Source organism: Cysteiniphilum sp. GTC20157 (genome assembly GCF_055396795.1).
In genome coordinates this window covers 2,304,601-2,362,271 of record NZ_AP044698.1, presented here as the reverse complement: position 1 = coordinate 2,362,271, position 57,671 = coordinate 2,304,601, and the positions used below count along the sequence as shown (strand labels likewise).

Below are 57,671 nucleotides of genomic sequence, written 5' to 3'. Positions count from 1 at the left end.
AGGTAACAAAACACAGCAGGTTGACTTAAACTCGATAGACCCAGCAGCTCAAGAATTATACCAAGCTCTGCAAACTGCGAATTTCGTTGAGCAGGGCTCAAAAATGGCAGCGCGCAATATGTATGTGATTTTTGATCCAAATTGTATTTTCTGCCATGCGTTATTTGCAGCAACACAACAACAAGTAGATGCGGGCAATTTAGCGATTCGTTGGGTGCCCATTGGCATTATCAAACGCTCAAGCCCGTTAAAAACAATGGCAATTTTAAGTGCGAAATCACCGCTTGATGCATTAAAGCAAAATGAAGATGGTTTTAATTATGCTAAAGAAGAAGGAGGTATCACGCCAGTGACCAGTCCAACGAGCAAACAAATTGAGCAATTTAATCATAATATGACGATTTTAAAGGGGTTAATTAACTCAGTACCTGTCGTGGTTTATAAAAATGCAGCAGGTCAAGCAAGAATCAGTGGTGGTGCGTTGCTCCCCTTAAAAGCCGATAATGCAGCATTGACAGAGAATGAACAAAAAGTCGATGTATTTATAAACAGCGTTGCTAAAAGTTGGTAAATAGATGATCGTATTTGTTATTTATGCCGTTATATTGGCATTTTTCTGGGTTAAAACCTTAACCTCAAGCTGTAGCAGTGATGATGACCATGAGATCAGCCACTTTCTTGAGCAAAAGTATCTTAAGATTAAACGTTATAAGCAATATGGACTGTTGTATATCGTGACGTTATTTTATCTGGTGTCTGTTTCAATGGTGTCAGCACGTTATATGCCGATAGAGAAGCAAGTATTTACAAATACCGCCTCACAGCTTAATCATGCGTGGCAGGTAATGCTTAATTTTCCTTGGTGGTTGCAGTTGTTATTTTTTATCGCACTGGTATTGTTTGTTGGTATGTTTGTATTACCTTTAGCTAATTACCTAAAAGATAAGAGGCGTGATAAATCATGACTGGTAAGTATTATATTGGTATTATGTCTGGCACCAGCATGGATGCCATTGATTGCGTTGTCGTTGACTTTAAAGATGATTCATTTAGCCTCAAAGCACAGCAAAGCTTTACTTATCCCGCTGAGATTAAAGCGAGAATTAAAAATATCTTTGCGCAAGATTATCAGCTATCATTATTTGATTTCGGTGATTTGGATTATCAATTAGCCGAAAGTTATGCGCAGTGCGTGAAACAAATGCTGACAGCAAATAAGCTCAATGCAAAAGATATTGTTGCCATTGGTTGCCATGGGCAGACAGTTTATCACCAACCGCAAGGCGTGCGTAAATTCAGTATTCAGTTAGGTAGTGGCAATGTGCTCACAGCGCTTACAGGTATTCCAGTTATTGATGACTTTCGCAATAAAGACATGATTTTTGGCGGACAAGGCGCGCCTCTCGTGCCGGCATTCCATCAAGCATTCTTTGCCGATAAAGATACGCCGCGCGTCATTCTAAACTTAGGTGGCATCGCTAATATTACCTGTCTACATCCTGATAAACCTCTCATTGGTTTTGATACAGGACCCGCTAATACCTTGATCGACCAATGGATTAATAAGTATTGTGGTGAAGTTTATGATCAAGCAGGTAATTGGGGGCGCGGTGGTATATTATTATCCGAATTGTTAGATCAATTAATGCAAGACCCTTATTTTGCGCAAAGTGCGCCGAAAAGTACGGGGCTTGAGTATTTTAATCTACAATGGCTAGAGAATCATTTGTCTACCGATGAGCATATACAAGATGTGCAAGCAACCTTGCATCACCTGACAGCTCGTTCAGTTGCTGAGGCTGTTTTAGCTTATCAAGCAGATACTAAAGCGCTTTATGTCGCAGGTGGTGGCGCGCGTAATGAGTTCTTATTGAGCCTGCTTCGAGAATATTTGCCAGATATCAATGTGCAGACAATCAGTGCTTTGGGCGTTGACGAGGCATGGATTGAATCGATTGCCTTTGCGTGGTTTGCTTATTGTCATATCAATAAGATAAAAATACCATTCTCAGCAACAACAGGAAGTAACAAAGATGTTATTGCAGGAAGTTATCACGCTTGCTAGTGTAGCGTGATATGACCACTGCTCTTAATGGGTATAACCAAACTTTTGCTGCGAATAATTGGCCAACTCGTAAGCATTGTCCCCTGTAACTTCAGATGAGTTGTAAGCAGGTTGGTTAATCGCCCAGAACATGCTGCCGCCATACGGTATGCTCGCGATATAATCAATCACGGACTTGTCCACCGTCATGCCCTCCCAGACACCGCCTGCTGCTTGACCACCGGGCTCAAAGCCCATCACAATTTTCGATTTATCAATATGTTGAGCAAATGTGTCAAATATATCTTTGTATACAGGTATTGACCATGTTTGACCATTAGGCATGTCATTTGGACCTACGTCATACGCCATAATATTGACCCAATCGACAACGGCATTAAGTGAGCTGCCATGTGCTTTTAACCAATTGTTAATCGCTAAACCTTCGCCATCAGATGCGAAGTGTGAGAAACCATAGTCGCTTGCATTTTGCATAAAGGCATTAAAGCGAGTTGTGTAACCGATTTGTTTATCCTGCATGCCTGCTTTATCAAGCGCTTGTCTTAGTTTTAATAAGGTTTCAGCCAATGTATCAAGTTGCTGCTTTGTGATCGCTTGATCTTGACTTAAGTGCTCCCAATCAAAATCAACACCATCTCCAGAGAGTTTAAGTAACTCAACAACTTTATTGACAAAGGTGTCAATTTGCTCCGGTTTAATCGTTTTTGTTAGATCTGACCAACCACCAATTGCCCAGATGAATTTACTCTTGTTGTTATGCACTGCTTTGATTAAGGCATCAATTTTAAGCTTTTGCCAGTTGTGTGGATTCTGCCACGCAGGATCAGTGGTTGTCATAACATCAATCACATTAGCTTGTGTCATTGATTCATAAATTGCCTGACCATCCCAATAAGCAGCTTGAGGGTTGTCTGGATTAGGGGATTTAGCAAGGGTTAAGAAGGAATAAAGTACATGTGTATACGGCTTAATGTCATTGCTGTAATAAGCAGGGTCATTAACATTGGTTGAGCCTTGTGGGCGCAGTGCACCTTTCCAGTTTTCCCAATAACCAGTAATAAACTGCTTAGTTGTCGGTACCGGTGATTTATTAAATGCTAATGCCACCGCTGTGGTTTTGTTTTCACTAATTGAAATAGTTTGTGGGTTATCAAGACTATAGCGATAACCATCTACGGTAAATGTATTAGCAGTGACATTATAGGATTGATTGGCTGGTAAACTAATTGTTTTATCTTTAGGTGTTTCTAGATCATACGTTTCTTTATCTTCACCTGTGAAATAGATTGTCGCACTATGACCATCAAGTCCTGTGGCACTAACTTTAGCCGTGCCGGTAGGAATTGGTGCTTCCGTATAGGACATCTGGATGGTTTTATGTCCTTGGTCCATATTAATATCAGCTGCCGATTGACCGTCAAAGGTAAAGCTATATTTAAACAATGAACCGGTCACCGGATCAGCACTCAATACATAATCAGTGTTTTTATCTAAAACAAAGGTTGATTTGCCATTCCAACTAATTTCTTGATGTGAAATATTATGAGTCTGTTTATTTAAAAGGTTGACTGTGACACTATCATGCGTGACATCAGTTGGTTGTGCTCGATGCAATGTGACAATAAGCTCAGCACTTTGATTCTTGTAAGATACTTGTGCGCTTGCTTGTGGATGGTCTTTTGATAGAGTCACAAGGCTAGGAATCATCGTGATCTCTAGCGCTTTACCATCAACAGTGGCTGATGCGCTTAAGCTATATTCGCCATAAGGGATATCTTTGATCGTAGCGGTTGTCGTAAAATCAATGGTTGTTGTGTAGCCTGTATCTTTACCGGTAATGGTGATTTTGGTATTGGTAGGCAATGGATCAGAGCCTTCAGCGATGCTGAAATGCATTTGACCTTTTTGCTCAATTGGCGTGTCACCATGTGGATAAAAAGCAGATGAAATAATACTCTCACCTTTAACGGGATTGCTGCTCCAAATCAACTTAGCATTGGCAGGCATTATTGTCTTTGGCTTCCACCATTGACTTTCCTTTTGGAATTGATCAAATTTAAAGGTGGTTACTTTATTATCATCAAGTTGTGTCATACTGTTGGTTGTGGCAGGCCAAGCGATATCAAATGTTGGAGATAAGATATAGGCGCTAGCATAAGAAGTGTTGGCAGTGATTTTAAGCTCGGCATCTCTTAGGTCAATCTCTTTATTGCAGAGGTTAGTCAGTGTCAAGCTCGTTGCTTGCCATGGATCTGGGTACTGTGTTCCTGATGTGAACTGCACTTGCATACAGCTTAGTGGCTCAGGTGCAGATAAAGCAAATGCAGAGCTACTTAAAAGGGTGGTTAGTATCGCACTTGAAATAAGTTTCCTTGATAGTGTCATGATGTTTCTCCTTATGATTAATTTGATATGTTATTTGTTCCATTCACAAAATGATTGCAATGAGTGTATTTGTTTTTTTGACTATCTTAGTGAGCTTTTTACACCATCTACCCAACTCCAGCCTTGATAATCATCGGAATTTAAAATCCAAGTCATTAATCCACCGTACTGACTGTATTGCTTCAATCCACCTTGAGTAATGTCTTGATTGATGTCTTTTGGATTGTATAGACCAACTCCTGAACAACTGGCATCAGCTAAGCACTGTCCTTGTCGATAAGCTTGCTCGCTTACACTCTTTGCTTTGTAGTTTGGTACGCCTAAAATAATCTTGGTATTTAGAGGTACACTAAAAGCATTCTCTGGCACACCGTGCATTTCAGCACGTGTTTGAGGACTTAATAGCTTGAATGTCATTGATAAGAATCCAGTATCAAAACCTTTTAAACCAGCAAAGTTTGCACCACCATATTGGTTGTATGTTTGGATGAAAACAGCGTCAAAGTTAGCATGTTGCATAAATTCTTGTGTATACATTTGCTCAGCAAATTTTGCACTGCCTGATGCCCATTCACCTGAGCCATACCAACCAGAGATTTGAGGCGCAGCTGTTAAATACAAATTTTTACCAGTTTTTTCGTTGAAAGTGGCTCTCATGGCGTTGATATAATTGGTAAGATTTTCATCAGTAGCAGTTTCATTTGGGTGCTCGACATCGATGTCAAGTCCATCAAAGTGATGATCTGCTAAAAACTGCCCCATTTTTTGCCCTGCAAGCCTTGCTTTGTCACCAGTTAAATCAGGGTCAAAGTAGTTTTCAGCGCCACCTATAGATAATAATGCTATGCCATTATGATTATGGATAACATTGAGTTGGTTAGGAAGATCTTTGAGCATGCTGTCTAAGAAGTTTACCAAAAATGGCTCACCATTGGTTTTTTGCCCAGCAAAGGCATAAACAAAGACATTATAGCCTTTCTCAGCGGCTGTTTTAATCATCGCAGTTGTTGTCGCTGGTTGACTCTGCCATGGAGCATCATATCCTCTGACATAGCCGACAATGGCTTGATCTGGCCATTGATTGCTGACTTGGTGATAGTTGATATTAATAGATTGAGAGTTACCTGAAGCGACAAAGCTTGTTGGTGTAATATCGGCACCATAGCCAGCAATCGCTGATAAAGTAACTGTCCATGTTTGACCGTCTTGTGGAATGTCGATGTCATGTGGATCGTTATTATTTATTTCAAGTGTCCTTGTATCACCTTTATTATTTGCTAGTGTCAGCGTGGCTTTTTTGCCCTCTGGGAAATTACTAACTGTAATTGAGACTTGTTCACTTGGTTGCACTTTTTGGGTATAAACAACTTGAGCATTGGTTGTTTTGCCATTATTAACGGTTAATGCATACGGTGATTCTGCTGTATAAATAAATCCATCATCAACATACTCTTCCGCTTCTAATGTATAAACTTGACCCTCTTTGGTTGTTGGTAGATTTTGAATAAGTGTCGCTTGATCAAAGCTTAACGTGCCTTGATCGATGATTTTGCCTTCAGTATTTTTTAGTTGATAACTGGGTTTGATAGCATGAGACCCCGGTGTCGATGCCTTGATTTCAATGTTACCTTCTAGAACAGGTTCGGGTGCTTCATAGCTTATCTTAACCGTCTGAGTTTCATTGTTGGATAATTGAAATGTGCTCGGTGTTGCAATTCCTTTGCCTTTTTCTAGTGCAGGGACATTAACGTTGAAGTCTGCTTTTTTTCCAGCAAATTCAACATGTAGTTGAGCCGTTTTTCCCCATGGGGTGTCACGGACTTCACCAACCAATGTGCTGTTTTCATAGATTTGTACTATGGCTAGCTTTTGTCCCTCAAGATAGGTTGGTTTTTCTGGGAGTTCAACCTCAACAGTGCCTTTAGATTTTTCCTGTGTATCTGCGCTGATGGTGATGCGTGCAGTTTTGGCGCTAAATGCAACGCCAGGCGCGTTAATGCCAAAATTTAAGTCGTTTGACCAAGTGTTAACGGAGTTGATTTTACAGACTGTTTTGAATTGATCCAGATTGCTACAATTCCCTAGGGTGAGTGATCCCCAGCTTGAGCTAATTCCCGTTGTTGCAATAGAGGTTTCTATTGTTAATTTATCACCTGATTTAACACCAAGCGTGTCGGCGTTTACAGGTAAATCAACCCCTTGATACCATCCACCTTGTGGAATGTTGATGCTAGCTGTATAACTTGAGGCATAAACATTTGCCGATAAGCAGGTGGCAAATAATAGGGTCAAGGATTTAAATTTTGGCATGGTAAGCTCCTGTTTTATTCATTTATTTATCTACACTTTCTTATTAAGTAATAATTCAAAAATAAGTTGAGCTTCAATTATTTCCCTCAACCGTGCAGCTTATTCTTGATTCCTTACTATGTGTCCTTTGAACTAAAGTAAGTGCGTCATTGCAAAATGCTAGATTATTATATAAGCTGCCATACAGGCTGTTTAGTGTACTAAGTCTATATTGTGTGTGCGTATATTGATCTTTTTTATTGAGATAATGACTGTGTATTGATCGTGATAAATATGGGCAATTGACTGTAATGTTCTATCCTCATCTCAAATCATATTTAGAATGTTTCTGCAATTGAATTTAGAGGTACTCAGTAATCAGTCAATAAGAAGTTATGTTTTAATTTCCTCCAAGCTACACGAGCAACGTCCAAAGGCGAGAGGTGTTAGCTGCTGCAACTTATTTATATATCGTTACTAAGAAATGCTGCCACATAGTAAAGTGCTCAGATATACTAGGGTAGGTAAATATCAAAAGGATAGATTTATGCAAGTATACGACGTCATTGTTGTGGGTGCTGGTGTTGCAGGTCTTGCTGCAGCCAATAACCTCATGTTAAATGGTTTTGATGTATTAGTCCTTGAGGCGCGTGATCGTGTGGGAGGGAGAGTGCATAGTCAATGCTTTGCTGATGCAGTGATTGATCTTGGTGCTTCATGGATTCATGGTGTACAAGAAAACCCAATTACTCGCTTAGCCAAGAAGCATAATATCAGTACATGGCGCTCACAGATGTGTGGACCATCTCCTGATAATATTGTGCATCGCCAGATGTATGATCAAGAGTTTAACGCATTAAGCCATGAGCAAAAGTTGAGAATTGCTAATTGGATGGCAGATTTTCTTGATTATCTTGAAGCGTTACAAGTCGATGAGGAAAGTCACCTAAGATCTATTGCTGATATTAAACGACAATTTATTATCGATCATCAGATTGTTAAAGATGATGTGCTTTATATTGACTATATTGCGGATACATTATTTTTATATGAGTATGCGATTGAGGCAAAAGAGCTCTCAGCTGAAAGCCATCATGCTGATATTGATTTTGCAGGCAGTGATCGACTATTCCCCGATGGGTATGCGCAAATTGCTGATCTATTGTCAAATGATTTGGACATTCGTTTAAGTGATCCTGTGCAAAATATCGATTATAGTGGCGATTTAGTACAGGTATCGACTTCAACAAAACAATACCAAGCAACCTATGTTTTGGTTAGCGTACCATTAGGTGTATTAAAACATGCAGATATTGGCTTTAATCCTTATTTGCCTCAAGCCAAGCGTAAATCCATTCAGCAGCTTGAAATGGGTGTGTTAAATAAAATTTATCTTGAGTTTGAAGAAGTGTTCTGGGATAAAGAAGCGCAGAGTATTGCCTGCTTGTCGCCAGAGCATCGCATTGCGCGTGAGATGATGAACTTCTATCCCTTAACTAAACAACCAATCTTAATGGCATTTACCGCCGGTGTTGTCGGTAAGCAGCTTGAACAATTAAGCGATCGTGAGTTATTAGCATTGATTATCGATTCGCTAAAGCATATGTATGGTGAAAACTTGCCGAGACTTAAAAATCACTGCATTACGCGTTGGGCAAATGATGAGTATAGTTATGGCTCTTATTCTTATTTACCAGTTGGCGTTAAGGCGAAACGTCGGCAAAAATTGGGTAAACCGGTTGATAATAAATTATTCTTTGCCGGTGAAGCAACGTCATTTTATTTCCCATCAACGGTGCATGGGGCATTCTTAAGTGGGGTGCGCTCAGCGTATCAGATTTTGCAAATCGATTTATTAACTGAAGACGTGCGTAAACGTACTGCCATTGTTGACGATCCCTATTTATAGTTAATTCTCGGTGATGACCATTTTCTTGCTCACTTCGATTGTGTAAGCGCTGGCTGAGCGTCAGTCGAAGCCTTTATTGAGGTGTGATTTTCCCAAGCTTACCCACTTCGATTGATGCTCAGTGCATCGCTTCGACTTATGCTTAGGGTGCGATGAGCTCTTTTGGGTAAATATTTAGTCTTAGCCTAATTCTCTGAACTGGTTGCGCGAATATGTCCATTTAAATCGTGATAATGCTGGATGTTTTTATAATCATAAGTGCTGAAGATATCGGCAACAGATTGTGCTTGTTGAAAGCCATGCTCAATAATCATAAAGCCACTTTCTTTTAAGTGTGCCTTGCCATGGCAAATAATGTGCTCTATATCAGCTAGACCATTATTTTTAGCAATAAGTGCGGTGGTTGGTTCATATTGGCGAACATGCATGCATAGTTCAGGATCTGATTGATCAATATAGGGGGGGTTGGAGACAATAATATCAAATTGCTTATTAGCGACTGGCTGATACCAACTACCTTGCAAAAGTTTTACATTACTTAATTGGTAATAATCTTTATTTTGGGTGGCAACCTTAAGCGCTTGCTCACAGAAATCAATGGCAGTTATTTGCCAATCAGCTTGAGCATGGGCAATACTTAAAGCAATAGCGCCACTGCCTGTACCTAAATCTAGCACTTTCAGTTTGTTGTGCTGTGTGAATTTATTAAGTATTGCTTCAATAAGTACTTCGGTATCCGTGCGTGGAATGAGTGTGTGTTTATCGACAAGTAATTCAAGATCCCAAAAACCTTGCTTACCTGTCAAATAAGCAACAGGTTCACCCTGTAAGCGTCTTGTAAATAATGCACTAAACTGTTGAAATTCGTCTTCTGTTAAAGGTTTTTCTGACCAAGTGTATAAATAACTCGTTGATACTTTTAGTACATGACAAAGTAAGCGCTCAATATCAATGCGTGGGCTATCAGAGACAGACTCAAGTTGTTTGCTATAGATTGCAAGAATAGCTTGAATGGTGTTATTAGGCATTTTCTTCAGACATTTGTACAAGTAGATCAGCTTGATATTCGTGAATCAGTGGCTGAATCACTGAACCTAAATCACCTTGCATCACTTCTTCAAGCTTGTAAAGAGTCAAATTAATGCGATGATCAGTTACACGCCCTTGTGGATAATTGTAGGTGCGAATACGCTCAGAGCGATCGCCACTACCAACGAGACTTTTACGTTGACTGGATTGTTCGTGTTGTTGCTTATCAATCTCAGCTTGTAAGAGTCTTGCTTTGAGCATTGACATTGCTTGAGCGCGGTTTTTATGTTGTGAGCGTTGATCTTGACATTCAACAACCACACCGGTTGGAATGTGAGTTATACGGATGGCGGAATCTGTTTTGTTAACATGCTGACCACCAGCGCCTGAGGCGCGAAAGGTGTCTACTTTTAGATCCGCAGGGTTAATATCAATCCCTTCAACTTCATCAGCTTCCGGCATAATGGCGACTGTGCAAGCCGAGGTATGTACGCGCCCCTGTGACTCTGTTTCAGGGACGCGTTGCACGCGATGCGCGCCAGATTCAAACTTAAGTTGCGAGTAGACATTCTCACCTGAAATCTTACTGATGATTTCTTTGAAGCCGCCATGCTCACCATCGCTTTGACTAACAATCTCAATTCGCCAACCTTGCGTTTCAGCATAGCGACTGTACATTTTAAATAAATCACCTGAGAAGATAGCAGCTTCATCGCCACCGGTGCCCGCACGAATCTCAAGAAATACGTTGGCACCATCATTGGGGTCTTTTGGTAATAATAAAATTTCAAGCGCTTTGCTTAAGGTTGCAATTCGCTCTTCAGCGTCATTAAGTTCTTCTTTAGCCATTTCCTTCATTTCAGGATCACTTTCTTTGAGCATGTCATTGGCGCTTTTTATATCTTCATGCGCTTGCTCATAAGCTTTGAATGTGACTACCAGTGGCTCTAGTTGCGCATATTCTTTGGATAAATCGCGAAATCTATTTTGATCATTAATGATCTCTACCTCACCTAAAAGGGCTGCAATTTCCTCATGGCGTTCGATCAAGCCTTGTAATTTTCGTTTGATTGAGTCTTTCATTTTATAGTCCAGTGTTTAAGCCAAAAATTTCTTCGGCTAAGTTAAGCATGTCATTGCGTCCTTCAACGGCTGCATTTCTCAGTGACACGCTTGGCGTATGTAGCCATTTATTTTTAACATTATGCGCAAAGCGTGCCAGAACCATTTTAGGATCCTCGCCATTTTCTAAGCGCTTAAGGCAACGATTGAGCTCGTCATCAATCATGTCTTTGGTTTGATTGCGCATGGCTTTGATGGTATTGTCAGAAAGAATGGCTTTTTCTTTATTGATATAATCATCTAAACCTTTTTCAATCCATTTCTCAGCACGTAATGCCGCTTTTTCACGCAATGTTTTATTGTTTTGAATCAATCCTTGAATGTCATCAACACAGTAGGTGGTTATGTTATCTATTTGATCGAATAATGGATCAATGACACGTGGCACCGACAGGTCAATTAGCGTTTTTGGATTTCTGTTGGTTAGCATATCAGCTGTCAAAATCAACTCACGCGAGTTAACGGCACTGACAATAATATCAGCCTGTTCAGCAAGGTAGCTAAGCTCGGATAATGAAAAGGCCTCTGCGTGATGCTCAAGTGCGAGTTGCTGTGCTTTTTCTAGTGTGCGATTGACAATGATAAGGCGTTTTGGCGTGAGACTTGCTAAGTGTTTTGTCACAAGCATTGCCGTGCTTCCTGCACCAATGACAATAATGGTTTTATCTTCAAAATTACTTAAGCTTTGCTTGGCTAATGTCACTGCTGAAAAAGCAACAGACACCGGACATTGCCCAATATTGGTGTGAAATCTCACGCGTTTTGCAATAGAGAAAACCTTTTGCATTAAGCGATTAAGATCTCCACCTAACGTGTTATTTGCAAGTGCCTCAGCATAAGCATATTTGATTTGACCTAAAATTTGTGGTTCACCTAAAACCATTGACTCTAACCCACAGCTTAAGCGCATTAAGTGATGTGCGACATGCGTATCTTGGCGGACGATGAGATAATTTTTTAAATCAAAGTCATTACGTTTTGCCGATTGTTGCCACCAATTGATAACATGATCTAAGTGTTTTAATTCAGAAATGACGGTGTATATTTCCGTGCGATTGCAGGTTGATAAAATAAGACATTGCTCAACACCACATTGTTTTTTTAGCGTTTGTAAATGTTGACCAAGGCGCTCATTGTCGAGGGTGAATGCACCGCGCACATCTAAAGAAGCTTTTTTATAGTCTATCGCTAAAGAAACTAACGTCATTTATCTACCTGCTTTGCTTATTATTCTTGTTAATCGCATGAGTGAGTTTTGCTCAAAACTATAATCACTATTTGATTTGCTAATTTACGGATAACAAGTGATAAGAGCTGCTCATGAAACTGGTCGGTATTGTAGCATAAAAAAAGAAAAGTGCTATGGTTGGAAAAGCAACTAATGCTGCAGGCTTATCGGTATGTGGTTTAGGTGGATATTTTTGCAAGCTGATACTCTATGTTTTTATTTGTTGTTATTGTCATAATTTTGTAACATGCTTTATTAATAATTCAGTATTTAAATTACGAGAAAGGGGATCTAATGCGCTATCTGTGCGTAGCTATAGTGCTTGTCTGCGGGGTGTTGTCACAAGCTTTTGCCGGTGATTTTTGGCAGAAAGCAAAGGCGGTATTTGATGGAAAAAAGCAACCAGATGACAGGGTTCATCTGGTATTATGGCATTCATTTGGTGGGTCGCTTAACTATGCTTTAGACAAAATTGTCAATGAGTATAATCAAAGTCAGCATAAGTATTATGTTGAGGCGATTAATAAATCCAATTATCAAAACTCATTAACCGCAGCGGCAACAGCTTATCGTTCAAGCACACAACCGAATATGTTGGTATCTTACGAGATTGGTACCGCAATGATGATTTACTCAAATGGTGCGATTATTCCGCTGTATGAGCTTGAAAGGATGACGGGCATTACAATTGATCAAAGTGACTTTTGGCCTGCGGTGAGTGGCTACTATAGCGTAGATGGTAAGCTCGCTGGTTTCCCTTTTAATAGTTCTTCACCTGTGCTTTTTTATAACAAAACGGCTTTAGCTAAAGCGGGTGTCATACACCCTCCGGTTACTTGGCAAGAGTTGACTAAAGTGGGGGAGAAGTTAATTCAATCAGGTCAGGCGTGTGCAATGACAGCTGCTTACCCCTCATGGATCCTCTTGGAAGAGTTTAGTGCATGGAATAATTTGGCGTTTGCTAATGCGAATAATGGTTTTGACTCGATGAAGCCAAAACTTATATTTGACAATCAAACAATAGCCGATTTCTTAGCGCAACTTAAGGCTTGGCAAACAAAAGGCATTTTCCAATATGGCGGACGTTTAGGCTCTGCAGATACCTTATTTACTAGCGGGAAGTGTGCGATGATTTTGCAATCATCATCCCTCTTGGCAGATTATTCAAAATTACCAACATTCAAAGTAGGTGTGGCAAAAATTCCATTTTGGCAAACAAAAGATACACGTAAGCCACAAAATACGATTATTGGCGGAGGGGCTATGTGGACATTTGCATTACCTAAGAATACACCCAATGCTGATCTTATATATGAAGGGGTGGCATCCTTTTATCAATTCTAGGCACAACCCAAAATCCAAGCGCAATGGGCAATGGATACCGGATATGTTCCAGCTACCAAGTCAGCTTATGAGTTAATGCAAAAAGAGGGATATTATAAGAAAGACCCTAATGCATTAATTGCTGTTGAGTCTTTAAATAACGCGCCACCTAAACCTTATACTTTAGGCATTAGACTGGGTAATTTCCCGTTGATTCGGCAGGAAAATGACTCGATGCTTGAGCGTATTTTCTCCAATCAGCAAAGTGTCGATGACGCGCTTGAGGATACAGTGGATAAGGGAAATAAGTTAATTAATCAGTTTTATAGACAAAATAAGGTTTAATTTATGCATTATCAAGGATTTTATAAGGCAGGATGGTTGCCTTATTTGTTGATATTGCCACAACTGGTGATTACGCTGTTGTTTTTTATCTATCCGGCAATTCAAAGCGTTATCAGTTCGTTTTATAGCAGTAATTTCTGGGGGACGGTGTCTCATTTTGTTGGATTTGAGAATTACTGGACTTTATTAAGTGATAGTAGTTACTTGCAATCATTTATTACAACAGCGATTTTTTCAGTCGCAGTGACATTTTTGGCGATGGGTGTTGGGTTATTATTTGCCGTGCTTGTGATGCGTGTTATACGCGGAGCCAAGATCTACAAGACTTTTATTTTGTGGCCATATGCTGTGGCAACTGCAGTAACGGGTGTGTTGTGGGGCTTTTTGTTTAATCCAGCCGTGGGTGTTGTTACTTGGGTGTTAGCACATTTCGGGGTTGATTGGAATTATTACAGTAATGGTTCACAAGCATTGATGGTTACTATTTTCGGTGCCTCATGGCAGCAGGTGAGTTATAACTTCATCTTCTTTTTGGCAGGATTGGCAGCGGTGCCTAAATCCATGCTTGAAGCAGCGGCTATTGATGGCGCAGGACCTATCAGACGCTTTTGGCAGATTACTTTTCCATTGATTTCGCCAACAACTTTCTTTTTATTAACAATCAATCTGGTGTATGCGTTTTTTGACACCTTCGGTATTATTGCGACAATGACGCAAGGCGGACCTGCGGATTCAACCAATATCTTGGTGTATAACGTTTATGCCACAGGCTTTATTGGACAGCAAATTGGCAGCTCATCAGCGCAATCGGTAATATTGATGCTGATTATTATCATATTGTCGGTAATTCAATTTAAATATGTAGAAAAAAAGGTGCACTACGCATGATGGTAGAAAGACGTCCTGTGCTGACATTTATGACGCACGCACTATTAATATTAGGCATCGTGATTATGCTATTGCCTATTTATGTCGCATTTGTTACATCAACCCAGTCGATCGAAACCTTAAATTCAGCAACGCAAGTGATCCCAATATTGCCAGGGCATGACTTTGCGACAAACTATCAAACGGCTTTAGTTGGAAGTAGTCAATATAATATCCCGCCGGCATTATTGCTGTTGTGGAATAGCTTCTTGATGGCACTTGCGATTGCTGTTGGTAAAATTATTTTAGCGTTGATATCAGCATATGCTGTGGTTTATTTTAACTTTAGGTTTAAGATGCTATTCTTCTGGGCGATTTTTTTGACATTAATGTTGCCAGTGGAAGTGCGTATCGTGCCAACTTATGACATTGTGGTGAGTCTAGGGATGCTCAATACTTTTGCTGGCTTAACCTTGCCATTGATTGCTTCAGCAACGGCCACCTTTATGTTTCGTCAATTTTTTATGACGATCCCACGCCAATATGCAGAAGCGGCAGCTATTGATGGCGCCGGTCCCATTCGTTTTTTTATTGACGTGGTACTGCCACTATCTAAAACTAATATTGTTGCTTTGTTTATTGTGATGTTTATTTATGGTTGGAATCAATTTTTATGGCCATTAATTATTACATCAAGTGATCAAAGCTTGCATACGATCGTAATGGGTTTGATGCAGATTGCAGATACTTTGGGGCAGATCCCCAATTGGAACTTCATTATGGCAGAGGTTATGTTAGCAACGATTATTCCTGTATTGATTGTTGTGATTATGCAGCGTTGGTTTGTCAAGGGCTTAATGGAAACAGATAAATAAAATAAGTAGAGCATTATGAGTTATTTAGTATTAGAGAATGTCATTAAATCTTATGGTAAGACGGAGGTTTTACACGATATTAATTTAGCGATTGAGTCCGGTGAGTTTATTGTGATTGTTGGTGAATCAGGTTGTGGTAAGTCAACTTTACTAAGAATGGTTGCAGGACTTGAGAATACATCTTCAGGGAAAATCAGCTTGTGTGGTAATGAGATTACACATAAAGAGCCAAAAGATCGTGATATTGCGATGGTGTTCCAAAATTATGCACTTTATCCACATATGAGTGTTTTTAATAATATTGCTTATGGTTTAAAAGTAAGAAAGGTAGCCAAAGTAGAAATCCACAAACGCGTTGAAGAAATTGCCAAGCTTTTGAAGATTGATCATTTGCTTGATCGTAAGCCTGGTGCGTTATCAGGAGGGCAACGTCAGCGTGTGGCAATGGGACGCGCGATTATTCGCAATCCCAAGCTGTTTTTATTTGACGAGCCGTTATCTAACCTTGATGCCAAGCTAAGAGTTGAGATGAGGCTAGAGATTAAACGTCTGCAACAGCGACTTGGTATTACCAGTTTATATGTGACGCATGATCAAGTTGAAGCGATGACAATGGCAGATCGTATTGTGGTGTTAAATAAAGGCTATATAGAACAGTTTGCAACACCTAAAGAAATTTATCAAAAACCACAGAGCACATTTGTCGCAGGCTTTATTGGCGCACCTGCAATGAATTTCCTAAATGCTAGGGTCAGTGAGCAAGGTGTTATGTTAGATGATGGCGGTATATTGCCTATAACATTAAAAACACAACATGAGCTAGGTCGTGAAATTATTATAGGCATCCGTCCTGAGCATATTGTATTAAAAGAGCAATATGATGATGTTGATCTGGTAATTGTTGTTGAAATGGTTGAGCATTTAGGTGGTGAGACGCTTATTTACGGTTGCGTACAAGGCAGTGACGCAAGAATAACGGTGAAAATTGATGGTTACTGGCAAGGAGATATTGGGCAATCGATACATTTACATGTTAAAAAAGAGCACCTTCATGCTTTTGATCGAAATACAACGAAACGTATTGCCTTAAATAGAACAGTAGACTTGGTTGAATAATCATCGTTTGAACTGGTTTTTAGATCGCATTTCAATCAAAAATCAATAAAAAGCTGAAAAAGCATAAAAAGATGAAAAAAGGGGTTGCGGGGTTAGAATTGGTGTGTATAATGGCACCTCGTTCTTGGCGAGAATGTTCGCGAGAATGCCTTGGTAGCAAGGTTTAAGAGATGTTTAAAGAGATATAAAATGTAGATACTTAAATACTTTGAGCAAAAATTTTTGCGGGTTGTTAGTTCTTGTTTTAGGACTGGAATTAATGATCTAAGGATTTAAACTGAAGAGTTTGATCCTGGCTCAGATTGAACGCTGGTGGTATGCTTAACACATGCAAGTCGAACGGGTTCGGAAGACAGAATACAGATGACAGAGTACAGAGGGTTGAATGCAGCAAGCTGCATAAATGATTCAAATTTTAGTGATTTAGAATGATTTATCGCGGGAGCGATTCGACTACTGTCTTGAGTCTTCTGTTATCTGTCTTCTGGCTAGTGGCGGACGGGTGAGTAACGCGTAGGAATCTGCCGTATAGTGGGGGACAACAGTTGGAAACGACTGCTAATACCGCATGACACCTTCGGGTCAAAGGTAGCACTTATGTGCTGTCGCTGTACGATGAGCCTGCGTTGGATTAGCTAGTTGGTTGGGTAAAGGCTGACCAAGGCGATGATCCATAGCTGTTCTGAGAGGAAGATCAGCCACACTGGGACTGAGACACGGCCCAGACTCCTACGGGAGGCAGCAGTGGGGAATATTGGACAATGGGGGCAACCCTGATCCAGCAATACCACGTGTGTGAAGAAGGCCTTAGGGTTGTAAAGCACTTTAGTTAGGGAGGAAGGTTGTTAGGTTAAGAGCTAGACAATTTGACGTTACCTAAAGAATAAGCACCGGCTAACTCCGTGCCAGCAGCCGCGGTAATACGGAGGGTGCGAGCGTTAATCGGAATTACTGGGCGTAAAGGGTTCGTAGGTGGTTAGATAAGTCAGATGTGAAAGCCCTGGGCTCAACCTGGGAACTGCATTTGATACTGTTTAACTAGAGTTTACTAGAGGATTGGGGAATTTCCGGTGTAGCGGTGAAATGCGTAGAGATCGGAAGGAACATCAATGGCGAAGGCAACAATCTGGGGTTAAACTGACACTGAGGGACGAAAGCGTGGGTAGCAAACAGGATTAGATACCCTGGTAGTCCACGCTGTAAACGATGAGTACTAGCTGTTGGATCTGGTGTAAAAGATTTAGTGGCGCAGCTAACGCGTTAAGTACTCCGCCTGGGGACTACGGCCGCAAGGTTAAAACTCAAAGGAATTGACGGGGACCCGCACAAGCGGTGGAGCATGTGGTTTAATTCGATGCAACGCGAAGAACCTTACCTGCCCTTGACATCCATAGAAGAATTCAGAGATGGATTTGTGCCTTCGGGAACTATGAGACAGGTGCTGCATGGCTGTCGTCAGCTCGTGTTGTGAAATGTTGGGTTAAGTCCCGCAACGAGCGCAACCCTTATTTTTAGTTGCCATCATTAAGTTGGGCACTCTAGAGAGACTGCCGCTGATAAGGCGGAGGAAGGTGGGGACGACGTCAAGTCATCATGGCCCTTACGGGCAGGGCTACACACGTGCTACAATGGGCATTACAGAGGGAGGCGAAGGTGCGAGCTGGAGCGAAACTCAGAAAGGTGTTCGTAGTCCGGATTGCTCTCTGCAACTCGAGAGCATGAAGTCGGAATCGCTAGTAATCGCGGATCAGAATGCCGCGGTGAATACGTTCCCGGGTCTTGTACACACCGCCCGTCACACCATGGGAGTGGGTTGCAAAAGAAGTAGATAGTCTAACCCTACCACTTTTATTATTTTGATATGTTGATGATTGTTTGTTGGCTGTTGAGATGGTAAAAGTGGTAGGGGGGACGTTTACCACTTTGTGATTCATGACTGGGGTGAAGTCGTAACAAGGTAGCCGTAGGGGAACCTGCGGCTGGATCACCTCCTTAAAGGTACGAAAGTACAAAGAATATAAGAAAGTGCGAGAAGTATTTAAGTGTTTACAATTGATGTTTTTTAGTCCGGAAGACAGAAGGCAGAAGACAGAAGACAGAAATTGAGTCAAGCGAGCTTGAAGGGTTAATATTTAAATTAATTCATCGCGAAGCGATTCGAATACTGTCCTTTGTTCTCAGTTTTCTGTTTTCAGGCATGGGTCTGTAGCTCAGCTGGTTAGAGCGCACCCCTGATAAGGGTGAGGTCGGTAGTTCAAGTCTACTCAGACCCACCATATCAGAAGACAGAGGACGGAAGACAGAAGACAGTAATTTTGAGTGCAGTGAGCTGCACGATTTTTATTTTAAAGAATCATCGCGAAGCGATACAAAGATCTGTTCTCTGTCATCTGCTCTCTGTCCTCTGAATTGGGGCCATAGCTCAGCTGGGAGAGCGCCTGCTTTGCACGCAGGAGGTCAGGAGTTCGATCCTCCTTGGCTCCACCATCCAGATGACGGAAGACAGAGGACAGAAGACGGAGTTTGAATCAAGCAAGCTTGATGGTTTTAATGTTTAAATTGAATCATCGGTGAGCGTACGATTATCTGTCGTCAGTCCTCAGTCTTCGGTCATCCGAAACAGAGATCTTTAACAATTTATTATAGAGTAATGACCAAGAGAATAAGCGCAAACGGCGGATGCCTTGGCAGTCAGAGGCGATGAAAGACGTGATAGCCTGCGAAAAGCTTCGGGGAGTTGGCAAATAAGCATTGATCCGGAGATGTCTGAATGGGGGAACCCGATCAGAAGACAGAGGGCAGAGGAGAGAAGACAGAAGTTTTCTGTTTTATCTATGCCTTATGTCTTCTGATCATTCAGATGGCGGAAAATAGCGGATTGGAAACAGTAAGTTGACTTTAGAAACGTGATATTTAATTTTAAATTTAAGTAATTATTTTTAAAGTTTAAGGTATCGCGCAGCGATTCAACGACTGTCTTCTGTCTTCTGTTTTCCGTCATCTGAAGGCGAACGTGGGGAACTGAAACATCTAAGTACCCATAGGAAAAGAAATCAACCGAGATTCCCTTAGTAGCGGCGAGCGAAGGGGGAAGAGCCTTGTATATTTTAGCGTATAGATTAGTTGAACATTCTGGGAAGGATGGCCATAGCAGGTGATAGCCCTGTAGACGAAAATTTATAGGTGGAACTAGGTATATGAATAAGTAGGGCGGGACACGTGAAATCCTGTTTGAAGATGGGGGGACCATCCTCCAAGGCTAAATACTACTGACTGACCGATAGTGAACCAGTACCGTGAGGGAAAGGCGAAAAGAACCCCGATAAGGGGAGTGAAATAGAACCTGAAACCGTTTGCGTACAAGCAGTCAGAGCATTTTTAAGAGATGTGATGGCGTACCTTTTGTATAATGGGTCAGCGAGTTACTTTTAGTGGCGAGGATAACTGAATAAGGGATCCGTAGCGAAAGCGAGTTTTAATAGAGCGATGAGTCGCTAGGAGTAGACCCGAAACCGACGCGATCTATCCATGACCAGGTTGAAGGTTGGGTAACACCAACTGGAGGACCGAACCCGGTAATGTTGCAAAATTATGGGATGAGTTGTGGATCGGAGTGAAAGGCTAATCAAGCGCGGAGATAGCTGGTTCTCCCCGAAAACTATTTAGGTAGTGCCTTGTGGATGACTCGTTGGGGTAAAGCACTGTTTCGACTAGGGGGGTTTTGCGACCTTACCGACTCGATGCAAACTTAGAATACGACGAAGTTGAATCACAGGAGACACACGGCGGGTGCTAAGGTCCGTCGTGGAGAGGGAAAGAGCCCAGACCGCCAGCTAAGGTCCCCAAGTTATCGCTAAGTGGGAAACGATGTGAGAAGGCATAGACAGCCAGGAGGTTGGCTTAGAAGCAGCCACCCTTTAAAGAAAGCGTAATAGCTCACTGGTCGAGTCGGCTTGCGCGTAAGATTTAACGGGGCTAAGCGATACACCGAAGCTGCGGATGGCACCTATGGTGCCATGGTAGGGGAGCGTTCTGTAAGCTGAAGAAGGTGAATTGAGAAGTTTGCTGGAGGTATCAGAAGTGCGAATGCTGACATGAGTAACGATAAATAAGTGAGATTCTTATTGGCCGAAAACCCAAGGTTTCCTACGCAATGTTAATCAACGTAGGGTAAGTCGGCTCCTAAGGCGAATCCGAAGGGAGTAGTCGATGGGAAACAGGTTAATATTCCTGTACCGATTGTAATTGCGATGGAGAGACGGAGAAAGCTAGGTCTGCCCGGCGGATGGTTGTCCGGGTGAAAGCGTGTAGGTAGTGTGTTTAGGTAAATCCGGATACATGTTGATCTGAGGCGTGAGACGAAGTGGAGCTTGCTCCACGAAGAGATTGATGCTCTGCTTCCAGGAAAACCTTCTAAGCATAGATTATGATTGACCGTACTGTAAACCGACACAGGTGGGTGGGTAGAGAATACCAAGGCGATGAGAGAACCCAGGTGAAGGAACTAGGCAAAATGACACCGTAACTTCGGGAGAAGGTGTGCCCCGTTAGGGTGAAGGATGAACATCTGGAGCTTGAAGGGGTTGCAGATATCAGGTGGCTGCGACTGTTTACTAAAAACACAGCACTCTGCGAACTCGAAAGAGGAAGTATAGGGTGTGACGCCTGCCCGGTGCCGGAAGGTTAATTGAAGGGGTTATCCTACCACTTAATTATTTTGGAGTTTGATATGTATTATGTATACGTGATTTATTCAAAAGCGTTAGATAATTTTTACTTGGGTTATAGTAAAGACCTAAGAAGGAGAATTGATTCGCATAAGTCAGGTAGAAGTAAATACACAAGTCAGACGAGAGATTGGATTCTTGTCTACTACGAAGCTTATGCAAGTGAGAAGCTTGCTAGGTTGAGAGAAGCTAAGTTAAAGCGAGCGAATCGAATGAGGGTTTTGCTATATCAGCGCTTAAGAGAAGAATTGACAGAGTAATTAAGTGGTAGGAGAAGCTCTGGATCGAAGCCCCGGTAAACGGCGGCCGTAACTATAACGGTCCTAAGGTAGCGAAATTCCTTGTCGGGTAAGTTCCGACCTGCACGAATGGCGTAACGATGGCCACACTGTCTCCATCTGGGACTCAGTGAAATTGAAATCGCAGTGAAGATGCTGCGTACCCGCGGTTAGACGGAAAGACCCCGTGAACCTTTACTATAGCTTTGCACTGGACTTTGAAAATATTTGTGTAGGATAGGTGGGAGACTATGAATTCAGGGCGCTAGCTCTGGAGGAGTCGACGTTGAAATACCACCCTGATATTTTTGGAGTTCTAACTCAGGCGGAAGCCGAGGACAGTGTATGGTGGGTAGTTTGACTGGGGCGGTCTCCTCCCAAAGAGTAACGGAGGAGTACGAAGGTGCACTCGGTGCGGTCGGAAATCGCACCAAGAGTATAAAGGCAAAAGTGCGCTTGACTGAGAGAGTGACGGCTCGATCAGGTACGAAAGTAGGTCTTAGTGATCCGGTGGTTCTGAATGGAAGGGCCATCGCTCAACGGATAAAAGGTACTCCGGGGATAACAGGCTGATTCCTCCCAAGAGTTCATATCGACGGAGGAGTTTGGCACCTCGATGTCGGCTCATCACATCCTGGGGCTGAAGCAGGTCCCAAGGGTATGGCTGTTCGCCATTTAAAGTGGTACGCGAGCTGGGTTTAGAACGTCGTGAGACAGTTCGGTCCCTATCTGCCGTGGGCGTAGGAGATTTGAGAGGGTTTGTTCCTAGTACGAGAGGACCGGGATGAACGAACCGCTGGTGTTTGGGTTGTCTCGCCAGAGGCATTGCCCAGTAGCTACGTTCGGAATGGATAACCGCTGAAAGCATCTAAGCGGGAAGCCAGCCTCAAGATGAGATCTCCCTATTGGAGGACAGAACACAGAGGACAGAAGACAGAATATGGATCAAGCAAGCTTGATGGTTTTAATATTTAAATTAGATCATCGCGAAGCGATTCGATTATCTGTCATCAGTCTTCAGTCATCTGTTCTCTGATCTGAAGGGTTGTTGAAGACTACGACGTTGATAGGCTGGCTGTAGAAGTGCAGTAATGTATGAAGCTAACCAGTACTAATTGCCCGAGAGACTTGGTTATTACTCTATGATAGATTGTTAAAGGTTTTTAGAGAACCTACAAGTTGCTTGGCGACGATAGCGAATCGGCTCCACCTGACTCCATTCCGAACTCAGAAGTGAAACGATTTAGCGCTGATGATAGTGTGGCATTCGCCATGTGAAAGTAAGACATTGCCAAGCATATTATATTCCACCTGAGCTTTTCAAAAATACCTCCTTGTATTTTTATCAAAGCCAGCCATTAGCTAATCCGTAGCAAATGGCGTTCAGCGGCAAATAGCGATGCTATTTGTATTCCCGCTTCACCATTCCGAACTCAGAAGTGAAAACAGTTAGCGTCGATGATAGTGTATTTATCAAAAATACTTCCTGTATTTTTTCAAATCGGCCACTTGCAGGTCCGTGACAAGTGGCGTTCGACGGCAAATAGTTGGCACTATTTGGTTTTCCGTCTCACCATTCGCCATGTGACAAATTTGTTGGGAACAAATTTGATCAATGGAAGCATGACATTGACCATGTAATGGCGTAAGGCAGGACGCCTGAAGTTAAGTAGAACATCATCAGGTTTTTTATTACAAAGGCACCTAACGGTGCCTTTTTGCTTTGTGGCATCAGATTTACAATAAAACCTTCCATGGTGATCATTCCGGACTTTGAATCAACGCTCGGGAGAAAGTACCCCCTCGCTTCAAAGTCGTTAAAAGCAGTGCTTTTAACCCATTCCGAACTCAGAAGTGAAAACAGTTAGCGTCGATGATAGTGTATTTATTAAAAATACTTCCTGTATTTTTTCAAATCGGCCACTTGCTAATCCGTGACAAGTGGCGTTCGACGGCAAATAGTTGGCACTATTTTGTTTTCCGTCTCACCATTCGCCATGTGACAAATTTGTTGGGAACAAATTTGATCAATGGAAGTATGACATTGACCATGAAATGGCGTAAGGCAGGACGCCTGAAGTTAAGTAGAACATCATCAGGTTTTTTATTATTACAAAGGCACCTAACGGTGCCTTTTTGCTTTGTATTAGTTTGATTACACACAACTATCTAGCCTTTTGGCTATCGAGCGCATACAATAGAATGATCTGTTTTTCTGGAGATTTTATGAAAAAGCAAACAACTGTTCTATTGATACTCGATGGTTGGGGTTATCGTGAAGAAAATAAAGATAACGCCATTAATAATGCCAATAAACCCAATTGGGATAATATCTGGCAGCATTCAACGCATACCTTAATTAATGCCTCAGGTTTAATGGTAGGTTTACCGCAAGGGCAGATGGGCAACTCGGAAGTGGGGCACATTAATATTGGTTCAGGGCGTATTGTTTATCAAGAGCTAACTCGGGTTGATGAAGCAATTAAAGATAAAAGTTTCTTTAACAATCAAGTGCTAACCAAAACGGTTGATCAAGCTGTGACAGATGACAAAGCTGTACATATTATGGGGCTCTTATCACCAGGTGGTGTGCATTCGCATGAAGAGCATATTATTGCAATGATTAAGCTAGCAGCTGAGCGAGGAGCGAAAAAAGTATTCGTTCACGCTTTTTTAGATGGTCGTGATATGCCGCCACGTTCCGCTCAAGCTTCATTGCAAAAAGTCGATGCGTTATTGTCAGCACTTGGCGTTGGCTATATTGCAAGTGTTAGTGGACGCTATTATGCAATGGATCGTGATAATCGTTGGGATCGTGTTGAGAAAGCCTATGATGCAATGACAAGCGGGAAAGCAGAGTACATTGCTAACAGTGCTGAAGAAGCATTAAATATGGCATATGCACGCAATGAAAATGATGAATTTGTTAAGCCAACAATCATTCAAAAGCATAATCATTCAGTGACAATAGCGGATGGTGATGGTGTTATTTTTATGAATTTCCGTTCTGATCGTGCGCGTCAATTATCACATGTGTTTACCGATAGTGAGTTCTCTGGCTTTAAGCGCCAAGTTTTTCCTAAAGTGCATTTTGTGACTTTAACAAAATATGCTGACGATATTGATGCATCTGTCGCGTATTTACCGGAGCAATTGACAAATATTTTGGGTGAAGTGCTAGCAAATAACAATATGACACAATTAAGAATTGCAGAAACTGAGAAATATGCGCATGTAACTTTTTTCTTTAATGGCGGTCAGGAAACGCCATTTGTCGGTGAGGATCGTATTTTGGTACCCTCGCCTAAAGTGGCTACCTATGATTTGCAACCTGAGATGAGTGCTTATGAAGTAACAGATAAGCTAGTTGAAGCAATTGATGCGCAGAAATACGATGTGATTATCTGCAATTATGCTAACTCTGATATGGTTGGGCATACGGGTAATTATGATGCAGCAGTAAAAGCAATTGAGGCTTTAGATAAATGTCTTGGACGTGTTGCTGATGCTGTTCATACTATTAATGGTAATTTGTTTATTACTGCCGATCACGGTAATGCCGATCAGATGGTTGATCCTGAAACCGGTAAGATTCATACTGCACATACGACGAACCCCGTGCCTTTTATCTATCAGGGTAGCAAGAAAGCTTCAGTTGCTTTAAATGATGGTAAATTATCAGATATTGCCCCAACAATATTAGAAGTTATTGGTGTGAATAAGCCTCGAGAAATGACGGGTAAGTCTATTTTGGAATTTGAATAAAAATGAGTGTGAGTAGAAAATAAATGATTGATCCAAAACTATTAAGAAGTGATATTGATGCAGTAGCAAAAGGGTTATTAACGCGCGGTTATGCGCTTGATATTAATGCCTTTAATGCACTAGAAGAAGAGCGCCGTATCGCTCAGCAGAAAACACAAGATTTGCAAGCTAAACGCAATGCCGCCTCAAAGCAAATTGGTATGTTGAAAGCACAAAAGAAAGATGTATCAAGCATTTTGGCAGAAGTTGCTAACTTAGGTGATGAGCTGAAAGCGCTAGAAGATGAGCTAAAAGCTATTCAAGATAAAATCATGGCGATTATTGCGAGAATGCCTAACTTGCCATCTGATGATATTCCTATAGGCAAAGATGAGAATGATAACCTTGAAATCAGACGTTGGGGTGAGCCTAAACAGTTTGATTTTGAAGTGAAGGATCATGTTGATTTGGGTGAGAAGATTGGTGGCATGGACTTCCAAGCAGCGGTCAAATTGACAGGCAGTCGTTTTGTTGTATTGAAAAAAGAAATCGCGCAATTACAACGTGCGTTAACGCAGTTTATGATTGATTTACATGTGAATGATCATGACTATAATGAGGTTTATGTGCCTTATCTTGTTAATAAAGAATCATTATTTGGCACGGGGCAATTACCGAAGTTTTCAGAGGACCTTTTTAATATCCAAGAGCAGTTTCCATTTAGTTTGATTCCAACAGCAGAAGTGCCCATCACTAATATTGTGCGTGATGAAATTGTTGCGGCTGAGAATTTACCACTGAAATTCGTAGGACATACACCATGTTTTCGTAGTGAGGCGGGATCTTACGGGCGTGATACCCGTGGGCTCATTAGGCAACATCAGTTTGAGAAAGTTGAAATGGTGCATATCGTTGCACCTGATGAAGGCTTAAATGCCTTGGAGGAGTTAACCTCACATGCTGAGGCGGTTTTGCAAAAACTAGAATTACCCTACCGTGTATTAACTCTATGCACAGGAGATATGGGCTTTTCAGCACGTAAAACATATGATTTGGAAGTGTGGATTCCATCACAAAATACCTATCGCGAGATTTCATCTTGTAGTTGGTGTGGTGATTTTCAAGCCAGACGTATGCAGGCGCGGTTTAAATCAAAAGATATGAATAAGCCAGAGTTATTACACACTCTAAATGGCTCAGGTTTAGCCGTTGGTAGAACGCTTGTTGCCGTATTAGAGAATTATCAGCAAAAAGATGGCTCTATTGTCGTACCTGAAGTATTGCGCAAATATATGGGCGGTTTACATGTCATTAAAGCTTAGTTGATAACTTGCCTTTGACAATGTGTTTCTTTAATAAAAAATAGACTGAATATAAAAGCCACTGCAAAAAAGACAATACTAATACTCAGCATAACTTCATAATTCTGAGTGTTAAATTGTGATGAGCTTAATGCAATTTTACTTAAGGTCACACCTCCCAATATTTGAATAACTGCCGCACCTAAAACAACACTCATATTGTTAAATGCCATTGCCGTTGCTTCAAGCTTTCTAGGCACGTTTTCAACCACGACACTAAATGAAATTGCCTGAGCACCTGTTGCAAATCCAAATAAGAAAAACAGTAAATAATATAAGTGTAAATGAAGGCTTGGGACCCAAACAATAATAGATGAGGCAATAACACCTATCAGTGCAGCTACATATAGCGCAGGTTTGCGTTTACCCATCAAATCAGAGCATAAGCCTAGTATGGGGCTGCCAAGCCCCATACCAAGCCAAATAAACTGAATGGCAGAGCTAGCAGAAATTTGTGAGTAGCCCATGCTGACCAAATAGCTAGAGCCATACAATGAACCAAATAGCTCCGCTGCTGGATAGATAAAGAATGCAAAAATAGCGATGATAAGAATTTGACGATATTTAAAAAGTGACAATGTTTGTAGGGTGACTGCTTTAATTGAGAGAATGTTTTTTGCTGATTGACGATCACGTGCAAATATCAAGAAAATGACTGATAATATAATGCCTGCAATGGTGATGAAATAAAAAACAATACGCCACTGATAATCAACAGATTCAAGTGCATAAGCCAAGGGGACGTTGGAAAGAATGGGCCCGATCACGCCAAGAATTTGTGTCATGCCAACCACAAGACCTAGAATGCGATGTGGAAACCAATCAAGCACGATTTTAAGGAGCAAGATAAAAGCAAAAGCTGAGCCAAAGCCAATGAAAAGTCGACCAATAAATGCGGAATAAAAGCTTGAGGCGAAGCTAAATATTAAAACACCAATAGCACACCACAAAATAGCAAATGTCCCCACTTTGCGTACGCCAAAACGATCTAGGATAATCCCTACAGGGATTTGCATGACAGAGTAAGCAATGGCATAAGCCGCACCAATAAGGCTAAGCTGCTCTGGAGTGATATGTAGGCTATGGGCAAATGCGTTATGCGGCATGGCGTTGAGTGAGTCTAGTGATGTGCGTGCAAAATATTCATAGATAAAGAAAAGGCTGCCAAGTAGAAATAAAAAACACCCAAAAAAAGTAACCCGTTGTGGGCGTTGATCAGTAGTCATAAGAAAACACTTGTTGCATGAATTTTTAGTGTGCGTAAGTCTAGCAGATATTGAATTTGAAATGCACCCTAAATTGGTGAGGATAAATTGATCATAGTAATAATGAAGAATAAGTTGAGCTTCAATTATCCCCCTCACCCGTGCAGCTTAAGCAGCACGAGCAATCCCACAAGGGGCTGATGCAACTTATTCTTGATTCATTGCATACTTTTGTATGAGAGGCTTTATTGAATCTCACATTAGGCGTGCTACAATGCCAATACTTTATTTAAGAATGAATATCATTTTTAACATGAAAAATGTAGCAATCGTTTATTACAGTGGTTATGGGCATACTAAGAAGGTAGCAGATCATATTAGAATGGGTGTCAATGCATCAAAAGAAGTGCATGCGGTGCTTATTAGTGTTGATGAATTGCAAGATGTCGATGCGCTTAATGATTACGAAGCGATTATATTTGGCGCGCCAACGTATATGGGCTCGGTGCCATATCAATTTAAAAAGTTTATGGATGATGCATCAAAAGTCTGGTTAAAAAAAGGCTGGAAAGATAAGCTCGCTGCAGGCTTCACCAACTCAGGCTCTCTAAGTGGTGATAAGTTTAACGTGTTAATGCAGCTATGCACCTTTGCTTGTCAGCATGGTATGTTGTGGCTGTCATTGGGTATTGATAATACCTCAGGGCAAAATGAGCATCATGGAGGACATTTGGAAGCATTAAATCGGATGGGTGGATCTTTGGGGCTCATGACACAATCAGAAAACGATTCTCCTGAAGTAACCCCCCCTATTGGCGATAAAATAACAGCTGAATTATTTGGGCGACGTATCGCAGAATATGTGATCCTTTTGGCAAAAAGGTAATTGTAGTTCCTTTTTTCCCCACTCACTCCATGAGCCATCATAAACGCTGATGTTGTGATAACCAACAATCGTTGCAGCTGCTGCTAATATACAAGCAGTGACACCTGAGCCACACGTAAAAATAAGTGGTTGTTGTAAATCAGGTGCATGAGTAGCAAATATAGTTGTGAGTGCTTTTTTTGATTTAAAGCAACCTTGATCAAGGACGCTGACGTAGTGCATATTAATAGAGCGTGGGATATGACCTGAATTTAGGTTATCACGTGTCTCTGGTTCTCGTGCGCTAAAGCGTTCTGGTGATCGTGCATCAAAGACAATGGCGTAGTTGTTACTTAAATTATTCAATATGTGTTCTTTGCTACAAAAGTACTCATTGGTTAGCGTAGCTGCAAAATATGCTGTAGTGGCTGTAATATAGCTAGTTGTCGTTGGTAGATTATTATTGAGCCATTGCGGCAGACCACCATCTAGGATATAAATATTATGATGTCCCATTGCTTTAAACATCAACCAGCAGCGCGCACTCGAGTAAATGCCATTCTGGTCATAGACCACGATAATACTATCGTTATGGATGCCAAGTTTTGCTGCGGCAAGGGCAAAGTATTGAGCTTGGGGCAATGTGTGTGGCAAAGAATTATTTAAGTCGCTAAAGTGTTGCTTCAAATCAAAATAGCGACTCTGTGGAATAAATGAGGCACTATACTTTTTATCGGTGAGTGTCGCATCGAGTATGACGAGTTGCGGTAGATTTAAGTTGGCATAGAGCCACTTTGTGCTAACAAAAGTTGTTTCTTTAGGATGTAGCATGATTAAGTATCCAATCTAAAAATGACGCCATTGAGTTTGTCACCCACCCGTGCCATGAATAAAGGTCAGTGTTATTTGACTATTGTTATGTGGATAGTAATTACAGTTTATCTCATGGTGATCACGAAAAATTTTTTGAAGTGTCATAAGTTATCCTTAACTCAGAGAATACTGCAAAGTTTGGTTAAGGTAAAAATGATAAATCAATAATTATGGTAAATCTCTTTTGTTTTCGCCAATGTAAAGCTGACGTGGACGACCGATTTTCATCGCAGGGTCATTGTACATTTCTAGGTATTGAGAGATCCAGCCAGAAGTGCGAGCCAAGGCAAAAATGGGTGTGTACATATAGGTTGGGATGTCCAATGCTTTCAAGATGATTCCTGAGTAGAAATCAACATTTGGGAAGAGTTTTCGTTCAATAAAGTATGTGTCATTTAAAGCAATAGCTTCAAGTTTCTTGGCAATGTGCAGTAATGGGTTATTACTATCACCCATTTGATTAAGAATACTTTCACATGCTTTTTTCATAGCTGTTGCACGTGGGTCAGTGTTTTTGTATACGCGATGACCAAATCCCATTAATCTAAATGGATCTTCTTTATCTTTAGCGCGCTCAATAAACTTATCGATATTGCTTACATCACCAATTTGCTCAAGCATTTTAACGACGGCTTCATTAGCACCACCATGCGCGGGTCCCCAAAGAGCGGCAATGCCAGCAACAATAGCTGCATATGGATCAGTGCCCGTGGAGCCAGCAAGACGTACAGTTGAAGTAGAAGCGTTTTGCTCGTGATCCGCGTGCAATATGAAAATCGTATCCATGGCACGTGCGGCTAATGGATCTGGCTGATAATTTTCATTGTCGGCAAACATCATATATAAGAAATTTTCAGCATATGAAAAAGATTTCTTAGGCGCCATAAAAGGCAAGCCATTACGATGGCGATAAGTCATTGCAACTAATGTTGGAATACGTGCAATAATTTTTTCTGCCATTGCTATTTGTTGCTCAGGATCTTTCTTATTCATTGTTTTTTGATTTTCTGCAGACATAACGCTCACTGCTGCCATTAAGGCTGCCATCGGGTGCGTGTCTTGTGGAAATGCCTTGATTGTATGCGCAATATGTTCGCATGCAGGCATGTGATCTAAAATGCGTTGACTAAATGCATTAACCTCAGTAGAGCTTGGTAATTTGTCATTTAATAAGGCATAGCAAAGATTCAAGTAGTGCGATTTTTCAACCCATTGCTCAATAGGATAACCGCGATGCAGAAGTACACCTTGACCGCCGTTAATATAAGTGATTTTTGACCAGCACGCTGCGGTTGAAAGAAAGCCTGGGTCATAAGTGAATAAACCTTCTTTAACTAAAGAAGATACATCAACAGTTTGTTGACCTAAGACGGGGGTGTGAATTGGTAGCGTTAATGATAAATTTTTGTGTTGGATGTTTAAAACAGCAGTTTCAGACATGTTGATCTCCATGATTTGGCACATTTAAACAGCAAAAAACTCAGCTGTGACATAGGTCAACAACAGAGGTTTAGTGTTGTTTTGGTTTGTGCAGGTAAGTAAAAAATCTTGAGGCACATTTAAGCTTATATCCCCACAGTTGTCAAATAAAGACACCCAAAGAGTTGGCGTTGGGAGGTTTATTCTTTATCAGTGCTTGCTAGAAATGACGAAATTTTATCAGAGCTATAATGTTGATTTATATGCTTATTGTTTAGTGAATAGATTCGCATCAATATTATTGGCCGCAGCAATTACTTTTAAGCGGCGTAGTGCATCAACTTGAATTTGGCGCACGCGTTCACGCGTCAGTCCAATTTGTGTGCCTGTTTCCTCAAGGGTTTGGATGTCATAGCCACGCAGACCAAAGCGCATTGATAACACAGCACGTTGATTGTCACTTAATTCATCAAGCCACTGATCAATAAACTGTGCTGCCTTTTGATGTAAATGAATGTCCTCAGGATCACTGGTTTGTTCATCTGCAATTGTATCGAGCATGCTGCGATTAGAGTCATCATAAGCGTCATCCAGTGAATCCATCGGTACGGTTGACGTGAGAATTTTGCGAATGTCCTCAACAGGACGATCAATAAATTCAGCAATCTCCTCAGGGGAAGGTTCGTGATCAAGCAGTTTAGTCAGTTCCGTTGCTGCGCGCAGGTATACATTGAGCTCCTTTAGTATATGCACAGGAACACGGATTGTGCGTTGATGGTTTAAGAGTGCGCGTTCAATGTTTTGACGTATCCACCAAGTGGCATAGGTTGAGAAGCGCCAACCTAACTCAGGGTCAAATTTTTCAACAGCGCGAATTAAACCAAGATTACCTTCAGCAATCAAATCAAGAAAGCTTAAGCTGTTGCCGCGTGGTTTATAACGTTTAGCGATTTTTACAACAAGGCGTAAATTGCTTTCGATCATGATATTCTTTGCTTTTAAGTCACCTTTTTGCACTTTTTGAGCATAATAGAATTCCTCATCTTTTGTTAGTAATGGTCTAAAACCAATATCAACAAGGTACATTCGCGTGGCGTCATTGTCTACGTGTGAAAAGTCATGGGTATCAACCCCCGTATTATTAAACGCACTGTCATCGTCATCATGATCAATAGAATTGTCTGGTGCATAACTATTGTTCTCGACATCGTCATTGTCGTTATCTTCAGCATAGTCATTTGTGAGCGTGTTAATGACGTTATTTGCTTTGTCATCAAACTTATTTTGGTTATCTGGCTGTAACACGTCTATCTCCTTATTACCCTACCATAGAATGGTTAGAATTGTTGTGATCAAAAGGGCGGCATACTATGCATTTGTTTATTGTAGTTTCGCTGCATAACAACCCAATTTATACTCCTTTAACATTATCGCAATAACATCTCATATGCGAAAGAGCAAAATGATGAATCTGCTGTAGGCTATATGGTTAAATGTTATCAGATATTTTTATGTCCCTGTCGGCGATTATCGTAACCTTAATATAAGCAAGATGGCAAGTCTGATAGTTGATCTCTGCAAAAGTATTGTATTTTGCTGCCATGAATTGATTTATAAGTAGTCTCTCTTGTGTCTTTATTTGCTCTTTGATGTGTCACCAGTCAAGAGGTCTTAGTGAGTTATGCTAGATTATCACTCATAAGTTCGATATGATTGGGCAACCACTTATATGCTAGGGTAAGATCTTATATGCCTAGTTACTTTGAATGTTTTGAGCATTATGGAACGCGCGAATTACTTTACTTTTCTTAATAATAGATTATCTATTCAAAAGTTTTTAAGCATCTGCTTAATATTGCTTATTAGTTGTTCAATATTTATTTTGGGTGTTTTTAATTACTATCAAATGCGTCAACAAAATGAAGACCTATTTAAAATGCAAATGGTTAATAGTGCCAATGCGATTGATGCCTTATTGTCCGCTGCGATTACTGATAGTTCAAAACGCCAGTTAAGTGACCTACTAGAGTCTAACTCGTTAACAACACTGGAAAATATTGCAGGAAACTTAAAACCTAAAATCGCGCAGTTTGACAATGTATATAAGGATTCGTTTGCTTTCCAAGTTTATGACCGTCGCAGTGGCAGTTTGATCTTACATTCAACCGGCTCGCCGGATGTTTCTACTTTTCAAAAGACGGAGCTTGATAGTTTTCAAACCGTGAAGTTGAAAACAGCGCAAGGATCACAGCTGTGGAATATGTTTAGCATTAATAGTCGCTATCAACCCTATCGCATTGTGGTGTTGGTTAGTTCTGATTTTAAGCACCAAATGTTTTTAAATTTATTTCGCAGTGCTTTATGGGATTTGATCACATTATATATATTTCTATTGCTGTCTATATTTATTGTGGTGCAATTGGCATTGCGACCTTTGTCTGATATTCGCCGTGCAATCGCGGTAAAAGACCCGCGTAAGCTTGAGCCAATTGCTGTCAAAACAGCACCACCTGAAGTGATTCCGCTATTAAATCAATTAAATATTCTATTTCAAAAATTTAGTAAGGTATTAGAGCGTGAAAAGCGTTTTGCCGGAGATGCGGCACATGAGTTAAAAACCCCATTGGCTGCGTTAAAAACACAAGCCGAGGTTGCGCTTAACTTGGATGATATGGTTGAGATTAAAAAGCGCATTGCTAATATTATCAGTGGGGCGGATCGTTATTTTTATATTATTGATCAACTGCTTACACTAAGTCGCTTAGAGCCGCAGCAGGATTTGCCGGATAGAAAGAATGTAAACTTAAATAACATTGCTGAGAATCAGCTTGCAGAGTTAGCGCTATTGGCGCTGCAAAAAAATATTGAGTTGGAGTTTTTGCCAAGCAAATCCGCGGCAGTTGTTTATGTTAGTGAAACGCTGATAAATATATTATTTAGAAATCTTATTGATAATGCCATTCGCTACACCCCAGATGGCGGTAAAGTTGTCTTATATAGCTATGTGGCAAAATCAGAAGTGTTATTTGAAGTGGTTGATAATGGAATTGGGATTGCTGAGGATAAGCAAAAGCGAATTTTTGATCGTTTTTATCGTGAAGCAGGAACAGGGCAGGCAGGCAGTGGGCTTGGGCTTTCCATTGTTAAGGAGATTGTTAGGTTGCACGATGGGCAGATAGCAGCGCGTACCTCGGACGGAGGTCAAGGTTTGACAATAATGATACGCTTTCCAGAGAGTAAAGCGGTGGGAGTTAGTTAAGAGCATCTATTTAGCATTCTGATTGACACGGCTGTTATGAATATACATGGTGATTGAGTCAGAGAAGAAAGGGTCTCCTGTTTCAGTTTTGCCATAGAGGCTTATGTCGTTTTTGCCAGGAAAGGGTCTTGGTATATTCCATGTATTGTTTTGATAGACTGCGCTGCCCTCATGTTCATTCGCAATAACCATCACTTTGGCTTTGGCAGATAGTGATGGCAAGGTTTGAATGGGGATTAGCGGGTAAAAATTATGAATATGTGTGTTGTTGGCAGGGGATGTGATTTTGATATTAAGCGTGCTTTTTTGATTGTCGATATGTTCGGAAAGTTTTTCTTTGAGTTTATCTGTCATTACTTGTGGCAGATTAATCTCATCTTCGTCATCCTCATGGTCAGTTTTGGTGTTTGTTTTGGTAATAACGTTTACTGTTTGAGTGTTAACTGTTGTTGTTTTGGTGTTTTTACTTGGTGGTGTATTGGAAAAAACAGTGTTGCCATTTTTATCCTGCCAGTGATATATCTCAGCATTTGCTGTGAAGATGAAAAAAACTAAAATTAATAGCAAAAAATGCTGGCAAAATGATTTTGCTTTCGTATATACTTCCACGCGTCTTAACTGCTTAAGTTTTCAAAATCTGGTGCATGAAATTATAGGCAAAAAAATCGATGAAAAAAAGTTGATTTTTAAAAACTAAAGCCCTATGATTGTCGCCAGCACGCTGGAGGGGTTCCCGAGCGGCCAAAGGGATCAGACTGTAAATCTGACGGCTCAGCCTTCGCAGGTTCGAATCCTGCCCCCTCCACCACGATTTCCCAGTGCGGGCGTAGTTCAATGGTAGAACTTCGGCCTTCCAAGCCGATAGTGTGGGTTCGATTCCCATCGCCCGCTCCATATAAAGGGATTTAAAAAGTGTATTTAAAGAATTTTAAAGATTGAAGCTCGCATAGCTCAGTAGGTAGAGCACTCCCTTGGTAAGGGAGAGGTCACCAGTTCAAATCTGGTTGTGAGCACCATTTGGGTTTGTTAATAAAACTTTGGAGCAAATAATGGCTAAAGAAAAATTTGAACGTAATAAGCCGCACGTTAACGTTGGTACAATTGGTCACGTTGATCATGGTAAAACAACTTTAACAGCTGCGATCACTAAGGTGCTTTCAGAAGCATATGGTGGTGCTGCTCGTGCGTTCGATGAGATTGATAATGCGCCAGAAGAGAAGGCGCGTGGTATTACTATTTCAACTTCACATGTTGAATATGAAACACCAAATCGTCACTATGCACACGTAGACTGTCCAGGGCATGCTGATTATGTTAAAAACATGATTACTGGTGCAGCTCAAATGGATGGTGCGATTCTTGTATGTTCAGCTGCTGATGGTCCTATGCCGCAAACACGTGAACATATCCTTTTATCTCGTCAGGTGGGCGTTCCATATATTGTTGTTTTCTTGAACAAGTGTGACATGGTTGACGATGAAGAGTTGTTGGAATTGGTTGAAATGGAAGTTCGTGAACTTCTTGATCAGTACGAGTTCCCTGGTGATGATACGCCAATCATTAAAGGTTCAGCGACTGGTGCTTTAGCTGGTGAGCAAAAATGGGTTGATGCTATTCTTGAATTAGGTAAAACGCTTGATGAATACATCCCTGAGCCACAACGTGAAACTGACAAGCCTTTCTTGTTGCCAATTGAAGATGTGTTCTCAATTTCTGGTCGTGGTACGGTTGTTACTGGGCGTGTTGAGCGTGGTGTTATCAAAGTTGGTGAAGAAGTTGAAGTTGTTGGTATTAGAGATACTCAAAAGACTACAGTTACTGGTGTTGAAATGTTCCGTAAACTTCTAGATGAAGGTAAAGCGGGTGAAAACGTTGGTATTCTGATTCGTGGTTTGAAGCGTGATGATGTTGAGCGCGGTCAGGTTCTTTGTAAGCCGGGTTCAATTACGCCGCACACTAAGTTCGAAGCAGAAGTTTATGTGTTATCTAAAGAAGAAGGCGGTCGTCATACGCCGTTCTTTAAAGGCTATAGACCTCAATTCTACTTCCGTACAACGGATGTAACTGGTTCAGTTGAGTTGCCAGAAGGTGTTGAAATGGTCATGCCTGGTGACAACATTAAAATGGTTGTTACATTGATCAACTCTATCGCGATGGAAGACGGTTTACGCTTCGCAATTCGTGAAGGTGGTCGTACGGTTGGTGCTGGTGTTGTAGCTAAGATCCTTGCTTAATATTAGTGGTAACTCGATAAGTTTTGTAGGCCAGTAGTTCAATTGGTAGAGCAGCGGTCTCCAAAACCGCAAGTTGGGGGTTCGAGTCCCTCCTGGCCTGCCAAATAAATTGACTTGAACGGCGTGTTAATCTGTGTTAAGATTGCACGCCGTTTTTGTTTGTAGTGGGAAATGAGGCTTCTAGATGAAAGATTCAGTAACTAAAAAAGTGTGGACAACCACCACTAAAAAAGCTGATATGCGTCAGATAAGTAGCGCTAATAATAAGATGTTGTGGTTATTGATGGTGATCATCGCTGCAGTCATTGTTTTTTCGAGTATGTATTTCTCGCTTTTTACCGAATCATCTGCATTGATGGCGGTACTTATTATCGTTGGTGTTGTTGTTTTATTGGCAATTGGTAGACAAACAAATCAAGGTGCAAAAGGCTGGCAATTTGTTTTAGAGGCTAGGTTGGAGATGCGCAAAGTTGTATGGCCAACACGTCAAGAGACGATTAACTCAACACTGATTGTCTTGGCAATTGTTGCTGTGGCGTCGGTTATTATTTATTTTGTGGGTATGCTTTTTATGTACCTTATTCAAGCGATATTAAGTTAAGAGGTTGTTTATGTCTGCGGATGAGAAAGATGTGCCAAATGAGCATGTCGAAACAGAGGCTACTCAGCCAGATATGGAAGTAGAGAGTGGTGGTAAAAAGAGGTGGTATGTTATTCAAGCTTATTCAGGTTATGAGAAGCGGGTTAAATCTCAGATTGAAGAAAAAATAAAGTTAGAAGGCTTGGAGCATTTCTTTGGCAAGATTTTAGTGCCAACTGAAGAAGTCGTTGAGATGAAAGCAGGACAAAAGCGTAAAAGTGAGCGTAAATTCTTTCCGGGTTATGTTTTGATTCAGATGGAAATGGATGAAGCCGCTTGGCAGCTTGTGCGTCGCACGCCGCGCGTTAGTGGTTTTGTTGGTGGAACGAGTGAGCGTCCAATGCCGATTAGTAATGTTGAGGCTGAAAGAATTTTAGGTACATTAAAAACAGGTGCAGATAAAACAGCGCCAAAACCACGCACTACGTTTCAGGTTGGGCAAGTGGTTCGTGTATTGGATGGTCCGTTTGCTGACTTCACTGGTGTGGTTGAGGAAATTAACTATGAAAAATCGCGTGTGCATGTCGCGGTTTCAATTTTTGGGCGTTCTACACCTGTTGAGCTTGAGTTCTCACAGGTTGAGAAAGATGCTTAGGAGTTTATCGCTGTATTAAATCAGTGATATAAGGTGCTTAATACTAGGTGTTAAGTAAAAAATAATAGGGGAGCTATTTGTAAAATAGCGTTATACCCAAAGTAGGAGTAAATAATGGCAAAGAAAGTACAAGCTTATATTAAGCTTCAGGTAAAAGCAGGGCAAGCAAACCCTAGTCCTCCAATTGGTCCAGCATTGGGTCAGCATGGTGTGAATATCATGGAATTCTGTAAAGCATTTAATGCGCAGACGCAAAAAATGGAACAAGGTGCGCCGGTTCCTGTTGTGATTACTGTGTATAGCGACAGAAGTTTCACATTTACAATGAAAACACCACCAGCTTCGTTCTTGTTGAAGAAAGCTGCCAAGATCAAATCTGGTAGTTCAAACCCTTCTAAAGATGTTGCCGGCACGGTTAACCGTGAGCAGTTAGAAGAAATCGCTAAGACGAAAGAGCCTGATTTAACAGCGGCAGATTTAGATGCGGCAGTTAGAACAATCGCAGGTAGTGCGCGTAGCATGGGTCTTAAAGTTGAGGGGGTTGAGTAATGGCTAAGTTATCAAAAAGAATGAAAGCTTTGTCTGAAAAAGTAAATAAACTAGATGCTTATTCAGCAACTGATGCATTCAACCTTTTAAAAGAACTTTCAAAAGTTAAATTCAAAGAATCTATCGATGTTGCCGTAAACTTAGGCGTTGATCCGCGTAAATCTGATCAAGTTGTGCGTGGTGCCTCTGTATTGCCAAACGGTACAGGTAAAACGGTTCGCGTTGCTGTATTCACTCAAGGTGAGAATGCAACCAAGGCAACTGAAGCTGGTGCTGATATCGTCGGTATGGATGATTTAGCTGCTGAAGTAAAGAAAGGTAACATGGATTTTGATGTTGTGATTGCAACACCTGATGCAATGCGTGTCGTTGGTCAGCTAGGTCAAATCCTTGGTCCAAAGGGCTTAATGCCAAATCCTAAAGTAGGTACGGTAACAACTGATGTTGCTCAAGCGGTTACTAATGCAAAAGCAGGTCAGGTTCGTTTCCGTGTTGATAAAGCAGGTATTGTGCATACGACAATCGGTAAAGCCGATTTTGAGCCAGCGGCTTTACAACAAAACTTAGAAACACTTTTGGCAGATCTTAAAAAACTTAAGCCTGCAACAGCAAAAGGTGTTTATATTAAGAAGGTCACGGTATCTAGTACAATGGGTCCTGGGATTATGCTTGACATGAGTACAATCGAGGTTTAAGATAACGAGCCTTTTTTGTGTGCCTTGGTGCGGTTTTGTGCTAAGGACTTAAGCAAGTTTCTTTGGGTCGCTACTTAATGTCATGTTAAGTCAGTGATGTCAAAGACCGTAGGTGTGATCGCAAGATCGCTTAATTTCCTACGCAGACGGTGCGTGTGACCTTTGAAGAGAATAAAATTTTTTATTTGGTTTCAACATCGTATTAAATAATAACGTAGACAAAAACAAGAGGATTAGCTAATGGCGCTAAAGCTTGAAGATAAAAAAGCGATTGTGGCAGAAGTTGCCGAACAGGCATCCTTGGCATTGTCTGCAGCGGTAGCTGATTACCGCGGCTTGACTGTGAATCAAATGAGTGATTTACGCAAACAAGCTCGTGAATCAGGTGTATACTTGAAAGTTGTTCGCAATAACTTAGCAAGAATCGCATTTAAAGGAACTGAGTTTGAGTGCATGAATGATGCGCTTGTCGGTCCTTTAGTGTTGGCTTTCTCGAAAGAAGAGCCAGGTGCGGCAGCTAAGTTATTTAAAGGTTTTATGAAAGATCATAAAGCTTTTGAAGTGAAGAACTTAGCAATGGGCGGTGAGTTGTTTGGCGCGGATAAGCTAGAAGAAATGTCTAAGCTTCCAAGCAGAAACGACGCACTTGCGTTATTGTGCAATGTATTACTTGCACCTGTTACCAAGTTTGTGCGTACTGCTAACGAGATTCCAGCGCAAGCTGTTCGTGTATTCGCTGCTGTTGGTGATGCAAAATAAAACCACTTTTCGTTTTTGAAATTAAATTATTTAATAGGAGTATATAATGGCTATTACTAAAGAAGATATCCTAAATGCAGTTGCTGAAATGAGCGTTATGGATGTTTGTGAATTGGTTAAGATGATGGAAGAAAAATTCGGTGTTTCTGCACAAGCTGCTGTTGCAGTTGCAGCTCCTGCTGCAGGTGATGCTGCCGCTGCAGAAGAAAAAACTGAATTTGACGTTGTTTTAGTTGAAGCGGGTTCTAATAAAGTTGGCGCGATCAAAGCAGTTCGTGCAGCAACTGGTTTAGGTCTTAAAGAAGCAAAAGATGCTGTTGAAGGCGTGCCTTTCACAATCAAAGAAGCTGCTTCTAAAGATGATGCTGAAGCACTTAAAAAGCAGCTTGAAGAAGCTGGTGCTAAGGTTGAGCTTAAGTAATCAAACGATTATTTTAAGTTAAAAAGTAAAGGCTAACAGGTGTTTTATCTGTTGGCCTTTTCTGCTATCTAACAAATAGCATTTGTAGATGTGTCTGTAATTGCAGATAAATAAAGTTTTCCAAACTTTTGGCATGATTTAGTGGTTAAAACGAATGTAGTCAGAGGAAGTGCCTGATGTCGTACTCATACGCTGAGAAAAAAAGAATCCGTAAAGAATTTGGGAACCTTCCTAATATTCTAGATGTTCCATATTTGCTTGCTGTTCAAGTAAATTCATATAAAGAGTTTTTGCAACAAGATGTAAAAGCGCAAAGCCGTAAAAATAACGGTTTAGAAGCAGCTTTTAAATCGGTTTTCCCCATAGCAAGCGTTTCAGGGTATTCCGAGCTTCACTATGTAAGCTACCGTTTAGGTGAGCCTGTTTTTGATGAAAACGAATGTGGCATTAGAGGTGTAACCTATGCCGCACCTTTACGTGTTAAGCTGAGATTGGTGATATATGACAAAGAAGCACCAGTAGAAGATAAAGTGATTAAAGATGTCCGTGAGCAGGAAGTTTATATGGGTGAAATCCCATTAATGACTGATAACGGAACCTTTGTAATCAATGGTACAGAACGTGTGGTTGTATCGCAGTTGCACCGCTCGCCAGGTGTGTTCTTTGATCATGACAAAGGCAAAACCCATTCCTCAGGTAAAATATTACACTCAGCGCGCGTGATCCCATATCGTGGATCATGGCTAGATTTTGAATTTGACCCAAAAGACTTACTTTATGTGCGTATAGATAGACGTCGTAAATTACCATCTACTGTGTTGCTAAAAGCACTTGGTTACACTGAGGATGAGCTATTAAAGATTTTTTATGAACCGGTTGAATTCGCTGTCGAAGATGGCACATTAATGATGACTTTTGATCCGGATTCACTAAAGGGAACAACAGCCTCTTTTGATGTGGTTGATACAGATGGTAAAGTGCTAGTTGCTGAAGGCAAACGGATTACTGCCAGACATACAAAGCTTATGAAAGAGCAAGGCTTAAATCAAATTGATGTTCCTGTTTCTTATGTCGTTGGTAAAGTGTTATATTCACGTATCGTTGATGAAACGTCAGGTGAGGTATTGGCGCAGGCTAATGAAGAGATTACACCTGCATTATTGGAAAAATTATCTGATCGCGGTATTACAACATTCCAAACGCTTGATACTAATGACCTAGATCGTGGCTCCTATATTGCTGATACGTTGCGAAATGATGTATGTCGTGATCGTGATGAAGCATTAGTTGAAATTTATCGCATGATGCGTCCAGGTGAGCCACCAACAAAAGATTCAGCAGAGAATCTTTTCCAAGGTCTATTCTTTTCAGAAGATCGTTATGATCTATCGGCAGTCGGTCGCATGAAGTTTAACAACCGCTTGGGACGTAAATCAGACAAAGGGTCAGGTGTTCTAACTAAAGAAGATATTATTGATGTTGTCAAAACATTGATTGATATTCGTGATGGGCGCGGTGATGTTGATGATATTGATCACTTAGGAAATCGCCGCATCCGTGCGGTTGGTGAGATGACTGAAAACCAATTTAGAATCGGTTTGGTGCGAGTGGAGAGATCAGTGCGTGAGCGCTTATCAATGGTTGATCGTGAAAGTGCGATGCCGCAAGATCTTGTTAACGCTAAACCAATTACCGCTTCGATTAAAGAGTTCTTTGGTTCAGGTGCATTGTCACAGTTTATGGATCAAGATAACCCATTATCAGAAGTAACCCATAAGCGCCGTATTTCAGCGTTAGGACCAGGCGGTTTATCAAGAGATCGTGCCGGCTTTGAAGTGCGTGACGTTCATACGACACACTATGGTCGTTTATGTCCGATTGAAACACCAGAAGGTCCAAACATTGGTTTGATCAACTCTTTGGCATGTTATGCGCGCACGAATCACTATGGTTTCTTAGAAGCACCATATCGCAAGGTGATTGATGGCGTTGCCACTGATAAGATCGATTATTTATCAGCAATTGATGAGAGCAATTATGTGATCGCTCAAGCATCTGCTGCCATGGATAAAAAAGGTCGTCTAACCGATGAGTTAATTCAGTGTCGTTCAAAAGGTGAGGCAATTTTCACAACGGCTGATCAGGTCCAATATATGGATGTTTCAGCGAAACAAATGGTTTCAGTTGCGGCAGCCCTTATTCCATTTTTGGAGCATGATGACGCGAACCGTGCATTGATGGGTTCAAACATGCAACGTCAGGCGGTGCCAACACTTAGAGCTGAGAAGCCATTAGTGGGTACTGGGATGGAGCGTATTGTCGCGCGTGACTCAGGTACGTGTATTGTTGCTAAGCGCTCAGGTGTTGTTGACGCAGTTGATGGTGGTCGTATCGTCGTTTGCGCTAGTAATGACGAAATCAATGAAGGTGACTCTGTTGTTGATATTTATAACTTAACAAAGTTCCGTCGTTCAAACAAAAACACCTGTATTAACCAACGTCCAATTGTGCGTCCTGGAGATGTTGTTAAAAAAGGTGATGTGTTAGCAGATGGTTCATCGACTGATATGGCGGAGCTGGCTTTAGGTCAAAACCTTCTTGTGGCATTTATGCCGTGGAATGGGTTTAACTTTGAGGATTCAATTTTATTATCTGAGCGTATTGTTGAAGATGATCGCTATACTTCGATCCATATTGAAGAGCTCACCTGTATTGCACGTGATACTAAATTAGGCGCTGAAGAGATTACTTCAGATATTCCTAATGTCAGTGAACATGCACTAAATAAATTAGATGAAGCCGGTATTATTCATATTGGTGCCAATGTTGCACCTGGTGATGTATTGGTTGCTAAGATCACACCTAAGGCCGAGCAGCAGTTAACACCTGAAGAAAAGCTACTACGTGCTATCTTCGGTGAGAAAGCTTCCGATGTTAAAGACAGTTCATTAAGAATGCCAACTGGTATGTATGGTACAGTCATTAACGTTCAAGTGTTTACGCGTGATGGTTTAGAAAAAGATCAACGTTCTGTTGAAATTGAAAAAGCAGAATTGGCACGTATTCGTAAAGACTTACGTGATGAGTATCGTATTGTTGAAGGTGCTGTGCGTTCTTATTTATTGCAAGAGCTAACTGGCAAGAAGGCACTAGCGGGTCCTGGTGGCTTAAAACGTGGACAAGAGATAACTAAAGAGTATTTAAAGAATCTTGAGCTTGTCCAGTGGCTTGATATTCGTGCGGAAGATGAAACAACGATGGAAGCAATTACACGTTGTAAAGCACAGATTGAACAAGCGCGCAAAGACTTTGAGACAAAGTTTGAAGCAAAACGCAAAAAACTTGTCCAAGGTGATGATTTGTCTCCAGGCGTTCTTAAGATAGTTAAGGTATTTGTTGCCGTTAAACGTCGTATTCAGCCAGGTGATAAAATGGCAGGTCGTCATGGTAATAAGGGTGTTGTATCACGCATATTACCAATTGAAGATATGCCTTATCTTGAAGATGGCACACCTATGGACATTGTCTTGAATCCACTAGGGGTTCCGTCACGTATGAACATCGGTCAGGTACTTGAGACGCATATGGGTATGGCAGCAAGAGCATTAGGGCATAAAGTCTCAGATGCACTTGAAGCAAGTCAAAAAGCACAAGATATTCGTAAGACTTTAGAAGAAGTCTATAACACGATAGGTAATAAAAAAGTTGATTTAAGTCAGCTTGATGATGATCAAGTGATTGAAATGGCTTATAACCTAAGATCAGGTGTGCCAATTGCAACACCAGTATTTGATGGCGCGAAAGAAAAAGACATCAAAGACCTTCTAAAACTTTGTGGCTTAAATGAAAGTGGTCAAGCGCAGCTTTATGATGGGCGTACTGGCTTACCATTTGATCGCCATGTGACCGTTGGTTATATGTACATGTTAAAGCTAGACCATTTGGTTGATGATAAGATGCATGCGCGTTCAACAGGTTCTTATAGTTTGGTTACGCAACAGCCACTGGGTGGTAAAGCACAGTTTGGTGGTCAGCGTTTTGGTGAGATGGAGGTGTGGGCACTACAAGCTTATGGTGCTGCTTATACACTTCGTGAAATGTTGACGGTTAAATCGGATGATGTAAACGGTCGTACCAGAATGTACAAAAATATTGTTGATGGTAATTTCAAGATGGACGCAAGTCTACCTGAATCTTTCAACGTATTAATGAAAGAAGTACGTGCATTAGGTATTGATATTGACCTTGAGTCTGATTTAGAAAACTAAACACACTTTAGTTGTCGTAATGAAACAGCTATGGGCATAGCCTGTAGCATTTTGATTTTAAACTTTGCAAAAATAGGAGTAGAGCCTTGAAAAACTTACTAGGCGGTATGAAACAGCAAGGTAAAGATTTAGAGTTTGACCGTATTCGTGTCGGTCTTGCGTCACCTGAAATGATTCACTCATGGTCATATGGTGAAGTGAAAAAGCCAGAAACCATTAACTATCGTACATTTAAACCTGAAAGAGATGGTTTATTCTGTGCCAAAATTTTTGGCCCAATCAAAGACTACGAATGTTTGTGTGGTAAATACAAGCGTTTAAAACATCGTGGTATTATTTGCGAGAAGTGTGGTGTTGAAGTTACACAAGCGCGTGTTCGTCGTGAGCGTATGGGACATATTGATTTGGCTTGTCCTGTAGCACATATTTGGTATTTGAAATCACTGCCATCGCGTATTGGTTTGTTGCTAGACATGACATTACGCGATATCGAGCGTATTTTATATTTTGAAGCATATGCAGTGACTGATCCTGGGATGACACCTTTTGAAAAAGGACAGTTACTCAATGAAGAAACCTATCTTGACGCATTAGAAGAGTATGGTGATGAATTTGAAGCACAAATGGGTGCGGAAGCAATTCAAAAGTTGTTGATTGACACCGATCTTAATCATGAGATTGAAACGATTCGTGAAGAAATCCCAACAACCAATTCAGAAACTAAGCTTAAGAAATTAACAAAGCGTTTGAAGTTATTAGAATCATTCCGTGAATCAGGTAATAAACCTGAATGGATGATTATGACAGTTTTGCCGGTGTTGCCACCGGATTTGCGTCCGTTAGTACCTCTGGATGGAGGGCGTTTTGCAACCTCTGATTTGAATGATTTATATCGCCGTGTTATTAACCGTAACAATCGTTTAAAGCGTCTTTTAGAGCTTAATGCGCCTGATATTATCGTGCGTAATGAAAAGCGTATGCTACAGGAATCAGTTGATGCATTATTAGACAACGGTCGTCGCGGACGTGCGGTAACTGGTTCAAATAAACGTGCCTTAAAATCATTAGCAGATATGATTAAAGGTAAGCAAGGTCGTTTCCGCCAAAACCTTTTAGGTAAGCGTGTTGACTATTCTGGTCGTTCAGTCATTACCGTTGGTCCTACATTGCGCTTACATCAATGCGGTTTGCCAAAGAAGATGGCATTAGAGCTATTTAAGCCATTTATTTACTCAAAGCTTGAACATTATGAGCATGCGACAACGATTAAAGCAGCCAAGAAGATGGTTGAGCGTGAAGAAGCGGTTGTTTGGGATATCTTAGAAGAGGTGATCCGCGAGCATCCTGTGCTTCTTAACCGTGCACCAACGTTGCATAGATTGGGTATTCAAGCATTTGAGCCAACTTTGATTGAAGGTAAAGCGATACAGTTGCATCCATTGGTCTGTACGGCATTTAACGCTGACTTTGACGGGGATCAGATGGCAGTTCACGTGCCATTGACGATTGAAGCACAGCTTGAAGCGCGCGTGTTGATGATGTCAACCAATAACATCTTATCTCCAGCAAGTGGTTCCCCTGTAATTGCGCCAACGCAGGATATTGTCCTAGGTCTTTATTATGTGACGCGTGAAAAGATTAATTCTAAAGGGGAAGGCAAATTATTTGCTGACCTATTACACGTTCAGCGTGCTTATGATGCCGGTGTTGTTGATGTTCATGCAAAGATTAAAGTACGTTTGGATCACAAGGTTCTGCTTGAATCTGGCGAATATATTGATGAGAAGGGTATTGTTGAAACAACGGTTGGACGTGCTTTATTATCAAGCATTCTACCGGAAGGATTACCGTTTTCATTGATTAACCAACCATTGACTAAAAAGGCAGTGGGTAAGATTATTGATCAATGCTATCGTCGTTTAGGCACAAAAGCCACGGTGATTTTTGCTGACCAATTAATGTATGCCGGTTATAAATATTCAACGAAATCGGGTATTTCAATCGGTATCAACGATATGATTATTCCTGATGCTAAAGTAGGTATTTTGGCTGAAGCTGAAGGTCAAGTTAAAGAAATTTCTGAGCAGTATGCAAGTGGTTTAGTTACTGCTGGTGAGCGTTATAACAAGGTAATTGACATTTGGTCACGTGCCAATGAGAAAGTTGCCAAATCAATGATGGAAGTGATTTCGAAAGAAAAAGTTGCTGATAAAACGGGTACTGAAATTGAGCAAGAGTCATTTAACTCAGTATACATGATGGCAGATTCAGGCGCGCGGGGTTCTGCAGCACAGATCAGGCAGCTTGCAGGTATGCGTGGTTTGATGGCAAAACCGGATGGCTCGATTATTGAAACACCTATTACGGCAAACTTCCGTGAAGGTCTATCGGTTTTACAATACTTTACCTCAACGCATGGTGCACGTAAGGGTCTTGCTGATACGGCATTAAAAACAGCTAACTCAGGTTACTTAACACGTCGTCTTGTTGATGTGGCACAAGACTTGGTCATTATTGAAGATGATTGTGGTACACAAAAAGGCGTAACGGTTTCTGCCTTGATTGAAGGTGGGGACGTGGTTGTACCTTTGGGCGAGCGTCTACTAGGTCGTGTCAATGCCGAAGATATTTATAAGCCAGGTGAAGATGAGATCTTAGTTGAAGCAGGTACATTGCTTGATGAGAAAGTCGTTGAATTGATTGAGAAAAATGGTGTTGACCAAGTTATCATTCGTTCATCGATCACCTGTGAAACGCGTCGTGGTTTATGTGCTAAATGTTACGGACGAGATCTTGCGCGCGGACATTTGGTTAATATGGGTGAATCAGTTGGTGTTGTCGCAGCACAGTCCATTGGTGAACCGGGCACACAGTTAACGATGCGTACATTCCATATTGGAGGGGCGGCATCACAGGATACCGCTGAAAACAACGTTCAGATCAAAAATGGTGGACGTATTAAGTTTAATAATATTAAAACTGTTAAAAACCGCGAAGGTAATCACGTAGTCGTTTCGCGTTCAGGTGAAATTAGTATTATTGATAAGTTTGGGCGTGAGCGCGAGAAGTACAAAGTACCATACGGTGCTGAATTACCAGTAAATGATAATGCACAAGTTAAAGCAGGTGCAGTTGTCGCGACCTGGGATCCGCATACACATCCAGTAGTTGCTGAGGTTGCTGGACACATAAACTTCACTGACTTTATTGATGGTGTAACGATGAAGCACCAAGCCGATGAAATGACAGGACTTTCAAGTGTTGTTATTACCTCTGACTCGCAAAAAAGTGGTAATAGAGACATCAAACCATTGGTGCGCTTGATTGATGAAGTCGGTGAAGAGTTATGCTTCCCGAATACCAATATTCCAGCAAGCTACTTTATGCCAGTGGGCGCGATTTTGAATATCGAAAATGGCACGAAGATCGAAGTCGGTGATGTTATCGCGCGTATTCCGCAAGAAGGTTCTAAAAACAAGGATATTACTGGTGGTCTACCACGCGTGGCAGACTTGTTTGAGGCGCGCCGTCCTAAGGATGCTGCAATTATGGCAGAGGCTTCAGGTATTGTTAGCTTCGGTAAAGAGACAAAAGGCAAGCGTCGCTTGATTATCTCGCCAGAAGATATGGATCCGATTGAAATTATGATTCCTAAATGGCGTCATATTAACGTATTTGAAGGTGAGCATGTTTCTAAGGGTGAAATCATTTCTGATGGACCATTAGATCCACATGAAATTTTACGTTTGAAAGGTGTGCATGAGCTTGCAGATTATATTATTAATGAAATCCAAGAGGTTTATCGCTTACAAGGTGTGGGTATTAACGATAAGCATATCGAGACGGTTATTCGTCAGATGTTACGCAAGGTCAATATCTTAGCTGCAGGTGATAGTAAATTTGTTGATGGCGAGCCAGTTGAGTTGGTTCAAGTCTTGGAAGAGAATGAAAAACTACGTGCTGAAGGCAAGCTAGAGGCAATTTATGAACACATTTTATTGGGTATCACTAAAGCGTCATTGTCTACAGAGTCGTTCCTGTCAGCTGCGTCTTTCCAAGAAACAACTCGCGTTCTAACGGAAGCATCGGTTGGTGGGCAAGAAGACCAATTGCGTGGCTTGAAAGAAAACGTATTGATTGGACGTTTGATTCCATCAGGTACGGGGCTTGCACATCACCAAGAGCGTAAGCGTAAGCACTTACAAGAGCAAGAAGCATTAGAAACAGGTCCATCAATGGATGAGCTTGAAATGGCGCTAAGTGCAGCATTAAATGCAGATGCTGAAGAAAATAGCGTTGACCTTGAAGATCTATTTGTTATCGGTGACGATGATCTAGATGAAAACAAAAGACAAGATGATGATGAGGACTATGATGAGTAGTTATTAATTTTCTAAAGTCGAATATAATTTAAAGCCTTGTTGGAATTATTCCAGCGAGGCTTTTTTGTTTATGTATTGGTCAAAAAAAATCCATCTATGGTGTGGTTGCATCTATTGCTTCCTGCAAAAATGCAACCTTATCGTTAGCGCGCATTAAAGCAGTTCCGGCTAAAACGCCATCATAAGTACAGCCAAAATGATGGAGGTCTTGAGGTGTTTTAGCACCTGATAAGCTCAATAGCGTAATATCTTGAGGAATTATTTTTTGTAGACGTACAATATTATTGGTGTCCATCTCAAGTGTATCTAGATTGCGATTGTTAACACCGATTAGTTTAGCGTTACAGGCTAAGGCCGTTTCTGTTTCTTTTTCATCAAATACTTCAACCAATGCCGTCATGTTAAGTGATTCAACACATTGGATAAGTGCTTGTAAACGTTCTTTATCTAAGCAACGCACAATTAAAAGACAGGCGTCAGCACCTTTAAGGCGTGCTTGATAAATTTGTTTTTCATCGATAATAAATTCTTTGCATAATATTGGGATGGTGACCACATCACGCACTTTGCGAATATCTTCAAAACTACCACCAAAAAAAGGCTTGTCAGTCAAAATGGATAATGCGCAAGCGCCGCCTGCTTGGTAGGCTTTAGCGATTGTAACTGGGTCATAATTTGGGTCAATTACCCCTTCAGAAGGTGATTTGGATTTAAGCTCAGCAATAATTGCAGGCTTATGTGTTTTTATGGCTTGTAAAAAATCATATTTTGCAGGAAGCAATGCTTCGGGGATTAGATCAGGTAACTGCTTTAGCTCTTGATGTTTGGATTCAATAATTTTTTGTAAAATCACGTTATGTCCTTATTACTTTATGTGTACACTATTAAAAAATAAAAATGTTGAAATGTGTTATGAAATTATCAGGATTTACCTTTTTACGCAATGCCGAAGAGCTATGCTTCCCCTATATTCAATCGATTCAGTCTATTTTGCCGATTTGTGATGAGTTTGTGATTGCTTTGGGGCAGTCGCAAGATAACAGTCCCAAGATATTACAGCAGTTAGCAAAAGAGCAGCCAAAGATTAAAATTATCGAGACAGTATGGAATGAACATATGCAGGTTAAAGGTTATACCTATGCCCAGCAGAAAATGATTGCGCAATTTGCCTGTACTGGAGATTGGCTTTTTTATTTAGAGGGTGATGAGATCGTGCATGAGAATGATCTTGAAGCAATTAAAGAGGCGTTGCATCGCTATAAAGATGACCAAGAAGTCGAAGCGTTAGCATTTCATTATTACCACTTTTATGGCAATACCAATACCTATCTTTCATCACCGACTTGGTATCGCTATGCACCAAGAATCATTAAGGCAAGTGTCAGAAGTTACGCGCCAGATGGTTTGTATTGGCTGGTTCTTGACCCTAAGAAGTCCAATCGAATCGCACGTTATCCAAAGGCAAAATTACTTGATAACTATATTTATCATTATGGTTGGGTGCGTCCTGAGGCGGCAATGAGTAAGAAAATTAGCCAGGTGAATAAGCATTGGGGCAAGTCTGAAGGCTTTGACTCAAAATACAGTGATATCGATCATCAGATCTTAACAGAGTTTAAGGGCACACATCCGAATATTATCGAGGGTTTTTTTGCTAAAGAAGAAGGACTTTTTAAAGCCAATCCAAATCATGTTCTAACCAAAAAAGAAAAGCGACAACGTTTTAAGATGAAACTGGAGAAATTATTTGGTCTGGACTTGAGTCGGAAGTATTTCAAAAAAATCTAGCATAAAAGTTTTGACAGCAATAAAACGCAAACGTTATAGTAAAAGAGTCACGTTACCGTGGCAAAAGATTAAATTTAAAAAGTTTTAAAAATAAAAGAAGAGGTGCGCAAGCTATAGCGCTTTTGTGAAGGTCATAACACCTAGTGATCAATAGCAATAGAGCAGGCGCCGAAAGTAATGATGTGTTATGGCTGAATTACTTGGGTCTGCTGCTGAAAGGCAGCAGGACTGTCACGTCAACAAAGACGTGGGGCGCTTCGGTTGTATTTGTATTTTTGTCAAACACATGAGTCAAATTTTGCAAAAGCCGTAACCCCGTGTCGATAAATGGAGAAGCTTTATGCAAAACCCTTTTGTCGTCGCGAAGTTTGGAGGCACAAGTGTCGCTAATCTAAACGCGATCTGCCAATGTGCAGAAATTATCAAATCTTCGCCAAGTGTGCGTGTTGTTGTCGTTAGTGCACAATCAGGAGTTACTAATCTCTTGGTAAAGTTGGCGCATCATATAAAGTCTGTGCATGAGATTTCAGGTATTGTTGATGAGATTAAGAACATACTATCGCCAATTGTTGAAGCGATTGATTGTGCTAATTTACACAGCGATATACAGCAGCGAATAGATGATCTTATGTTTTTGGCACAAATGAGTGTGCGCCTTAATACCAAAGAGCTAAGGGATGAGGTATTATCATTTGGTGAGCGGGTCTCAGCGCAACTTGTCGCTGCAATCTTTAAGCAGAATAAGATTAATGCACAGTATTTTAATGTACAAGCAGTAATGAAAACCGATAGTAATTTCTCTCAAGCAAAGCCCAACCTTGATGACATTAAAGCGCAAGTGACAACACATATGTTGCCGTTGTTATTTGCTGATCAAGTGCTTGTATGCGAAGGTTTTATTGGTATGGATCAAAAAGCTAAAACAACGACCTTAGGTCGAGGTGGGAGTGACTACAGTGCGACTCTTTTAGCACAAGCTTTGCAAGCAAAATCAGTCAAAATCTGGACGGATGTCGCGGGTATTTATGAAGCTGATCCACGCACTATTCCACAAGCGCGAGCGATTGAGAGTTTAAGTTTTAATGAAGCGGCTGAGCTTGCTACCTTTGGTGCTAAAGTTTTACATCCGGCAACCTTATGGCCGGCAATAAGTAGCAATATTGATGTGTTTGTGGGCTCTACTTTTTCGCCTAAGATGGGAGGCACTTGGATTACTGCCAAGACCAATAGCTTAAAGGAGCCACCGCAAATTCGCGCGATTGCTGAGCGTAAGAACCAGCTTTTAATGACACTCAAAAGTTTTGATATGTTTCATGCGCAAGGCTTTTTAGCTAAAGTATTCAGTGTTTTAGCTAAACACAATATATCGGTTGATTTAGTGACAACAAGTGAAGTAAGCATTGCTTTAACACTGGATCATATAGCTAGCCAGTCTACAGGTGAGAGTCTATTAACCGAAGCACTATTGGATGAGCTGCAATCCATAGGTAATCTTGAGATTAGTGTTGAGCATAATTTGTCCCTCATTGCAGTTGTGGGTAATCGACTGCATCAGCACAAAGGGATAAGTGCTAAGCTTTTTGCTGCCCTTGAAAGTTATAATGTTCGCCTTTTCAGCCACGGCGCAAGTGGGCATAATATCTGCCTGTTAGTAGCAGCAGAAGATGCAAAGGGTGTGATGATGGATATCTATAGACATCTCTTTAGTGAATCAACTAAGGAGTGCGTGCGATGAAAGTAGCAATAATCGGTCGAGGCAAAACGGGTAAAGCAGTAGTTGATCTTTTAAAAGAAGATGAGATAAGTGATGTATTTGACTCACAGAACTTAGTCACCGTGGAGAAACTCAATAAGGCAACAGTGGCAATCGTTTTCGTTAGTGCTGATATCTTAAGGCAAATATTGCCCGTGCTTTTGCAAAGCAAGGTGTCTGTCATTTGCGGCACCACAGGTTTTCGTTATGATGGAATATTGATACAGCGCATCAGACAATCAGGACAAACTTGGGTTGTAGCGAATAATTTTAGTTTGTCGATGGTGTTGATAAAAGAGATGTTAAACACCTTGGGTAATTTGCAAAACTTAGCTGTAAATAGTCACTTTCACTTAACTGAAACACATCACACACAAAAGCTTGATGCACCAAGTGGTACTGCCGTGTCATGGCAATCATGGCTTAATGTGAAAGAATGTCCTATTGAGTCTGTTCGCAAAGAAGATGTAAAGGGTGAGCATGTATTAAGGGTGGAAAACCCTTATGAAACAATTGAATTAAAGCATGTGGCGAATGATCGCAAGCTTTTTGCTGAGGGTGCTGTGTGGAGCGCGCGCTTCATATGTGAGAATAAGTTAAATGCGGGTTTTTACCAGTTTGATGAATTAGTAAGAGGTGTGTCATGGCAATAAATATCAATAATAATACATATACAGCAGTCGTCACACCCATGTTTGAAAATGGTGAGATTGATTTGGTTAGTTTTGAGCGACTGCTACGCAAACAAGAACAAGCTGATTGTGGTGTGTTGATTTTAGGTAGCACGGGTGAGGCTTTAGCATTAAGTTATGAAGAGCAGTGCCAGGTGGTGGTATTTGCTTGTGGCTTAGGGCTTAAAGTTCCTTTACTTGTCGGCGTGGGCGGTTATCAATTAGCCGAGCAGCTTAAGTGGGTTGAGTTTTGTAATGCTCAAGCTATTGATGGTTTTTTGATGGTGACACCAATTTATGCCAAGCCTGGCACTCAGGGGCAAATTGCTTGGTTTAGTGCATTATTAGACAAAGCAAAAAAGCCATGTATGTTATATAACGTGCCATCAAGAACGGGGGTGAATCTTTGTTTTGATGCTTTCTCTGCACTCAAAAATCATCCAAATTTATGGGCACTAAAAGAAGCATCAGGTGATATCTCGCGCTTTAAGTGTTATGTGCAAATAGCGCCTCACGTTAATGTATACAGTGGCGAAGATGCGATGATGCCAGAACTTGCCAAAGTCGGTTGTAAGGGACTGGTGTCAGTGGTTTCCAACTTATGGCCAAAAGAAGCCAAAGACTATGTTGAAACTGCTTTGCGTTTTGAAGCAGATGAAGCCTTAAGCCGTTTATGGCAAGATGCGACTTCCGCGTGCTTTAGTGTGGCAAATCCAATCCCAGCAAAAGCATGGCTTGCGCATACTGGTGTCATTGATAGTAGTACTTTACGCTTACCGCTGATTGCTCAAGAGCTCACAAGTATTGAGCGTTTGCAACAAGCTAATGCCGAGATTCAAAGTTATTATGAGTCTATCTGTGTCAGTTAAATTGAATTAAAATAAGGAATACAAATGATGAGCTGGGAGAAAACCCTACAAGATTTACAAACAGGTAAACTGCGTTCAGCAGAACGCCAAGAGAGTGGTCAATGGCAAGCTAATATTGCAGTGAAAGAAGCGATTTTAGCGGCATTTAAAGCGGGTCAAAATACGGATTTTACTGAAAGCTATCAAGGCTTTGTCGATAAGCATAATTTAGTTCCAAGACGTTTTACTGTTGCTGATGGTGTGCGTATGGTGCCCGGTGGGTCAGCCGTAAGAACGGGTGCTTATATTGCGCCATCGGTGATCATTATGCCTCCGGCATATGTAAATACCGGTGCGTATGTTGATGAGGGTACGATGATCGATAGCCATGCATTAGTAGGTTCTTGTGCGCAAATTGGTAAACATGTTCACTTATCAGCAGGTGTGCAGATTGGAGGGGTTCTTGAACCTATTGGCATGAATCCAGTGGTTATTGAAGATCATGTTTTTGTTGGAGCGGGCGCTGTTATTGTTGAAGGGATTGTTGTTAAAAGGCGCGCGGTGATTGCGCCATCGGTTGTTTTGTCACGAGGGGTTAGTGTTTATGATTGCGTTAATGAACGTATTTTGGATAAAGGTGAGGCGATTCCAGAAGGTGCAGTTGTCATACCGGGGGCTAGACCGTTGACACAAGGTTGGGCAAAAGCGCAAGGTTTGCAAGCAGCATGCCCTATTATTGTTAAATATCGTGATGATAAAAGTGATCATGCACTTAGTTTGGAGGAGGCCTTGCGTTAATGGTTGATACTTCATGCCACCATCAAGCATTAGTTGATTTAACCAAAGAAATTAATGCCCCCTTTTTTTTCTATGATCTGGATTATTTGCAAGCCCATATAAAAACTTTACAAACATTACCAGTAACCCTTTGGTATGCGCTTAAAGCCAATCCTTTATCTGCGATTATTGGCACTTTAGATGATGAGGGTATGCGCTTTGATGTTGCCAGTATTGGTGAGTTAGATCAGGTGCTCAAGCAAGGTGTTGACTCTGCGCGTATCTTGCATACTGGACCCGCTAAGTCATATGAGCAGTTGTGTTATTTTGTTGATCAGGGTGTTAATAAATTTGTCATTGAAAGTACGCAGCAATTGCAGGATGTGCAAAGCATTGCTTATGAAAAACAAATTCATGTTGAAGTGCTCTTGCGTGTGCAGTTGCAATGGCAAGAGGGTGAAAAAAATGTCTTAGGTGGTGAGTGTGTGACACCATTTGGTTTGTCCCCCAATGACTGGATCGCTTATTCGAAGAGTAATGATTTTGATTGCCCTTATCTTAATATCTTGGGTTTTCATTGTTTTCAATGGGGCAATATCCTCTGTATAGATAAGCTTGAGAAAATCTGGTTTACGATTGCTGATACATTACATGAATTAGCAGAGACCATGGGCATTGGTTTGCGTGTATTAGATTTAGGTGGTGGTTTAGGTATTGATTATCAACATGAAGGACAAGAGCTAAGCTTATCTGAAATTAATGCATTGATTCTCAAAGTTAAAAGCCACTACCCACAAACAGAGATTTGGCTTGAGCTTGGGCGCTATGCCGTTGCTAAGTGTGGTGTTTATGTTACTGAAGTGGTGGATCGCAAAACAGTTTATGAGCGTGACATGTTGATATTAGCAGGTGGCAGCCAGCATTTGATGCGTCCGACATTGACATCACAAGCATTTCCGGTGAGTCTTTTAAGAGAAAGTCATACTCATCTATCTAAGATACATTTGCATGGTGCGTTATGTACTAGTTTGGATTATTTAGGGGAAGTGCAATTACCAAATGATACCAAGGCACAAGATCATATTATCTTTCACTCTACCGGTGCTTATGGCTTTACTGAGAGTATGCCATTTTTTTTGTGTCATACGCTGCCAGCGGAGGTGACATATCAAAAAGGGGAAAAAGGGAAAAAAAAGCAAATTAAGATATTAAGAAAAGCTGAATCTGCAGGCGTTTGGCTCAAATGAAAGAGATGAAAGAGGTAAAAGAAATAAAAGAAATGAAAAGTTATATCACAAAATCGTTGATTGAAGTGGGGCAAAATGCGTCAGGAGAAGCAATTACCGTCACGAAATATAGGATTAAAGGTCAAGATCAAAATGCTAAGAAAGTCTATATTCAGGCGAGTATGCATGCCTCGGAAATTCAAGGTAATGCCGTGATATTGAATTTACTTAAGCATTTTAATGAAGAGCAACCACAAGGTGATATTACGATTATTCCGCAGTGCAATCCTTTTGGGCGTGACATGCTTATTGGCGCTGGACATCAGGGGCGTTTTGATTCAATCAATGGTGACAACTGGAATCGCTATTATTTTAAGCCTGAGATAGATTATAAATCATTTGCCAAAGAACACCTTAAAAGCGCTCAAGCAGAATATGCACAAGCACTGCGAAGTGAGATTGGTGCGCAAATAACAGTAGCACTTAATAATGATTTTGGGTTGTCACGTGCGCGACGTTTAAACTACACCATGCAACTAGAGGCATTACAGGCGGATATTATTTTGGATTTGCATACGGATTCATTGGCTGTTGATTACCTATATAGCCCGCAGTATGCCAAAAATAGTGCTGAGTCTTTGGGGTTTGAGCATGTGTTATTGATTGAGAACAAATGTAATGGTTCATTAGATGAAGCAGGGTTTTATCCTTGGTGGAGTGTGCAAAAGGCATTTACTCAATTAGGTAGAAATGAGCCTGTATTAGTAGATAGTTTCACCCTTGAATTGGGTTCAGAAGAGTTGATTAATCATAAAAAAGCGCAGATTCAATGTGGGCGGATATTAAACTATCTTGCAGCACATCAAATAATAACTGCAGATAAAGCATACAAAGAAGCTTGCGCTAAAGATATCGCCTTTTACGATGAGGGTTCTTTTCAAGCAGTCTATGCGCAATCTGGTGGCTTATATGAATGGTTTGTCGCACCAGGCGATACCTTTAGTAAAGATCAAGTAATAGGTCGATGTTTGCAAATGGTGCATGCCAAGGAGGTTGAGATTAGTTACCCATTTGCCGGGCTTGTGATAAGTGTCCACAGCAAAGGGGCATTGCAAAAAGGTAGCCACTTGCTGAATGTGGTTGTTGATAAGCCATAGAGCTAACCTTTGATTATTTCTGCGCCTCATAAGCATACCATATTTGGTTTTGCATAATATCAATCCACCATTGATCCATTTTCTCTTGATTCATTAAATGCCAGTCGGGGGTGTCGGTGACAAGCGCATGACCGAAAATCTTGCCAAGCTCATATAGTTTACGCTCATTATCATATTGTATTTTTGCCCACTGTTGTGTGGCGCGATCTAAATCATGCTGATTTTCTTGTAATTGTTTAAATAAAATAAGTGCACTTTGCAAGGCTTTGGTCGCACCACTTGCAGTATGTGGTCGTGAGATAAATGCAGCATCTCCAGATAAGCAAATACGCTCCTTTTTAAGTGCAGGCACTTGTGTATCAAAGATATTTTGAATAAAAGGTTTTGGCGTATCAAGTATCACATTGGCAAAAACTTCAGGCATCATGTTGGCTAATTTCTTTAGCTCTTCAAAGTGAATTGCCTGAAGCTCGCGTGCGGCTAAGCTTGTGACTTCATTGGGGTTATTCGTGTTTAACAGTTTATTTTTATGTGTTTGGTCTAGCCTCTGATATAGCACCCAGTTCAAATCAACACGACCATCTTGTTTGGGGATGTAGTAAGTCACGACATGTCCATATTCGT

General features: G+C 41.0%; 41 protein-coding genes, 6 tRNA genes, 3 rRNA genes and 1 riboswitch (2 of these 51 only partly in view). Of the genes, 38 read left to right on the top strand and 12 right to left on the bottom strand.

All coding sequences use genetic code 11. The annotated features are described in order from the left end of the window. The 3 genes in view from ACZ5V8_RS10625 to ACZ5V8_RS10615 are tightly spaced (at most 4 nt apart) and all read left to right on the top strand, a layout consistent with a single transcriptional unit that may run on beyond the window. On the top strand, positions 1-571 hold the 3' portion of the coding sequence (locus tag ACZ5V8_RS10625; RefSeq protein ID WP_464217747.1) for a hypothetical protein. The gene continues 86 nt to the left of window position 1, outside the view; the window shows 571 of its 657 coding nt (coding positions 87-657); the start codon falls outside the window, past its left edge; its stop codon occupies positions 569-571. Positions 572-575: 4 nt separating this feature from the next. Then, complete coding sequence (locus tag ACZ5V8_RS10620; protein ID WP_464217746.1) at positions 576-965, top strand: hypothetical protein; 390 nt, start codon at positions 576-578, stop codon at positions 963-965. Beyond that, positions 962-2,065: an anhydro-N-acetylmuramic acid kinase gene (locus tag ACZ5V8_RS10615; protein ID WP_464217745.1), complete on the top strand. Its 1,104-nt coding sequence runs from the start codon at positions 962-964 to the stop codon at positions 2,063-2,065. The genes ACZ5V8_RS10620 and ACZ5V8_RS10615 overlap by 4 nt, the downstream gene beginning before the upstream one ends. A 24-nt stretch (positions 2,066-2,089) precedes the next feature. Here ACZ5V8_RS10615 and ACZ5V8_RS10610 read toward each other — a convergent pair whose 3' ends face one another. Further along, positions 2,090-4,450, bottom strand: a complete 2,361-nt coding sequence (locus ACZ5V8_RS10610) for a glycoside hydrolase family 18 protein (protein ID WP_464217744.1) — start codon at positions 4,448-4,450, stop codon at positions 2,090-2,092. 81 nt (positions 4,451-4,531) lie between these two features. Then, the gene (locus tag ACZ5V8_RS10605; protein WP_464217743.1) at positions 4,532-6,760 is read right to left on the bottom strand and encodes a glycoside hydrolase family 18 protein; all 2,229 of its coding nucleotides are present in this window, start codon (positions 6,758-6,760) and stop codon (positions 4,532-4,534) included. A gap of 526 nt (positions 6,761-7,286) precedes the next feature. On the opposite strand from ACZ5V8_RS10605, the gene ACZ5V8_RS10600 reads away from it, so the two are divergent. Next, complete coding sequence (locus ACZ5V8_RS10600; RefSeq protein WP_464217742.1) at positions 7,287-8,648, top strand: flavin monoamine oxidase family protein; 1,362 nt, start codon at positions 7,287-7,289, stop codon at positions 8,646-8,648. 185 nt (positions 8,649-8,833) lie between these two features. On the opposite strand, the gene prmC is transcribed toward ACZ5V8_RS10600, so the two are convergent. The 3 genes from prmC to hemA are packed head-to-tail and all read right to left on the bottom strand — an operon-like array spanning position 8,834 to position 12,006. Further along, positions 8,834-9,676: a peptide chain release factor N(5)-glutamine methyltransferase gene (prmC, locus tag ACZ5V8_RS10595; protein ID WP_464217741.1), complete on the bottom strand. Its 843-nt coding sequence runs from the start codon at positions 9,674-9,676 to the stop codon at positions 8,834-8,836. Then, positions 9,669-10,760, bottom strand: coding sequence for a peptide chain release factor 1 (gene prfA / locus ACZ5V8_RS10590; protein WP_464217740.1), 1,092 nt, complete (start codon positions 10,758-10,760; stop codon positions 9,669-9,671). Before prfA ends, prmC begins: the two co-directional genes overlap by 8 nt. Before the next feature lies 1 nt (position 10,761). Further along, positions 10,762-12,006, bottom strand: coding sequence for a glutamyl-tRNA reductase (gene hemA, locus ACZ5V8_RS10585; RefSeq protein WP_464217739.1), 1,245 nt, complete (start codon positions 12,004-12,006; stop codon positions 10,762-10,764). A gap of 315 nt (positions 12,007-12,321) precedes the next feature. Here hemA and ACZ5V8_RS10580 point away from each other — a divergent pair, with 315 nt between their 5' ends. The 12 genes from ACZ5V8_RS10580 to serS all read left to right on the top strand — a co-directional run bounded on the left by ACZ5V8_RS10580 (position 12,322) and on the right by serS (position 26,624). Further along, a complete protein-coding gene (locus ACZ5V8_RS10580; RefSeq protein ID WP_464217738.1) occupies positions 12,322-13,371 on the top strand; it encodes an extracellular solute-binding protein in 1,050 nt (349 codons plus the stop codon). Between the two features lie 30 nt (positions 13,372-13,401). Then, positions 13,402-13,695: a hypothetical protein gene (locus ACZ5V8_RS10575; RefSeq protein ID WP_464217737.1), complete on the top strand. Its 294-nt coding sequence runs from the start codon at positions 13,402-13,404 to the stop codon at positions 13,693-13,695. Positions 13,696-13,698: 3 nt separating this feature from the next. Then, positions 13,699-14,583, top strand: coding sequence for a sn-glycerol-3-phosphate ABC transporter permease UgpA (ugpA, locus tag ACZ5V8_RS10570; RefSeq protein ID WP_464217736.1), 885 nt, complete (start codon positions 13,699-13,701; stop codon positions 14,581-14,583). Then, positions 14,580-15,437, top strand: a complete 858-nt coding sequence (gene ugpE / locus ACZ5V8_RS10565) for a sn-glycerol-3-phosphate ABC transporter permease UgpE (protein WP_464217735.1) — start codon at positions 14,580-14,582, stop codon at positions 15,435-15,437. Before ugpA ends, ugpE begins: the two co-directional genes overlap by 4 nt. Positions 15,438-15,452: 15 nt before the next feature. Continuing rightward, positions 15,453-16,553: an ABC transporter ATP-binding protein gene (locus ACZ5V8_RS10560; RefSeq protein WP_464217734.1), complete on the top strand. Its 1,101-nt coding sequence runs from the start codon at positions 15,453-15,455 to the stop codon at positions 16,551-16,553. Between the two features lie 274 nt (positions 16,554-16,827). Next, positions 16,828-18,548: ribosomal RNA gene (locus ACZ5V8_RS10555) — 16S ribosomal RNA — on the top strand. A 204-nt stretch (positions 18,549-18,752) separates the two neighbouring features. Then, positions 18,753-18,829: transfer RNA gene (locus tag ACZ5V8_RS10550), tRNA-Ile, on the top strand. Between the two features lie 135 nt (positions 18,830-18,964). Next, positions 18,965-19,040 (top strand) — tRNA-Ala (locus ACZ5V8_RS10545). A gap of 165 nt (positions 19,041-19,205) precedes the next feature. After that, positions 19,206-22,694: ribosomal RNA gene (locus tag ACZ5V8_RS10540) — 23S ribosomal RNA — on the top strand. A 46-nt stretch (positions 22,695-22,740) separates the two neighbouring features. Next, a 5S ribosomal RNA gene (gene rrf / locus ACZ5V8_RS10535) occupies positions 22,741-22,855 on the top strand. Together the 16S, 23S and 5S rRNA genes with 2 tRNA genes alongside form the textbook arrangement of a ribosomal RNA operon. Before the next feature lie 929 nt (positions 22,856-23,784). After that, complete coding sequence (gene gpmI / locus ACZ5V8_RS10530; protein ID WP_464217733.1) at positions 23,785-25,323, top strand: 2,3-bisphosphoglycerate-independent phosphoglycerate mutase; 1,539 nt, start codon at positions 23,785-23,787, stop codon at positions 25,321-25,323. A gap of 23 nt (positions 25,324-25,346) precedes the next feature. Then, positions 25,347-26,624 carry a serine--tRNA ligase gene (gene serS / locus ACZ5V8_RS10525; RefSeq protein ID WP_464217732.1) on the top strand — a complete coding sequence of 426 codons (1,278 nt, stop codon included), beginning with the start codon at positions 25,347-25,349 and terminating at the stop codon, positions 26,622-26,624. Here serS and ACZ5V8_RS10520 read toward each other — a convergent pair. Then, positions 26,621-27,889 (bottom strand): MFS transporter, encoded by a 1,269-nt coding sequence (locus tag ACZ5V8_RS10520; RefSeq protein ID WP_464217731.1) that lies wholly within the window; start codon positions 27,887-27,889, stop codon positions 26,621-26,623. The genes serS and ACZ5V8_RS10520 overlap by 4 nt on opposite strands. Positions 27,890-28,181: 292 nt before the next feature. On the opposite strand from ACZ5V8_RS10520, the gene ACZ5V8_RS10515 reads away from it, so the two are divergent. Beyond that, entirely contained in the window at positions 28,182-28,754 is a 573-nt protein-coding gene (locus ACZ5V8_RS10515) for a flavodoxin family protein (RefSeq protein WP_440616691.1), read from the top strand. Here ACZ5V8_RS10515 and ACZ5V8_RS10510 read toward each other — a convergent pair. The 3 genes from ACZ5V8_RS10510 to rpoS form a co-directional block, all read right to left on the bottom strand. Next, complete coding sequence (locus tag ACZ5V8_RS10510; RefSeq protein ID WP_464217730.1) at positions 28,704-29,564, bottom strand: sulfurtransferase; 861 nt, start codon at positions 29,562-29,564, stop codon at positions 28,704-28,706. The two genes, ACZ5V8_RS10515 and ACZ5V8_RS10510, sit on opposite strands and share 51 nt — an antisense overlap. Positions 29,565-29,774: 210 nt before the next feature. Then, positions 29,775-31,046 carry a citrate synthase gene (locus tag ACZ5V8_RS10505; protein WP_440616687.1) on the bottom strand — a complete coding sequence of 424 codons (1,272 nt, stop codon included), beginning with the start codon at positions 31,044-31,046 and terminating at the stop codon, positions 29,775-29,777. A gap of 246 nt (positions 31,047-31,292) precedes the next feature. Next, entirely contained in the window at positions 31,293-32,330 is a 1,038-nt protein-coding gene (gene rpoS, locus ACZ5V8_RS10500; protein WP_440616685.1) for an RNA polymerase sigma factor RpoS, read from the bottom strand. 550 nt (positions 32,331-32,880) lie between these two features. Between rpoS and ACZ5V8_RS10495 the strand changes: the two genes are divergently transcribed. After that, positions 32,881-34,284, top strand: coding sequence for an ATP-binding protein (locus ACZ5V8_RS10495; protein ID WP_440616683.1), 1,404 nt, complete (start codon positions 32,881-32,883; stop codon positions 34,282-34,284). Positions 34,285-34,290: 6 nt separating this feature from the next. On the opposite strand, the gene ACZ5V8_RS10490 is transcribed toward ACZ5V8_RS10495, so the two are convergent. Continuing rightward, complete coding sequence (locus ACZ5V8_RS10490; protein ID WP_464217729.1) at positions 34,291-34,893, bottom strand: DUF4124 domain-containing protein; 603 nt, start codon at positions 34,891-34,893, stop codon at positions 34,291-34,293. Between the two features lie 114 nt (positions 34,894-35,007). Here ACZ5V8_RS10490 and ACZ5V8_RS10485 point away from each other — a divergent pair. The 13 genes from ACZ5V8_RS10485 (at position 35,008) to rpoC (ending at position 48,827) form a co-directional block, all read left to right on the top strand. After that, positions 35,008-35,092: transfer RNA gene (locus ACZ5V8_RS10485), tRNA-Tyr, on the top strand. A gap of 12 nt (positions 35,093-35,104) precedes the next feature. After that, a tRNA-Gly gene (locus ACZ5V8_RS10480) sits at positions 35,105-35,178 on the top strand. 46 nt (positions 35,179-35,224) lie between these two features. Beyond that, positions 35,225-35,300, top strand: a tRNA-Thr gene (locus ACZ5V8_RS10475). A 33-nt stretch (positions 35,301-35,333) separates the two neighbouring features. Next, positions 35,334-36,518: an elongation factor Tu gene (gene tuf, locus ACZ5V8_RS10470; RefSeq protein ID WP_440616680.1), complete on the top strand. Its 1,185-nt coding sequence runs from the start codon at positions 35,334-35,336 to the stop codon at positions 36,516-36,518. Positions 36,519-36,545: 27 nt separating this feature from the next. Beyond that, positions 36,546-36,621 (top strand) — tRNA-Trp (locus tag ACZ5V8_RS10465). Between the two features lie 81 nt (positions 36,622-36,702). Then, positions 36,703-37,119 carry a preprotein translocase subunit SecE gene (gene secE / locus ACZ5V8_RS10460; RefSeq protein WP_464217728.1) on the top strand — a complete coding sequence of 139 codons (417 nt, stop codon included), beginning with the start codon at positions 36,703-36,705 and terminating at the stop codon, positions 37,117-37,119. Between the two features lie 73 nt (positions 37,120-37,192). Continuing rightward, a complete protein-coding gene (nusG, locus tag ACZ5V8_RS10455; protein ID WP_192484797.1) occupies positions 37,193-37,753 on the top strand; it encodes a transcription termination/antitermination protein NusG in 561 nt (186 codons plus the stop codon). A gap of 114 nt (positions 37,754-37,867) precedes the next feature. Next, the gene (gene rplK / locus ACZ5V8_RS10450) at positions 37,868-38,302 is read left to right on the top strand and encodes a 50S ribosomal protein L11 (RefSeq protein ID WP_119329028.1); all 435 of its coding nucleotides are present in this window, start codon (positions 37,868-37,870) and stop codon (positions 38,300-38,302) included. Then, complete coding sequence (rplA, locus tag ACZ5V8_RS10445; RefSeq protein WP_464217727.1) at positions 38,302-38,997, top strand: 50S ribosomal protein L1; 696 nt, start codon at positions 38,302-38,304, stop codon at positions 38,995-38,997. The genes rplK and rplA overlap by 1 nt, the downstream gene beginning before the upstream one ends. 240 nt (positions 38,998-39,237) lie before the next feature. Beyond that, on the top strand, positions 39,238-39,756 hold the full coding sequence (rplJ, locus tag ACZ5V8_RS10440) for a 50S ribosomal protein L10 (protein WP_192484788.1): 519 nt from the start codon (positions 39,238-39,240) through the stop codon (positions 39,754-39,756). Between the two features lie 46 nt (positions 39,757-39,802). Next, positions 39,803-40,177 carry a 50S ribosomal protein L7/L12 gene (rplL, locus tag ACZ5V8_RS10435; protein WP_440616676.1) on the top strand — a complete coding sequence of 125 codons (375 nt, stop codon included), beginning with the start codon at positions 39,803-39,805 and terminating at the stop codon, positions 40,175-40,177. 176 nt (positions 40,178-40,353) lie between these two features. Continuing rightward, positions 40,354-44,445 (top strand): DNA-directed RNA polymerase subunit beta, encoded by a 4,092-nt coding sequence (gene rpoB, locus ACZ5V8_RS10430; RefSeq protein WP_464217726.1) that lies wholly within the window; start codon positions 40,354-40,356, stop codon positions 44,443-44,445. A gap of 107 nt (positions 44,446-44,552) precedes the next feature. After that, positions 44,553-48,827, top strand: coding sequence for a DNA-directed RNA polymerase subunit beta' (gene rpoC / locus ACZ5V8_RS10425; RefSeq protein ID WP_464218736.1), 4,275 nt, complete (start codon positions 44,553-44,555; stop codon positions 48,825-48,827). A gap of 94 nt (positions 48,828-48,921) precedes the next feature. Here the strand turns inward: rpoC and trpC are convergent, their stop codons facing one another. After that, a complete protein-coding gene (gene trpC / locus ACZ5V8_RS10420) occupies positions 48,922-49,680 on the bottom strand; it encodes an indole-3-glycerol phosphate synthase TrpC (protein WP_464217725.1) in 759 nt (252 codons plus the stop codon). A 59-nt stretch (positions 49,681-49,739) separates the two neighbouring features. On the opposite strand from trpC, the gene ACZ5V8_RS10415 reads away from it, so the two are divergent. The 7 genes from ACZ5V8_RS10415 to ACZ5V8_RS10385 all read left to right on the top strand — a co-directional run bounded on the left by ACZ5V8_RS10415 (position 49,740) and on the right by ACZ5V8_RS10385 (position 57,047). Further along, the gene (locus ACZ5V8_RS10415) at positions 49,740-50,615 is read left to right on the top strand and encodes a glycosyltransferase family 2 protein (RefSeq protein ID WP_464217724.1); all 876 of its coding nucleotides are present in this window, start codon (positions 49,740-49,742) and stop codon (positions 50,613-50,615) included. Between the two features lie 89 nt (positions 50,616-50,704). Beyond that, positions 50,705-50,881: riboswitch (Lysine riboswitch) on the top strand. Positions 50,882-50,955: 74 nt separating this feature from the next. Continuing rightward, on the top strand, positions 50,956-52,350 hold the full coding sequence (lysC, locus tag ACZ5V8_RS10410) for a lysine-sensitive aspartokinase 3 (protein ID WP_464217723.1): 1,395 nt from the start codon (positions 50,956-50,958) through the stop codon (positions 52,348-52,350). Then, on the top strand, positions 52,347-53,021 hold the full coding sequence (locus tag ACZ5V8_RS10405) for a dihydrodipicolinate reductase C-terminal domain-containing protein (protein ID WP_464217722.1): 675 nt from the start codon (positions 52,347-52,349) through the stop codon (positions 53,019-53,021). Before lysC ends, ACZ5V8_RS10405 begins: the two co-directional genes overlap by 4 nt. Beyond that, entirely contained in the window at positions 53,012-53,908 is an 897-nt protein-coding gene (dapA, locus tag ACZ5V8_RS10400) for a 4-hydroxy-tetrahydrodipicolinate synthase (RefSeq protein WP_464217721.1), read from the top strand. Before ACZ5V8_RS10405 ends, dapA begins: the two co-directional genes overlap by 10 nt. Positions 53,909-53,935: 27 nt before the next feature. Then, positions 53,936-54,685, top strand: a complete 750-nt coding sequence (locus tag ACZ5V8_RS10395; protein WP_464218735.1) for a 2,3,4,5-tetrahydropyridine-2,6-dicarboxylate N-succinyltransferase — start codon at positions 53,936-53,938, stop codon at positions 54,683-54,685. Continuing rightward, positions 54,685-55,911 (top strand): PLP-dependent decarboxylase, encoded by a 1,227-nt coding sequence (locus ACZ5V8_RS10390; RefSeq protein WP_464217720.1) that lies wholly within the window; start codon positions 54,685-54,687, stop codon positions 55,909-55,911. The genes ACZ5V8_RS10395 and ACZ5V8_RS10390 overlap by 1 nt, the downstream gene beginning before the upstream one ends. Then, complete coding sequence (locus ACZ5V8_RS10385) at positions 55,908-57,047, top strand: M14 family zinc carboxypeptidase (RefSeq protein WP_440616662.1); 1,140 nt, start codon at positions 55,908-55,910, stop codon at positions 57,045-57,047. The genes ACZ5V8_RS10390 and ACZ5V8_RS10385 overlap by 4 nt, the downstream gene beginning before the upstream one ends. Before the next feature lie 13 nt (positions 57,048-57,060). Here ACZ5V8_RS10385 and ACZ5V8_RS10380 read toward each other — a convergent pair whose 3' ends face one another. Then, positions 57,061-57,671 carry the 3' portion of an FAD binding domain-containing protein gene (locus ACZ5V8_RS10380; protein WP_464217719.1) on the bottom strand. 586 nt of this gene lie beyond the right edge of the window, so 611 of the gene's 1,197 nt are visible here — the last part of the coding sequence; the start codon falls outside the window, past its right edge; it ends in the stop codon at positions 57,061-57,063.

Coding starts and splice junctions, on each gene's coding strand:
- ACZ5V8_RS10620 (WP_464217746.1), top strand. CDS start 576: ATGATCGTATTTGTTATTTATGCCGTTATATTGGCATTTTTCTGGGTT.
- ACZ5V8_RS10615 (WP_464217745.1), top strand. CDS start 962: ATGACTGGTAAGTATTATATTGGTATTATGTCTGGCACCAGCATGGAT.
- ACZ5V8_RS10610 (WP_464217744.1), bottom strand. CDS start 4,450: ATGACACTATCAAGGAAACTTATTTCAAGTGCGATACTAACCACCCTT.
- ACZ5V8_RS10605 (WP_464217743.1), bottom strand. CDS start 6,760: ATGCCAAAATTTAAATCCTTGACCCTATTATTTGCCACCTGCTTATCG.
- ACZ5V8_RS10600 (WP_464217742.1), top strand. CDS start 7,287: ATGCAAGTATACGACGTCATTGTTGTGGGTGCTGGTGTTGCAGGTCTT.
- prmC (WP_464217741.1), bottom strand. CDS start 9,676: ATGCCTAATAACACCATTCAAGCTATTCTTGCAATCTATAGCAAACAA.
- prfA (WP_464217740.1), bottom strand. CDS start 10,760: ATGAAAGACTCAATCAAACGAAAATTACAAGGCTTGATCGAACGCCAT.
- hemA (WP_464217739.1), bottom strand. CDS start 12,006: ATGACGTTAGTTTCTTTAGCGATAGACTATAAAAAAGCTTCTTTAGAT.
- ACZ5V8_RS10580 (WP_464217738.1), top strand. CDS start 12,322: ATGCGCTATCTGTGCGTAGCTATAGTGCTTGTCTGCGGGGTGTTGTCA.
- ACZ5V8_RS10575 (WP_464217737.1), top strand. CDS start 13,402: ATGGATACCGGATATGTTCCAGCTACCAAGTCAGCTTATGAGTTAATG.
- ugpA (WP_464217736.1), top strand. CDS start 13,699: ATGCATTATCAAGGATTTTATAAGGCAGGATGGTTGCCTTATTTGTTG.
- ugpE (WP_464217735.1), top strand. CDS start 14,580: ATGATGGTAGAAAGACGTCCTGTGCTGACATTTATGACGCACGCACTA.
- ACZ5V8_RS10560 (WP_464217734.1), top strand. CDS start 15,453: ATGAGTTATTTAGTATTAGAGAATGTCATTAAATCTTATGGTAAGACG.
- gpmI (WP_464217733.1), top strand. CDS start 23,785: ATGAAAAAGCAAACAACTGTTCTATTGATACTCGATGGTTGGGGTTAT.
- serS (WP_464217732.1), top strand. CDS start 25,347: ATGATTGATCCAAAACTATTAAGAAGTGATATTGATGCAGTAGCAAAA.
- ACZ5V8_RS10520 (WP_464217731.1), bottom strand. CDS start 27,889: ATGACTACTGATCAACGCCCACAACGGGTTACTTTTTTTGGGTGTTTT.
- ACZ5V8_RS10515 (WP_440616691.1), top strand. CDS start 28,182: ATGAAAAATGTAGCAATCGTTTATTACAGTGGTTATGGGCATACTAAG.
- ACZ5V8_RS10510 (WP_464217730.1), bottom strand. CDS start 29,564: ATGCTACATCCTAAAGAAACAACTTTTGTTAGCACAAAGTGGCTCTAT.
- ACZ5V8_RS10505 (WP_440616687.1), bottom strand. CDS start 31,046: ATGTCTGAAACTGCTGTTTTAAACATCCAACACAAAAATTTATCATTA.
- tuf (WP_440616680.1), top strand. CDS start 35,334: ATGGCTAAAGAAAAATTTGAACGTAATAAGCCGCACGTTAACGTTGGT.
- secE (WP_464217728.1), top strand. CDS start 36,703: ATGAAAGATTCAGTAACTAAAAAAGTGTGGACAACCACCACTAAAAAA.
- nusG (WP_192484797.1), top strand. CDS start 37,193: ATGGAAGTAGAGAGTGGTGGTAAAAAGAGGTGGTATGTTATTCAAGCT.
- rplK (WP_119329028.1), top strand. CDS start 37,868: ATGGCAAAGAAAGTACAAGCTTATATTAAGCTTCAGGTAAAAGCAGGG.
- rplA (WP_464217727.1), top strand. CDS start 38,302: ATGGCTAAGTTATCAAAAAGAATGAAAGCTTTGTCTGAAAAAGTAAAT.
- rplJ (WP_192484788.1), top strand. CDS start 39,238: ATGGCGCTAAAGCTTGAAGATAAAAAAGCGATTGTGGCAGAAGTTGCC.
- rplL (WP_440616676.1), top strand. CDS start 39,803: ATGGCTATTACTAAAGAAGATATCCTAAATGCAGTTGCTGAAATGAGC.
- rpoB (WP_464217726.1), top strand. CDS start 40,354: ATGTCGTACTCATACGCTGAGAAAAAAAGAATCCGTAAAGAATTTGGG.
- rpoC (WP_464218736.1), top strand. CDS start 44,553: ATGAAACAGCAAGGTAAAGATTTAGAGTTTGACCGTATTCGTGTCGGT.
- ACZ5V8_RS10415 (WP_464217724.1), top strand. CDS start 49,740: ATGAAATTATCAGGATTTACCTTTTTACGCAATGCCGAAGAGCTATGC.
- lysC (WP_464217723.1), top strand. CDS start 50,956: ATGCAAAACCCTTTTGTCGTCGCGAAGTTTGGAGGCACAAGTGTCGCT.
- ACZ5V8_RS10405 (WP_464217722.1), top strand. CDS start 52,347: ATGAAAGTAGCAATAATCGGTCGAGGCAAAACGGGTAAAGCAGTAGTT.
- dapA (WP_464217721.1), top strand. CDS start 53,012: ATGGCAATAAATATCAATAATAATACATATACAGCAGTCGTCACACCC.
- ACZ5V8_RS10395 (WP_464218735.1), top strand. CDS start 53,936: ATGAGCTGGGAGAAAACCCTACAAGATTTACAAACAGGTAAACTGCGT.
- ACZ5V8_RS10390 (WP_464217720.1), top strand. CDS start 54,685: ATGGTTGATACTTCATGCCACCATCAAGCATTAGTTGATTTAACCAAA.
- ACZ5V8_RS10385 (WP_440616662.1), top strand. CDS start 55,908: ATGAAAGAGATGAAAGAGGTAAAAGAAATAAAAGAAATGAAAAGTTAT.